General features: G+C 45.2%; 51 protein-coding genes and 2 pseudogenes (2 of these 53 running past the window's edge). 38 read left to right on the forward strand and 15 right to left on the reverse strand.

Annotated elements, in window-relative coordinates:
- The 4 genes from AC0J5I_RS10430 to AC0J5I_RS10445 all read left to right on the forward strand — a co-directional run.
- Positions 1-1,310 carry the 3' portion of a family 43 glycosylhydrolase gene (locus tag AC0J5I_RS10430; RefSeq protein ID WP_475299750.1) on the forward strand. 136 nt of this gene lie to the left of the window's left edge, so only the last 1,310 of its 1,446 coding nucleotides appear in the window; its start codon lies beyond the left edge, outside the window; it ends in the stop codon at positions 1,308-1,310.
- Positions 1,311-1,338: 28 nt separating this feature from the next.
- Positions 1,339-3,360, forward strand: a complete 2,022-nt coding sequence (locus tag AC0J5I_RS10435; RefSeq protein WP_475299751.1) for a beta-galactosidase — start codon at positions 1,339-1,341, stop codon at positions 3,358-3,360.
- Between the two features lie 27 nt (positions 3,361-3,387).
- Positions 3,388-4,791, forward strand: a complete 1,404-nt coding sequence (locus AC0J5I_RS10440) for an MFS transporter (RefSeq protein WP_475299752.1) — start codon at positions 3,388-3,390, stop codon at positions 4,789-4,791.
- A 93-nt stretch (positions 4,792-4,884) separates the two neighbouring features.
- Entirely contained in the window at positions 4,885-5,805 is a 921-nt protein-coding gene (locus tag AC0J5I_RS10445) for an ROK family protein (protein WP_475299753.1), read from the forward strand.
- Between the two features lie 78 nt (positions 5,806-5,883).
- Here AC0J5I_RS10445 and AC0J5I_RS10450 read toward each other — a convergent pair whose 3' ends face one another.
- The gene (locus AC0J5I_RS10450; RefSeq protein WP_475299754.1) at positions 5,884-6,903 is read right to left on the reverse strand and encodes an AraC family transcriptional regulator; all 1,020 of its coding nucleotides are present in this window, start codon (positions 6,901-6,903) and stop codon (positions 5,884-5,886) included.
- Between the two features lie 208 nt (positions 6,904-7,111).
- On the opposite strand from AC0J5I_RS10450, the gene AC0J5I_RS10455 reads away from it, so the two are divergent.
- The 3 genes and pseudogenes from AC0J5I_RS10455 to AC0J5I_RS10465 all read left to right on the forward strand — a co-directional run.
- Entirely contained in the window at positions 7,112-8,455 is a 1,344-nt protein-coding gene (locus AC0J5I_RS10455; RefSeq protein WP_475299755.1) for a family 43 glycosylhydrolase, read from the forward strand.
- A gap of 295 nt (positions 8,456-8,750) precedes the next feature.
- Positions 8,751-9,164 (forward strand): PTS transporter subunit EIIC, encoded by a 414-nt coding sequence (locus AC0J5I_RS10460; protein WP_475299756.1) that lies wholly within the window; start codon positions 8,751-8,753, stop codon positions 9,162-9,164.
- Between the two features lie 85 nt (positions 9,165-9,249).
- A pseudogene (locus AC0J5I_RS10465) lies at positions 9,250-9,546 on the forward strand (aldo/keto reductase); the annotation flags it as partial.
- Between the two features lie 109 nt (positions 9,547-9,655).
- Here the strand turns inward: AC0J5I_RS10465 and AC0J5I_RS10470 are convergent.
- Positions 9,656-10,573, reverse strand: coding sequence for an AraC family transcriptional regulator (locus AC0J5I_RS10470; protein WP_475299757.1), 918 nt, complete (start codon positions 10,571-10,573; stop codon positions 9,656-9,658).
- A 164-nt stretch (positions 10,574-10,737) separates the two neighbouring features.
- On the opposite strand from AC0J5I_RS10470, the gene AC0J5I_RS10475 reads away from it, so the two are divergent.
- The 4 genes from AC0J5I_RS10475 (at position 10,738) to AC0J5I_RS10490 (ending at position 15,289) form a co-directional block, all read left to right on the forward strand.
- A complete protein-coding gene (locus AC0J5I_RS10475) occupies positions 10,738-13,131 on the forward strand; it encodes an alpha-L-rhamnosidase (protein WP_475299758.1) in 2,394 nt (797 codons plus the stop codon).
- A 46-nt stretch (positions 13,132-13,177) separates the two neighbouring features.
- Positions 13,178-14,413 carry an MFS transporter gene (locus AC0J5I_RS10480; RefSeq protein ID WP_475299759.1) on the forward strand — a complete coding sequence of 412 codons (1,236 nt, stop codon included), beginning with the start codon at positions 13,178-13,180 and terminating at the stop codon, positions 14,411-14,413.
- A 103-nt stretch (positions 14,414-14,516) separates the two neighbouring features.
- Entirely contained in the window at positions 14,517-14,939 is a 423-nt protein-coding gene (locus tag AC0J5I_RS10485; protein WP_475299760.1) for an alpha/beta hydrolase, read from the forward strand.
- Between the two features lie 215 nt (positions 14,940-15,154).
- Entirely contained in the window at positions 15,155-15,289 is a 135-nt protein-coding gene (locus AC0J5I_RS10490; RefSeq protein ID WP_475299761.1) for a hypothetical protein, read from the forward strand.
- Between the two features lie 87 nt (positions 15,290-15,376).
- Here the strand turns inward: AC0J5I_RS10490 and AC0J5I_RS10495 are convergent, their stop codons facing one another.
- The 3 genes from AC0J5I_RS10495 to AC0J5I_RS10505 all read right to left on the reverse strand — a co-directional run bounded on the left by AC0J5I_RS10495 (position 15,377) and on the right by AC0J5I_RS10505 (position 18,625).
- Positions 15,377-15,895 carry a CarD family transcriptional regulator gene (locus tag AC0J5I_RS10495; RefSeq protein WP_475299762.1) on the reverse strand — a complete coding sequence of 173 codons (519 nt, stop codon included), beginning with the start codon at positions 15,893-15,895 and terminating at the stop codon, positions 15,377-15,379.
- A 314-nt stretch (positions 15,896-16,209) separates the two neighbouring features.
- A complete protein-coding gene (locus tag AC0J5I_RS10500) occupies positions 16,210-17,667 on the reverse strand; it encodes a glycoside hydrolase family 1 protein (protein ID WP_475299763.1) in 1,458 nt (485 codons plus the stop codon).
- Between the two features lie 67 nt (positions 17,668-17,734).
- Positions 17,735-18,625 carry a MurR/RpiR family transcriptional regulator gene (locus AC0J5I_RS10505; RefSeq protein ID WP_475299764.1) on the reverse strand — a complete coding sequence of 297 codons (891 nt, stop codon included), beginning with the start codon at positions 18,623-18,625 and terminating at the stop codon, positions 17,735-17,737.
- Positions 18,626-18,849: 224 nt separating this feature from the next.
- Here AC0J5I_RS10505 and AC0J5I_RS10510 point away from each other — a divergent pair, with 224 nt between their 5' ends.
- The 4 genes from AC0J5I_RS10510 (at position 18,850) to AC0J5I_RS10525 (ending at position 24,336) form a co-directional block, all read left to right on the forward strand.
- Positions 18,850-20,364 carry a glycoside hydrolase family 1 protein gene (locus AC0J5I_RS10510; RefSeq protein WP_475299765.1) on the forward strand — a complete coding sequence of 505 codons (1,515 nt, stop codon included), beginning with the start codon at positions 18,850-18,852 and terminating at the stop codon, positions 20,362-20,364.
- A 164-nt stretch (positions 20,365-20,528) separates the two neighbouring features.
- Positions 20,529-21,512, forward strand: coding sequence for an AraC family transcriptional regulator (locus AC0J5I_RS10515; protein ID WP_475299766.1), 984 nt, complete (start codon positions 20,529-20,531; stop codon positions 21,510-21,512).
- 89 nt (positions 21,513-21,601) lie between these two features.
- Entirely contained in the window at positions 21,602-22,951 is a 1,350-nt protein-coding gene (locus AC0J5I_RS10520; protein WP_475299767.1) for a PTS sugar transporter subunit IIC, read from the forward strand.
- A 2-nt stretch (positions 22,952-22,953) separates the two neighbouring features.
- Positions 22,954-24,336 (forward strand): glycoside hydrolase family 1 protein, encoded by a 1,383-nt coding sequence (locus AC0J5I_RS10525; RefSeq protein WP_475299768.1) that lies wholly within the window; start codon positions 22,954-22,956, stop codon positions 24,334-24,336.
- Positions 24,337-24,401: 65 nt separating this feature from the next.
- On the opposite strand, the gene AC0J5I_RS10530 is transcribed toward AC0J5I_RS10525, so the two are convergent.
- Complete coding sequence (locus tag AC0J5I_RS10530) at positions 24,402-24,569, reverse strand: hypothetical protein (RefSeq protein ID WP_475299769.1); 168 nt, start codon at positions 24,567-24,569, stop codon at positions 24,402-24,404.
- A 207-nt stretch (positions 24,570-24,776) separates the two neighbouring features.
- Between AC0J5I_RS10530 and AC0J5I_RS10535 the strand changes: the two genes are divergently transcribed.
- From AC0J5I_RS10535 to queE, 3 genes are all read left to right on the forward strand, one after another.
- The gene (locus AC0J5I_RS10535; RefSeq protein WP_475299770.1) at positions 24,777-25,106 is read left to right on the forward strand and encodes a DUF2500 domain-containing protein; all 330 of its coding nucleotides are present in this window, start codon (positions 24,777-24,779) and stop codon (positions 25,104-25,106) included.
- Positions 25,107-25,429: 323 nt separating this feature from the next.
- On the forward strand, positions 25,430-25,861 hold the full coding sequence (gene queD / locus AC0J5I_RS10540; RefSeq protein WP_475299771.1) for a 6-carboxytetrahydropterin synthase QueD: 432 nt from the start codon (positions 25,430-25,432) through the stop codon (positions 25,859-25,861).
- Positions 25,862-26,527, forward strand: a complete 666-nt coding sequence (gene queE / locus AC0J5I_RS10545; protein ID WP_475299772.1) for a putative 7-carboxy-7-deazaguanine synthase QueE — start codon at positions 25,862-25,864, stop codon at positions 26,525-26,527.
- 292 nt (positions 26,528-26,819) lie between these two features.
- Here the strand turns inward: queE and AC0J5I_RS10550 are convergent, their stop codons facing one another.
- Positions 26,820-27,440 carry a metal-dependent hydrolase gene (locus AC0J5I_RS10550; RefSeq protein WP_475299773.1) on the reverse strand — a complete coding sequence of 207 codons (621 nt, stop codon included), beginning with the start codon at positions 27,438-27,440 and terminating at the stop codon, positions 26,820-26,822.
- A 230-nt stretch (positions 27,441-27,670) separates the two neighbouring features.
- Between AC0J5I_RS10550 and AC0J5I_RS10555 the strand changes: the two genes are divergently transcribed.
- A complete protein-coding gene (locus tag AC0J5I_RS10555; protein ID WP_475299774.1) occupies positions 27,671-28,111 on the forward strand; it encodes an OsmC family protein in 441 nt (146 codons plus the stop codon).
- Between the two features lie 93 nt (positions 28,112-28,204).
- On the opposite strand, the gene AC0J5I_RS10560 is transcribed toward AC0J5I_RS10555, so the two are convergent.
- On the reverse strand, positions 28,205-28,468 hold the full coding sequence (locus AC0J5I_RS10560) for an FMN-binding protein (protein WP_475305683.1): 264 nt from the start codon (positions 28,466-28,468) through the stop codon (positions 28,205-28,207).
- A pseudogene (locus tag AC0J5I_RS10565) lies at positions 28,365-28,856 on the reverse strand (FAD:protein FMN transferase); the annotation flags it as partial. The gene AC0J5I_RS10560 and the pseudogene AC0J5I_RS10565, both read right to left, overlap by 104 nt.
- Positions 28,857-29,187: 331 nt before the next feature.
- On the opposite strand from AC0J5I_RS10565, the gene AC0J5I_RS10570 reads away from it, so the two are divergent.
- The 3 genes from AC0J5I_RS10570 to mgtA all read left to right on the forward strand — a co-directional run bounded on the left by AC0J5I_RS10570 (position 29,188) and on the right by mgtA (position 40,923).
- Entirely contained in the window at positions 29,188-29,334 is a 147-nt protein-coding gene (locus AC0J5I_RS10570) for a lmo0937 family membrane protein (RefSeq protein WP_475299775.1), read from the forward strand.
- A 252-nt stretch (positions 29,335-29,586) separates the two neighbouring features.
- Complete coding sequence (locus tag AC0J5I_RS10575) at positions 29,587-38,343, forward strand: GH36-type glycosyl hydrolase domain-containing protein (protein WP_475299776.1); 8,757 nt, start codon at positions 29,587-29,589, stop codon at positions 38,341-38,343.
- A 30-nt stretch (positions 38,344-38,373) separates the two neighbouring features.
- A complete protein-coding gene (gene mgtA, locus AC0J5I_RS10580) occupies positions 38,374-40,923 on the forward strand; it encodes a magnesium-translocating P-type ATPase (RefSeq protein WP_475299777.1) in 2,550 nt (849 codons plus the stop codon).
- Between the two features lie 101 nt (positions 40,924-41,024).
- Here the strand turns inward: mgtA and AC0J5I_RS10585 are convergent, their stop codons facing one another.
- Entirely contained in the window at positions 41,025-41,912 is an 888-nt protein-coding gene (locus tag AC0J5I_RS10585) for a LysR family transcriptional regulator (protein WP_475299778.1), read from the reverse strand.
- Positions 41,913-42,040: 128 nt separating this feature from the next.
- Here AC0J5I_RS10585 and AC0J5I_RS10590 point away from each other — a divergent pair, with 128 nt between their 5' ends.
- The 8 genes from AC0J5I_RS10590 to AC0J5I_RS10625 all read left to right on the forward strand — a co-directional run bounded on the left by AC0J5I_RS10590 (position 42,041) and on the right by AC0J5I_RS10625 (position 48,527).
- Entirely contained in the window at positions 42,041-42,253 is a 213-nt protein-coding gene (locus tag AC0J5I_RS10590) for a MerR family transcriptional regulator (protein ID WP_475299779.1), read from the forward strand.
- 23 nt (positions 42,254-42,276) lie between these two features.
- The gene (locus AC0J5I_RS10595; protein ID WP_475299780.1) at positions 42,277-42,516 is read left to right on the forward strand and encodes a SemiSWEET transporter; all 240 of its coding nucleotides are present in this window, start codon (positions 42,277-42,279) and stop codon (positions 42,514-42,516) included.
- A 56-nt stretch (positions 42,517-42,572) separates the two neighbouring features.
- Positions 42,573-43,013: an HD domain-containing protein gene (locus tag AC0J5I_RS10600; protein WP_475299781.1), complete on the forward strand. Its 441-nt coding sequence runs from the start codon at positions 42,573-42,575 to the stop codon at positions 43,011-43,013.
- 275 nt (positions 43,014-43,288) lie between these two features.
- Positions 43,289-45,127, forward strand: coding sequence for a beta-glucoside-specific PTS transporter subunit IIABC (locus AC0J5I_RS10605; protein WP_475299782.1), 1,839 nt, complete (start codon positions 43,289-43,291; stop codon positions 45,125-45,127).
- Entirely contained in the window at positions 45,124-46,566 is a 1,443-nt protein-coding gene (gene ascB / locus AC0J5I_RS10610; RefSeq protein WP_475299783.1) for a 6-phospho-beta-glucosidase, read from the forward strand. Before AC0J5I_RS10605 ends, ascB begins: the two co-directional genes overlap by 4 nt.
- Positions 46,567-46,624: 58 nt before the next feature.
- Positions 46,625-47,197 carry a DJ-1 family glyoxalase III gene (locus AC0J5I_RS10615; protein WP_475299784.1) on the forward strand — a complete coding sequence of 191 codons (573 nt, stop codon included), beginning with the start codon at positions 46,625-46,627 and terminating at the stop codon, positions 47,195-47,197.
- A complete protein-coding gene (locus tag AC0J5I_RS10620; RefSeq protein ID WP_475299785.1) occupies positions 47,160-47,741 on the forward strand; it encodes a DJ-1 family glyoxalase III in 582 nt (193 codons plus the stop codon). The genes AC0J5I_RS10615 and AC0J5I_RS10620 overlap by 38 nt, the downstream gene beginning before the upstream one ends.
- Positions 47,742-47,756: 15 nt before the next feature.
- Positions 47,757-48,527: a MurR/RpiR family transcriptional regulator gene (locus AC0J5I_RS10625; RefSeq protein ID WP_475299786.1), complete on the forward strand. Its 771-nt coding sequence runs from the start codon at positions 47,757-47,759 to the stop codon at positions 48,525-48,527.
- 120 nt (positions 48,528-48,647) lie between these two features.
- Here the strand turns inward: AC0J5I_RS10625 and AC0J5I_RS10630 are convergent, their stop codons facing one another.
- Positions 48,648-48,848 (reverse strand): hypothetical protein, encoded by a 201-nt coding sequence (locus tag AC0J5I_RS10630; RefSeq protein WP_475299787.1) that lies wholly within the window; start codon positions 48,846-48,848, stop codon positions 48,648-48,650.
- A gap of 87 nt (positions 48,849-48,935) precedes the next feature.
- Positions 48,936-49,298 (reverse strand): YbaN family protein, encoded by a 363-nt coding sequence (locus AC0J5I_RS10635; RefSeq protein WP_475299788.1) that lies wholly within the window; start codon positions 49,296-49,298, stop codon positions 48,936-48,938.
- A gap of 169 nt (positions 49,299-49,467) precedes the next feature.
- On the opposite strand from AC0J5I_RS10635, the gene AC0J5I_RS10640 reads away from it, so the two are divergent.
- From AC0J5I_RS10640 to AC0J5I_RS10670, 7 genes are all read left to right on the forward strand, one after another.
- A complete protein-coding gene (locus tag AC0J5I_RS10640; RefSeq protein WP_475299789.1) occupies positions 49,468-49,866 on the forward strand; it encodes a hypothetical protein in 399 nt (132 codons plus the stop codon).
- 167 nt (positions 49,867-50,033) lie between these two features.
- Positions 50,034-50,477, forward strand: coding sequence for a MarR family winged helix-turn-helix transcriptional regulator (locus AC0J5I_RS10645; RefSeq protein ID WP_475299790.1), 444 nt, complete (start codon positions 50,034-50,036; stop codon positions 50,475-50,477).
- A 156-nt stretch (positions 50,478-50,633) separates the two neighbouring features.
- Positions 50,634-51,131 carry a Cys-tRNA(Pro) deacylase gene (gene ybaK, locus AC0J5I_RS10650; protein WP_475299791.1) on the forward strand — a complete coding sequence of 166 codons (498 nt, stop codon included), beginning with the start codon at positions 50,634-50,636 and terminating at the stop codon, positions 51,129-51,131.
- A 39-nt stretch (positions 51,132-51,170) separates the two neighbouring features.
- Positions 51,171-52,559: a bifunctional metallophosphatase/5'-nucleotidase gene (locus tag AC0J5I_RS10655; protein WP_475299792.1), complete on the forward strand. Its 1,389-nt coding sequence runs from the start codon at positions 51,171-51,173 to the stop codon at positions 52,557-52,559.
- A gap of 9 nt (positions 52,560-52,568) precedes the next feature.
- Positions 52,569-53,294, forward strand: a complete 726-nt coding sequence (locus AC0J5I_RS10660; protein WP_475299793.1) for a YutD family protein — start codon at positions 52,569-52,571, stop codon at positions 53,292-53,294.
- Entirely contained in the window at positions 53,284-54,078 is a 795-nt protein-coding gene (locus tag AC0J5I_RS10665; protein WP_475299794.1) for a TIGR01457 family HAD-type hydrolase, read from the forward strand. The genes AC0J5I_RS10660 and AC0J5I_RS10665 overlap by 11 nt, the downstream gene beginning before the upstream one ends.
- Positions 54,079-54,080: 2 nt before the next feature.
- Complete coding sequence (locus AC0J5I_RS10670; RefSeq protein ID WP_475299795.1) at positions 54,081-54,713, forward strand: TIGR01906 family membrane protein; 633 nt, start codon at positions 54,081-54,083, stop codon at positions 54,711-54,713.
- A gap of 337 nt (positions 54,714-55,050) precedes the next feature.
- Here the strand turns inward: AC0J5I_RS10670 and AC0J5I_RS10675 are convergent, their stop codons facing one another.
- The 3 genes from AC0J5I_RS10675 to AC0J5I_RS10685 all read right to left on the reverse strand — a co-directional run bounded on the left by AC0J5I_RS10675 (position 55,051) and on the right by AC0J5I_RS10685 (position 57,292).
- A complete protein-coding gene (locus AC0J5I_RS10675; RefSeq protein WP_475299796.1) occupies positions 55,051-55,557 on the reverse strand; it encodes a phosphatidylglycerophosphatase A family protein in 507 nt (168 codons plus the stop codon).
- Between the two features lie 183 nt (positions 55,558-55,740).
- A complete protein-coding gene (locus AC0J5I_RS10680; protein WP_475299797.1) occupies positions 55,741-56,730 on the reverse strand; it encodes an NAD(P)/FAD-dependent oxidoreductase in 990 nt (329 codons plus the stop codon).
- Positions 56,731-56,782: 52 nt separating this feature from the next.
- Positions 56,783-57,292, reverse strand: coding sequence for a divergent PAP2 family protein (locus AC0J5I_RS10685; RefSeq protein WP_475299798.1), 510 nt, complete (start codon positions 57,290-57,292; stop codon positions 56,783-56,785).
- A gap of 166 nt (positions 57,293-57,458) precedes the next feature.
- Here AC0J5I_RS10685 and AC0J5I_RS10690 point away from each other — a divergent pair, with 166 nt between their 5' ends.
- On the forward strand, positions 57,459-57,671 hold the start of the coding sequence (locus AC0J5I_RS10690) for a peptidylprolyl isomerase (protein WP_475299799.1). It continues 372 nt past the right edge of the window; the window shows 213 of its 585 coding nt (coding positions 1-213); its start codon is at positions 57,459-57,461; its stop codon lies off the right edge, out of view.

Consider the following 57,671-nt stretch of genomic DNA (forward strand, 5'->3'; position numbering starts at 1 on the left):
ATTATGTCGGCTACTCCGCTCCGGTGGATGATTTGAGCGACTGGCGGTTTGAAGGGGTCATCTACAAAAAGGACCTGGATCCGTTGAATCCGGAAGGAAAATTCAATATGTTCGCGCCTGATGTCGTCCAAGGGCAGGACGGTAGATTCTATATGTATTACGGGATGGATTTCATCAACCAGATTTCCGTAGCGGTTTCCGACAGTCCGGAAGGGCCATTTGCATATTACGGTGCTGTCCACCATCCGGAAGGTACCATGTTGGGAGAAAAATCCACGGATGCTTTCCAGTTCGATCCAGGTGTGCTCGTGGATGACGATAACCGGGTTTGGCTGTATACGGGATTCGGTCCTAACGAATCGTTTCGGGAGATGTTCGCAGAACACTTCGGGCAAACGCTGGGTGAATGCGGAAACTTTGTGACTGAACTGGAAACGGATATGCTGACTGTCAAAACGGCTCCTGTCCAGCTGATTCCGAATACCTGGGACAGCGAAGGCACTGATTTCGAAGGACATGCATTCTATGAAGCAAGTTCGATTCGCAAGTTCAACGGCAAGTATTACTTCATCTATTCCTCGGAGTTAAGCCACGAACTGGCATATGCGATTAGTGATTATCCTGACAGAGGTTTTGTTTACGGCGGCAGTCTGCATTCCAACGGGGATATCGGGTACCAAGGGAACACAGAGGAAGTGAACTATTGGGGAAACAATCACGGTTCTGTCGCCTGCATCAATGGTGAATACTACATTTTCGGGCATCGTCAAACGAATTACACCGAGTTTTCACGACAAGGGGTTGCCGAAAAATTGCTGATGACGGCAGACGGCCGCTTTGAGATGGCCGAGATGACCAGTTGTGGTTTGAATCAAGGACCGCTTAGAGGAACCGGCAGCTATCCGGCTGCGATCGCTTGCCAACTGTACAGCGGCAACGGAGCATTGAAGAGCACGGAAGTGTTGGAAAAAGAAGAGCATCCTTGTTTCACGCAGGAAAAGGAAGATAGCCAAAATGATCCCAGCCAGTACATCCACAATTTGATGGACGGATCGGTCGCCGGGTTCAAGTATTTCCATTTCGATGATTTGGACTCGCTTTCAGTCACGACACGTGGTCCTGGAAAAGGTCTGTTGGGCGTATATACGGAATTGGGAAAAGCACCAATTGCGGAAATTCATGTGAGCCCTTCAACGGAATGGCAAACATTTGAAGCGAATGTATCCGATAGTGTTGTGGGGGAACAGCCATTGTTCTTCCGCTATGAAGGTCCGGGCACCATCGATTTCAAGGCTTTCGGTTTAGGGTAATCAATAATATATTTTTGGAGGAGGACACATGGAAGAAATTTTGTACGGAGTAGCTTACTACTATGAATATCTGCCTTACGATCGTTTGAAGGAAGACATCGAAATGATGAAGAAAGCGGGTATCAATGTCGTCAGGATTGCGGAATCCACTTGGTCCACCTATGAAAAGAAGCCGGGGGAATTCGACTTCTCGACTGTGGATTTGGTTATAGACGAAATGGAGAAGGCCGGCATCAAAGTGATCATCGGCACGCCTACTTATGCAATACCGAGCTGGTTGGTCGATTTGGACGAGGAAGTGATGGTGACTCGAAAAGGCAGCGGACGCGCCATCTATGGTATGCGCCAATCGATGGACATTACGAACAAGACGTATCTTTACCATTCTGAGCGGATCATCCGGAAACTGATCGAGCGGACGGCCAATAGAGAAAACGTCATTGGCTTCCAACTGGACAATGAAACGAAAGCCTACGGGACTTCCGGAAAAAATGTCCAAAAAGCATTCGTCGAGCATGTGAAGGGATTATTCGACGGCGATCTGGACAAGCTGAATGCCGCATACGGGCTGGATTACTGGAGCAACCGGATCGATTCCTGGGAGAACTTCCCTGACGTGAATGGCACCATCAACGGCAGTCTGGGAGCGGCATTTGAAGAATATCAACGGCTCTTGGTGGATGGATTTCTGCAATGGCAGGCGGACATCGTCAATGAGTACAAACGGGAGGATCAGTTCCTCACGCAAAACTTCGACTTTGAATGGCGCGGTTACTCCTATGGGGTACAGCCGGAAGTGAATCACTACAAAGCGAGCCAAGCCATCACGATCGCAGGCTGCGACATCTATCATCCGACGCAGGATCAACTGACAGGCAAGGAGATCGCCTTCTGCGGGGACAGCACCCGCAGCCTGAAAAAGGACAATTACCTTGTTTTGGAGACGGAAGCGCAAGGCTTTCCTCAATGGACGCCATTCCGTAACCAGTTGCTCCTACAGGCTTACAGCCACTTGGCATCCGGAGCAAACATGGTGATGTATTGGCACTGGCATTCGATCCACAATGCCTGCGAATCCTATTGGAGAGGGTTGTTGAGCCACGACTTCAAGGAAAATGCTACCTATAGGGAAGCTGTGACGATAGGCAACGAATGGAAAGAGTTATCGCCGAAACTGGTCAATCTGAAGAAAGACAATAAAGTTGCGCTAGTGGTCAGCAATGAAGCTTTGACAGCGTTGAAATGGTTCCCTGTGGACCTGAATGCGGCTTTCCAATCAAGCATCAGCTACAATGATATCGTTTTGGCGTATTACACCCAACTATACAATCTGAACATCGAGTGCGATATCGTGACGCCGGACATGGAAGGTTGGACGGAATACGAAATTCTGGTTGTTCCGGCGCTGTACAGCGCATCGGATGAAACCTATCGGGAATTGGCGGACTTTGTCGAGAATGGCGGAAAACTCCTGTCCACTTTCAAAACGGCAGTCGCCAACGAACACTTGAAGATATCCTATGAGGGCACACCGAAAGGACTGCAGGAAACCTTCGGCATGCGATACAACCAATTCGCTACCCCAAGCAAGACTCGTTTGATAAGCGAATACTTTTCATTCGAAACGGATGCGGAAGTGCGAGGGTTCATGGAACTCTTGGAACCGGATGGAGCAACCGTGTTGGCTACTTATGACCATGCACCTGGTGACAGGGATGTCGCCATCACCGCAAACGATCACGGAAATGGCAAAGCAGTCTATATTGGCTGCATGATGGACGACCAGAGTTTCAGTCAGGTAATCCGGAAAATTTTCGCGGAACTGTTTGCTTATCAAATGAGTGAATATGCATTTCCAATCATCGTCAAAAAAGGCACCAATCAATTTGGACATGAACTGACGTATCTCTTTAATTATTCCGAGAAAGAACTGGCGGTCGCTTCTCCATCTGATGGGATGTCGATTAGGGAGAAAAGAAATGTTGCAATGAATGAAAGCCTTATCATCAAACCGTGGGATCTTGTGATTTTGGAAAATGAACAACAATAAATGAGCAGTGGAAGGGGTAATGAAAACATGGCAACACAAACTGAAGTCAAGAATCAATTAGGTGTAAACTACAATCCGGATCCAAAAGCATCGCTGACATTTCTGGAGAGGTTCGCGTACGGAACGGGGGATTTTGCCAGCAATATCGTCTATTCGGCGATTTCGATCTTCTTGGTGTATTATTATACGGACGTCGTGCATGTCAATGCGGCCGCAGTAGGTAGTATCATGCTGATTTCCAGGATTTTTGACGGAATTAGCGACATCGTCATGGGCGTCATCGTTGACCGTACACGTTCCAAGTACGGAAAAGCTCGGGTTTGGGTCATGCGCATGGCGATTCCATACGCACTCTCCGCCATACTGTTGTTCTCCGTTCCGGCGAACGCCAGTGATATGTTCAAAATCGTTTATGTATTCTTGAGCTATAATTTAGTTTCTACAATCATCTTTACGGCCATCAATGTCCCGTATGCTACGATGAATGCGATGATGACCCAAAACCAGTATGAACGGGCGTTGCTTGGAACGTTCCGGATGCTTCTGGCGACTGCTGGCACGTTGTTCATCAATACGTTCACTTTGAAATTCGTCGATTACTTCGGTGGCGATCCTCGCGCTTGGACGTTGACATTTGCTGTTTTCGGACTGATGACAGTTGCTATCCTGTTGTTCACTTTTATGTTCACGCATGAACGCGTAATCGAAGAGGAACGCACAGAAGAGAATAAGAGAAGTGTTGCCGAGGAATTCAAAGCATTGCTGAAGAATAAATATTGGCTGATGATGACTGCGGTCATTTTCCTGTTGTACTTGTCCCTGACTGTAAATGGCGGAAGTGCGGTCTACTATGCGAAAACGGTTCTGAATGATCCTGCTTTTGTTGTTCCTCTAGGAAATGCGACGACGATTGCGCAGATTTCGACAATGTTCTTCACGGCTCCTTTCATCAAACGGATGGGTAAACGGAACGTAATTTTGGTCGGTATGTCGGTGACGGCGTTGGGTTATATCGTGATGATCATGGCAGGAACCAATTATTCCATGATTTTAGCCGGAAACATCATCAAGGGTATCGGCGGAGGATTTGCAGCTTCTTGTCTATGGGGAATGCTTTCTGATACGATCGAATACGGCGAATGGAAAACCGGAATCCGGACAGCCGGGTTGGCAAACTCAGCTTCTTCATTCGGCAGCAAAGTAGGATCCGGTTTGGGTGGTGCCATTTTGGGTTGGATCATCGCAGCCGGTGGATACGACGGTGAAGCGGCAGTGCAAACAAGCAGTGCAATCAGTGCAGTCAACGCGGTCTACATTTATGTCCCATTGGCACTGACAGCGGTTTCGTTAATTTTCATCTACCTGTATAAATTGGATAAAGAATATGATAATATTATCAAAGACTTAGATGAACGAAAATTGAAAAAATGATAATGTTCAGGGTGAGGCGGATTACTCGCCGCACCCTGATTTTTTGTTTAGAAGAGCAGATGCATCTTATAATTTGGCGAAGGCGGGACTGACATGAATAAAAACTACTTAAGTATCGACATCGGCGGCACGAACATCAAATTGGCCTTGATCGACCACTCCGGGCAGATCCAGTCCAAGAAGCAGGTGCGGACACCGCACGAATACGGCGCATTCATCGCCACATTGGAAAATGAAATAGAATTGGTACGGGGTGAGATTCGCGGCATCGCCTTCTGTTGCCCTGGGAAAGTTGATACAGATACGGGCATGATTTCCTTCGGTGGAGCATTGCCATTCTTGGACGGCATTTCTTTCATCGAGGAATTCCAGCCGAAATTTGATGTGCCGGTTTCCGTCATCAATGACGGCAAGGCTGCAGCTTTGTCGGAGCTGTGGCTTGGCAATCTGAATGGCATCGAGAACGGCTTGGCACTCGTGCTGGGGACAGGCATTGGCGGTGGGCTGATCCTTGACGGCAAACTCTATCAAGGCAAGTATTTCCAAGCCGGGGAATTGAGCTTCATGATGAAACAATCGGACAAGCCATCTTTCGACGATATGTACGGCATGACCGGTTCGGCTGTCGGGTTGGTCAAGAAAGTGAATCTGGAACTGGGGACCGAGGACACGAAGGACGGCGCAACTGCCTTCGAAGCGATCAATCAACAAGACTCGAGCGTCTATCCGATTTTCGAAGCCTTCGCCAGAGAGATTGCCTTCATGATCTGTAACGTCCAAGCTGTCCTTGACCTCGAGAAGATTGTCATCGGCGGCGGGATCAGCGCCCAACCGATCGTTACCGAAGAAATCCGCAAACAATACCGCGCCATCCGCGCAGGCCTGCCTTTCGTGGCGAACACCCTGACGGAAGTTGAAATCGACAGCTGCCGATTCCTGAATGATGCGAACCTGTTAGGGGCCTTGTATCAGCTGTTGCTGAATACGGATGAAGAGATGGTCTTGAACAGGTAAGGAATGCAGCGCATTAAAGCAACAATCCAAATAACCTCAAATGACATTTAGTCATGAGAGGTTATTTTGCGTTTGTTTTCAGTTGCGGCGGCGCAGTGATGCCGGTGTGCAACTGTATTTCTTTTTGAAGAGGCGATAAAAATTACTGAGGTCCGCATAGCCTACGAAGGCAGCGATATCCTCGATCGGCATGGTTGAATTATGGATCAAGGATTTGGCCTTGCTGAGTTTGATATCCATCAAAAATTCGCTGAAGGAATAACTTGAATAGTGCTTAATGATTCTGGAAATATGCCGTTCACTGTAGGAAAATTGTGTCGCGACTGCTTTTAAGGACAGGTTTGAGTAATTATTTTGGATGTATCTGATGATTTCCAGAATTTGATCGTTCTTCGAATCCGTCATGATCTGAGAATTATAGGAGTGATCTTCGTGATTTCTGAGCAGAATAATGAAGAAACCATTCAATAAGTTTGTGATCATTTCGCTTCTATATTTTCTGTTCAGCTGGTATTCAGAGATGACATAGTCCATAAACTGTTTCAAATTTTGATCATTGTTTGTGTCGAAATAAATATAGGAACTTATATTTTTGATCAAAGAAATGCCGAAGAATTTTGAAAGGATACTGTCATTGTTGGATACTACATTCATAAATTCGTTCTCGAATGCTTCATTCCGGATCAATATGTTATAGATGATGGTGTCATCGGAAAAAGTTGTGAGAGCGTGAGGGGTATCCGGTGACAGAATGCATATATCGCCTTCATTCATTTGGGATGTTTCTGTACCGATGATGTTCGTGGCATTGCCGGAATAGACATAAATCAATTCAAAAAAATCATGGCTGTGCATTTTTTTAGGTAGATATCTGATGTGCTGATAGATTGCGACTGCTTCATCTTCTTCGAAGAAATCTTCAGCGCGCAATCGATCTTGAGTCATGATTTGAGCTAAATTTTTTAAAGGTTCTTTATCCTTGTTTCCATTTTGAACAAGACGGAGGATTTCAGTAACAGTATCAGTATCAGAATCAGAGCCAAACTGTATAAATTGTTCTTTCAAATAAACTTCTGTTTGATTTAACTCTTTGCGCATCCACTACCTCCAAAGTATCTTTTTCATGTATTCTACTGCAGGATGTCCGGATAAGCAAATATAATTGGTCCTTATGGTCCAGTGAAATGATTCGGGAATGCGGTTACAATGAGCTTGTGAAATGATTTAGATAGATTAGCCGCGTAAGGAAAATCATTTATTTCATTCATTAAACCAGTAGCAGCAATAGAAAAGGGGTTAAGAAAAGATGCAAACACACAACAACACCAGGAATCCGATCCTGCCTGTGACATTTCATGTCCCTGACAGCGAAGCGCATGTGATGCCTGACGGTAAATTGTATATTTACGGAAGTTTTGACAACAGGGACGATGTTTTTTGCAGCGAAGAATACCATGTCGTCTCGACCGCTGATCTGCAGCATTGGACGATCCACGATACGGCTTTGCTGGGGGAGGACATCCCTTGGTTCAACAATCCGGATGCTCCTAAGTACCCCGGGATCGATTGGAGCAATCCGACTCCATTCATAAAGAAAATGCTTGAGAGCGCAGATCATTCGGCTGAAAAGGAAAAATTCGAAAGTGTTTCAGACGCAGTACGGCCGCCGTTGCTTTTTGCGCCTGATGCCATCCACAAAGACGGGAAATATTATCTCTACTTCTGCATGCCGGATGATAGCGAAGGGGTAGCTGTCTCGGACAGCCCAACAGGACCTTTTTTGAATCCGATTCAATTACCTTGCGGCGGGATAGACCCGGCAGTTTTCATTGATGATGACGGACAGGCTTATTATTTCTGGGGTCAGCTGTACTCGCATGGCGTAAAGCTGAACGAAGATATGGTTTCCTTCAACCGGGCAGAAATTGTCGATGATCTGGTGACCGAGGAGCAGCATTATTTCCACGAAGGATCCTCGATGCGGAAAATCGGCGACACCTACTATTTGGTTTATGCGAATATCGAAAGAGGAAAGCCGACATCACTCGGGTACTCCACCAGCAAATCGCCGTTAGGGCCTTTCGAATATCAGGGGATCATTATCGATAACGATAAATGTGATCCGGCTAGCTGGAATAATCATGGTTCGATAGGGAATTTCAACGGACAGTGGTATGTGTTTTACCACCGCTGTAGCAGAGGCGTGCAGCAATACAGAAGGCTTTGCATCGAACCGATCAGCATCGGTTTGGATGGGAAAATCAAGGAAGTCAAAATGACATCACAAGGTGTCGGTGCGCCGTTTGCCAAAGGCGAGAAGATTATGGGTTATCAGGCCTGCGAACTAGAGGGAGGACTTTTCATTGATGTGGATCAGGAGTACGGCGAAAAACTGACAAATATCAAGGACAATAATCACGCGCTATTCCGGTATGTCCAGAGCGACAGTGACTTTACTGATTTGGAAATCATTGCCGATGGAGATGGGATTGTTGATGTGTATTTCAATGAGGAAAAGGCGGGTACGCTGGAGATTATTGATGGAAAACAAATCAACCGAACTATTCAGATGGAAACGGGCGTCTTTGAATTGAAGCTGCATTTCGTTCGATCGAATGGTCTGGAAATAAAGGAATTGGTGCTTAGATAATTTGATGTATTCAGTTTCGGTTGTTGTTGAATTAATTGGCTTGTTATCCCATCAATCCGCCGTCGCTCACCATTCGTAAAATATAAAAATTGAAATAACCTCCACCGAGCAGTGATGCTCCGCGGAGGTTATTTTCATATGTGGTATCGAATGATGTTGTTATTTATTGTAACTATGGTTAATACTGAAACGATGTCATTTTATTTTTATAAGGCTTGTCTTAACACTTTTCAAAATCTAATCTGAAAGCTACATAATCTCTGCTCGGGTTCTCCAATATTTCCTGGAAATCAGTATGTTGAGTCAAACTGGCTGGAACATGCTCAATCCTATCGGAACTTGCGGGAACATAGCACAGGCTGGTGCGGTTTTGGCTGTTGCGATCAAGACAACGTCATCAAAAATTAAACAAATTGCTTACCCATCAGCTTTCCCGGCAGCGTTGGGGATTACTGAGCCGGCCGTTTTCGGAGTGACCTTGCGACTGGTAAAACCGTTTGTGATGTCGATGATAGGCGGTGGTGTGGGCGGATTCCTGGCTTCGCTATTGAATCTGCGCGCAACCGGAATGGCCTTAACCGGAATCCCTGGGACATTGTTATATTTAAATGAACAATTGCCGTATTATATTCTTGTCAATCTCGTAGCGTTTAGTGTTTCCTTCGCATTAACTTGGTTTTTTGGCTACAAGAAAGATGACACGTTCTAAAAACAAAAATAGCTTATTGATGGCTGATAAGTGAGTTGTATACTTTACAACAATAACCCCTGGTTCTGATTGAACGCTTAATGCGTATGCTGAAGGCAAAAATGACATCTTCAACAATGAAGTGCTGGTCTTCATTGGGAAAAAATACAAAAAATCAGTGGCGCAAGTCATTACCCGCTGGTTGGTGGAGCAGGATATTGTTGTCCTGGCAAAATCGACCAAACCGGAACGCATGGCTGAAAACCTGGATGTATTCGACTTCGCCTTAACAGATGAAGACAAAGCGTAAATTGCGACTTTGGATGACGATGAAAGCCAATTCTTTTCGCATGCCGATCCTAAGATAATAAAATGGTTAGCGGAAAGAAAAATGAACGTATAAAAACAGCATTATCTTAATATCCTAATAAAAAAGCGAAATGCTTATTCATAGCGGGTAAACCGTTAAGTGATAATTATTTCGTTTTTTTTTATTTATTCAATCGCTACGCTCATTTATGCGAATTATTCCGGTATTCATTGGGCGTCATTTCAAACCAACTTTTGAATACTTTATGAAAATGACTCAGGCTTTGGTAGCCCAGATCCTCGGCTATCGTGCTGACGGGCACTTGTGTTGTCAGCAGAAGTTTTGAAGCCTGATCCATTTTTTGTTCGGTGATCAGAGTGGTCAGTTGTTTCCCGACGTGCTGCTTGATGTAGCGGGACAGATAAGTTTTGTTATAGTTGAATTTGTCCGCGATGTCCTCCAAGGAAGTATGCTGATAATTTTTGCTGATATAAGTGAGGATCTCAAACGCTTTTTCATCAATTCCATGATAACTGTAGGCTTCCCGGTCGAGCAATTCCGCCAAAAGCAACAGGACGCTCCCGGCGAGTCGGAAATTATTGGTGGGCAAATCGCTGTCGGAATAGGACAGAATTTCGGAAATCGTCAGATTGACATCCGACTTGATCCGTTTCGGGAAATAGAGGTAATCCTCCTCGCTTTTTTCACGGAAGAACAGACTGATGAGGTTGTCGTTTTCATAAAAAGAACGTAAATGGCCGTTAGTGAAACTTTCCTTGCGTATGCAGATATTGACCAAAATCGCGCTCTCATCAAGGACCTGAAGGGAATGGGTGCTCGAGAGGTTCATGATGCAGAAATCGCCTTCCGACATATAGATCTTTTTGCTCTGGGTGATGTTCAGGATGGATCCTTTATAAACATACATGATTTCATAAAACGTATGTTTGTGCTCGGGTGTGACCGCATCATTTTTGTGGCTCACCGTAAAGATTTCTTGGTTGTCGTTTTTTAGCACATCTTTCAGTTGATTCTCAATGGAAATTTCGCCATTCGCCCAAATATTGTGGGATTTGTCGCCAATTTCAATCAGTTGGTCATCAATGGATTTATACCGCATCCTGCATCTCCTTATGTAAATTAATCGCATGTTTATATAGTTTCTCAGCATTATTACCGCTACCACCAACATGATAACATCATCGTATAGTAAATATCAAATGTGTGGGTGTGATATTTTTACTTTGGATATGTAAAAAAAAGAGATCGGGAAAGGAACCGCCTATGAAAAGAGAATGGAAAGCGAAATGGATTGAACCTGTGCAACAGGAAACAAGAGAGGAGCCGGTTTTTACACTGCAGCAAATGTTCTCCGGTGAAAAAATAGTGCAGGAACCTGTCGAGGATCGGTTATTGCCGAGCCAATGCTTGAAGAAAGTGTTTCAACTTAATGCGGATGAAGAAATTGTAAGCGCTAAATTAGTGATGACGGCACACGGCGTTTACCGTGCAAAAATCAACGGACAGGATGTCACCGATGCGCTGTTCACTCCGGACAATACTTCGTATTCCAAGGTGCTAATGTATCAAGAATACGATGTTACCGCGCTGTTGGCTGAAGAAAATGTCTGGTCGGTCGTAGTCGCGGATGGCTGGTATGCGGGGCGGATCAGCGTCAACGGAGCCAGTGCTCAGTTCGGAAACAAGTTGGGTATTTTGGGAGAACTGATCGTATCATTTGCGGACGGCACCACTGAAATCATCGTCACGGATGAGGATTTCTTCTCCAGCACGGACAAATACATGTACAGCGATATCTTCATCGGGGAAAAGCAGGATCTGCGGGTGGCCGACGCTGAGTGGGAAACGTCTTTTAGTACGGAAGGCATGGACAGGGTGACTGTGGCCGACTTTGGATACGAGAATCTGACTGAACAGATCGGACCGCTCGTCAAAAGAAAGGAAACCCTTCAGCCGTTGAAGATTTGGCAGGAAGCGGAAAGCTGGATCGTCGATTTTGGACAGGTTATTGCCGGCCGGATCGAACTTTCGGCGTTCCTGGATGAAGGCCAAGAAATTTCCGTCGAACACAGCGAAGTGCTGAGCAAGGAAGGCAAATTCTTCAACAACATCCTTGGCAGAAACAAAGACCAAAAAGATATCTTTGTCGGGCGGGGACAGGAAGAAGTGCTGGAACCTGATTTTACCTTCCACGGTTTTCGGTATGCCAAAATCAGTGGGTTGCCCGTGTTGAAGGCGGAAATGGTGAAAGCCTACGTCCTGTATTCGGACATGAAAACGACAGGATCCTTCAAGACAAGCAACGAAAAAGTTAATCGTTTGATCGACAACATCCATTGGAGTCAAAAAGGCAACATGCTTTCTGTCCCGACCGACTGTCCGCAGCGTGAGCGGGTGGGCTGGACCGGGGATCTTCAAGTTTTTGCGCCGACTGCTACGTTCTTCATGGACATTTATGATTTCACGCGCAGATGGTTGGAAAATGTGATGGCTGATCAATTGCCTAACGGCGAGGTTGTCGATTATTCACCGGCGCCGCGGGATTTTCTTGATAACCCGAGCATGACTGGCGCCTATTCCTCGGCCGGTTGGGGGGATGCAATCATCTTGGTTCCTTGGACATTGTATGAGCGCTACGGCAAAGTCGAGGTTCTTTCCGAAACCTATCCGGCGATGCAGAAGTGGCATGAGCACTGCAAAGCAAGCGCGGCAGGCGATAAAGAAGGCCCCGACAAATTCATTTGGGATACGGTTTTCCATTTCGGCGACTGGATGTTCCCGAGTTACATGATGGGTGAGCAGTCGAAAGGCCCAATCGCAACATCTGTAGTCACCAAAGACGTTTTTGCAACCGCTTTTTTGGCGAATTCCAGCGAGAAACTGGCTGAAATCGCACAGCTACTCGGGAAGGTTGAGGAAGCTGAAGGATATGCCGAATACGCCAAGGATGTCAAAGAAGCCTTCCGCAATAGATTCTTCGAAAACGGACGCCTGACCAGCGATTTTCAGGGCTGCTATGTCATCGCGTTGGCTTTTGACATGATCCCTCAGGAATCCGAGGCGCTGATCAACCGTTTGGTGACGCTGATTGAGGCAAACGGGAATCGTTTGGATACAGGCTTCCTTTCCGTTCCGCATCTTTTGGATGTGCTGTGTGAAAACGGTCAGGAGGAATTGGCGAAAAAAGTGTTCTATCAGGAACAGTGTCCGTCCTGGTTTTATGAAGTGAACAATGGCGCGACGACGATCTGGGAGTCATGGGCAGGAATCCAGCCTAATGGGGACGTGATGGATTTTTCCTTCAATCACTACGCGTTTGGCTCCGTAGGGGATTGGATGGTCCGCAAAATTGCCGGACTGGAAGTAAAAGAGCCTGGATACAAGGAATTTTATGTCCGGCCGATGCAAAACAGCGGGTTGGAATCCTATGAACTGGCCTACGATTCCGCCCAGGGCACAATCAGAATCGAGCTCGCGGATGGGCAACTGCATGTTACGGTTCCTGAAGGATCGAAAGCGTTCGTCCAAGTGCCGGCTACCTCCAGAAATTTGGATTCGGCCGAAAAGATCAACAATATGGGTGATCTGATTGAAGCAGAACTGATGTCGGGTGAATACGTTGTGGATTTCCATGGAACCGTTATGACAAATTTGTGAGAATGCAATGGACAAGAGGAAAGCTTAAAAAGAGAGGAAGAAAAAAATGGTAAGCAATAAAGTGAAAATCGGTATTTTATGTATGTCTATTTTGAGCATGAGCGGATTGGTGATAACAAGTGCTTTCAGCGCGATAATCGCAGCATTTCCGGGGGAGCCGATCTCAAAAATTCAGATGATCGCTACGATTCCTAGTTTAGGAGCTCTGATTACGACGTTATTTATAGGTGTTTTGGCTACAAAGATTCCCAAGAAAATCTTGGCATTACTGGGTATCTTTGCGGTAAGCCTAGGCGGTTTGTTGCCGATTGTCTTTCATGGGAGCATCAATACGCTGTTGGTATGTTCATTGATCATGGGGATCGGCCTCGGTTTCATCGCCACGATCAATCCGATGCTGTTGTCCATCTATTTTGAAGGGGAAGAAAGAGCCAATTTGATGGGTATGGGAGCCGCGGTGACTTCCTTAGGGGCAATCATCTTGATGATGGGAGGCGGATTTCTGGGTAGTCAAAACTGGAGCAACACTTATTACATTTTCCTGATCACAATCTTGATTTTCTTCCTGGTCATGCTGTTTTTGCCGCTCGACAAAATCGAGAAAGATTTTACCGCTGGACATGGCGGGAAGAAAATGAACCTGATGCAAACAATGGGTAACCTGAATAAATATGTCTTTCTGATTTCGATTCTTGCTTTTGTAATGTCCTTCATCTACACTGTTTACCCAACCAATTTATCAATTGTAGTCAGTGGCAAAGGGATAGGCGGAACGAGCACGACCGGCATCATCAACGCGGTGGGTACTGTTGGAGGATTCCTGGCGGGGATGAATCTGAAATACATCAATCGCGCGGTGAAAGACAAAATATTAGGTATCGGCTTTTTGTTCTTGGCTTCCACATTCATTCTGGTGCTTCTCTTTGATAGTGTCTTCATCATGCTCCTGGGTGCGATCTTATCAGGCTTGGCTATGGTCATGATCATGTCGACCATTCCGTATTATGTATCAGTAGTCGTTAGACCGTTTGAATTGGCAATCGCGATGTCAATCTTCACATTCATGAATTCGCTCGGGGGTATCATTTCTCCGATGGTATTAAGCTGGTTGGGCATTTCCTTTGGTAACCAAGCCTTCCTTTTCGCAGGAATCGCAAGTGCGATCATCGGAATTGTGTGTCTGGCAGCACAGCTCGGCAAGCGCGTGTTTGCGAACAGCTATCAAACCGGACACGCTAATAAGGCTGTTGCGGCTAAAGCGGAAGCAGATACTTTTGCTTAAGGTTTCTGTTGAACTGTAGATTAAATTAATAGTACACATTGGAAAAACAGAAAGTTTGTGCCTTCGGGGGTGCGGACATCTGCTGCTGCCGTGGAATGACAGAATGGATCTTGATCTGCTGCTTTCAAGGATTGCCAGGTTGTTGCCTTACCACAGCCATGTGGATGTGGAGACTGTCGTTCAAGCGCCGAATCGGATGATTGACGCTTCCAATGCCGGTGGAACTATATTTTATGATATTTATTCGGAAGAGGCGAAAGCCAAGGGTCCTGAGAAAAGGCAGACCGGCTTGTTCTGCTTTCCTGGTAGAGCCGGCTCGCCTTATGCGGTGATTGCTCCCGGAGGCGGTTTCGCTTACATAGGATCCGTGCATGAAGGCTTTCCTTATGCAATGAAAATCGCTGACCATGGTTATCATGCGTTTGTGCTCCGCTACCGTCTGGGGAACCGGAAAGCCAGCGAAGACATGGCTGCGGCCATTGATTTCATCGAAGAACATGCGGATGAGTTAGGTGTCGATAAATAAAACTATTCGCTCTGGGGCAGTTCAGCCGGCGCCCTTGTAGTCGCCAATATGGTGCAAAAGCATACGGAGGGAATTCGGGAATCAGGCCACGCGCTGTCGTCATGGACTATACCGGGCATTCGGGATATTCAGAAAATGATGCACCCACTTTCAGCATCGTTGGCGAGAACGACTATATCGCCGATCCGGAAATCATGCGCAGAAGAGCGTAGAGGATGAATGCTTTAGAAATCCCGGTTGCGTTCAAAGTGATCGCAGGCTTGGGGCATGGATTCGGACTCGGTACCGGCACGAAGGCGGAAGGCTGGATTGATGAGGCGGTCCGATTTTGGGAAAAACAAGTGGAGTAGGGAACGTGCTTGTATTAGAGACGAATGCAAGAACACAAAAAAACAGAAATCCGAATCAGTGGATTTCTGTTTTTTGTTTAATGTGTTTTATTTGCTTAAGGTTAATTCAATTGCCGCAACTTTTTCTTCGACGTAAGCTTTCACTTCATTTTTGGGCATCTCCAATACGACAGCGAATTCGCCGTAAAGCATTTCTTCGGCTTTTTTCATGTACCGTCTGTCGGTTTCTGAGACCTTTTTATTTTTTGTCGCTGCGATCTGGTTCTTAAGGTAGACCGTTTTGATCACTTGGATCAGATATTTGCAATCATGACGTTCCATGGCTTTATCATAATGTTCGGAAAGCAGATTTGCGCTGCTGTATAGGATATCCGTTTCGATAGACGGAATCTGTTCGATTATTTCTTGCGCGTCATCAGCCGAAATAACGGGACGCATAAACACTTTCGTATCAACTGGTGTGAATACTTTGCCGTTACGATACAGTGGCTTCAAAACATAATATAGACGATCAGTTGCGACAGCAGTGACATTCATAACTTCGATCGCTTCGATTCTGCAGACCCCTTCGTTTCCATATACTATCAAATCATTTACTTTGTACATTTAATCCTCCATATCTTTTCCAAAAGCAACAAAAAAGCGCGCAGATATATGACAACAGGACTTACGTTTGTCATAACTACACGTTGTATACATATTATACCAAATTTTGACTGTTTTTGTAAGAGGAGATTTCAAATAAAGTTTCTGATATATGGACTGCATTGTAAATGGGGTTGTTTTGGCGGGGTAATCAACTGCGCTTGCTCTGAAAAGTGAACCAATACAATGTCACAACCGCAAAAATCCCCGGTAGGGCTCATTAATAGCAGCTCGGCCAGGGGATTCCTTACGCATTCATGCTTTCTTCATTAAGCTTAATCGAACAACGCTTTTCCGTCACTGGCGATGACATCCTTGTACCAGTGATAGCTGTCTTTCTTGTAGCGCTTGAGTGAAGGTTCGACGGCTTCTTCGTACTGATCGACATAGACGAAGCCGTAGCGTTTTTGGTAGCCGTTCAGCCAACTGAGCAGATCGGTGAACGACCAGGTGCAGTAGGCGAGCACTTCCGAGCCTTCTTCGATCGCCAGTTTGATCTCCTTGAGGTGTTCCGAAAGATAGGCAATCCGGTAGGGATCATGGATGCTGCCGTCCGCTTCGAGCGTGTCGAAAGCGCCGAGTCCGTTTTCAGAAATGACGATTGGCAAGTCGTAGCGGCTGGTGATGTCGCGGCAACCGACACGGATGCCGATCGGGTCGATGGTCCAATCCCAGTCTGTCGTCGGCAGATTAGGATTCAGCGGATTCTTATACAAGCCAGGGATGCCCGGGACAGTCATCGAGCCTTTTTCGCCGGTAGTGTTGAACACACCGCTGCTGTCGACCCCATCCAATGGGTTGTATTCGACCGTATCGCTCCGGTAATAGTTGACTCCCATGAAGTCGACGTGTTTGGCTGCTTCCGCCAACAACTCAGCATCGCCCGCTTCAAATTCAGGCGCAACGCCTTTTGTCTGGAGGTATTTCATGGCCGCTTTCGGATAGCGCCCGTAAGCGTAAACATCCATCCACCAATAGTTTTTCAGATCGTCGTAATCCATCTTGGCGACGACGTTTTCCGGCTTGCAATCGATGGCGTAGCTTGGATGCAGGGCGAAGCTTGCGCCGATCATGCCGTCCGGAACCAGATCCTGGAAGGCGAGCACGGCTTCGGCATGAGCTAGGAACACGTTATGGTTGACTTGGTAATAGAGTTTTTCTTCGCCGCTCATTTTCGGCGGGTGCTGCGCCGTCATCCAGCCCATCCGCGTGAAGATGTTCTGCTCGTTTATCGTAATCCAGTACTTCACTTTGCTGCCATATGCCTCGAACAAAGTCACTGCGTATTTCTTGAAGTCGGCAATGATTTCCCGGTTTTCCCAGCCGCGATATTTTTCCTGCAGGAACAGCGGCAGATCCCAGTGGTAGATCGTCACCATCGGCTCGACGTTGTTTTCCAGGCACAGATCGATCAGCTTATGGTAAAAATCCAAGCCCTTCTGGTTCACCTCATCCATTGAAGTCGGGAAAATACGTGCCCAGGCGATCGAGAAACGATAGGTTTTCAGACCCATTTCCGCCATCAAACGGACATCTTCCTCGAGATGATGGTAATGGTCGACCGCAACGTCACCGTTCGTGTTTTTGTAGGTGGTGCCGGGCACTTTCACAAATTCATCCCAGATCGATGGGCCTTTGCCGTCCGCGTCCCACGCGCCCTCCACTTGATAAGCTGCCGAAGCACTGCCCCACAGGAAATCCTTCGGAAAAGCATTTTTGTTTCCTTGCATCATAATCAAAACACTCCTTTTATTTAAATTTTTACTCTAAATACCGGAAGGAATAAGAAAATTATTGAAGCTAAACATCCTCTATCAGAGGCTGGATTTTGGATCGGAAACCGGTGGTGTTCGCTTTTATCTGAAGCAAGCGTTCCTTATTCTTATCATAGTTTCGCGCGAACAGGGCGGCATACAGAATATCCAACACCAGCAGAGTGGACACGCTGGAAGAGAAGGTGCTGATTTTCGAGAACATTTTTTCCCATGTGACGATGTTCAAGGTGATGTCGCACAAATCGCTGATGCTGTTGTTTCCGACACTGGAGATGCAGATCATCGGCGTCTCCGTAGCATTCAGCAGTTGGCAGATTTCAAGGATGTCTTTGGTTTCGCCTGTGTAGGAAATGATCAAAGCGACCCGGTCTTTGCTCGAGGTGGCGGCCTTGATGAGCTGCTCCTGCTGGCTAGTGGATGTCGTGACTTCCTTGTTGATGCGCCGCATATCGAGTGTGAAATTATAGGCCAAGTGCTGGTTTGAGCCGACGCCATAAATGTCGATGAAGGTCGCTTGGTCGAGCAGATCTATGGCTTGATTGTATTTATCTTCATCCATCAGGGAATTGGTTTCCTTGACCGCATCCACGAAAAGCTGGGACAGATTTGAGGAAATTTCGGTGATGCCATCTGCCTTTTTGAACGGAAAATTGGCATCTATCGAAATCAAGGGGCTGTCTAGCTGTTGGACAGCGGCCAAGAATTCTATCTTGAAATCATTGTAGCCTTGAAAGCCCAATTTTTGGGCAAGCCGCACGATCGTTGATGGGCTCGTGAAGGTTTTCGCGGCAAGTTCCTTGGTTGTGGCGTTTTTGATGTCATCCGGGTTTTCAAGCAGAAAACGGATGATGCTGTTCTCCGAGTTCGAAAAAAAGTGGCTTTGGTTCATCCTGCTGATTATGTTCAGAAATATCATCCCCGTTTTATCTTTTATTTATGCCAATTATACCATTTGTCGATTTGAATCCTGAAATTATGTTTCAACAAATGCGCAAACAAAAAGAAAACCTGCAACGGCATGCCAATAGCTGCCGAAAGCATTTACTTTTTTTGCTCAAAGAAGAATAATGAAAACAGACAATCATTAAAAACATAGTAACGCCCTACCGGCACAAATAAAAATAAAAGGTGGTAATTGTTTTGAACAAAGCATTTCCAGAAACATTTTTATGGGGTGGCGCAACCGCCGCGAACCAATACGAAGGCGGTTATGCTGAAGGTGGCCGTGGATTGGCCGCTTCGGATCTGATCACGGCCGGAAGCCATACATCATCCAGAAAAATTTACTTTACCGATGCCAATGGGAAAATGGATCACATTACCTTAGGGGAGTCATTGCCTATGGGGGCAGAGCCGATCCTAAAAGAGGACGAGTATTATCCCAGCCATAATGCTACTGATTTCTACCACCATTACAAAGAAGACATCGGACTGATGGCGGAGATGGGGTTCAACAGCTATCGGTTGTCGATTTCCTGGACGAGAATATTTCCGAACGGTGACGAAGCAGAGCCAAACGAAGAAGGGCTGCAATTCTATGATGATGTTTTCGACGAATGCTTGAAGCATGGTATCGAACCAATCGTGACGATCCTTCACTTCGATATGCCGGTTGGATTGGCCAAGAAATACGGTGGTTGGGCAAACCGGAAAATGATCGATTTCTATCTTCGCTACAGTGAAGTGCTATTCACCCGATACAAATCCAAGGTGAAATATTGGATTACAGTCAACGAAATCAATGTTCTGGGCGGTTTCTGGACCTTGGGAACCTATAAAAAAGATGACGCTAAAACGGAGAACAAGGGTCCGATCCTTCCGACCAAATATTTGCCGGAAGAAGCAGCGGGCAAATACCAGGCGTTGCATCATCTGATGGTAGCCTGCAGCTATGCGAACAAGCTGGCCCATGAAATGATTCCGAATGTCAAAATCGGCACTATGCTGGCCCTGTCCGGCATTTATCCGAATACGTGCCATCCCGACGATGTCTTCGGTGCTTATCTGTTCAGACGGAGAGCGTTATTGTTCTCGGATGTGATGATACGCGGCTATTATCCGGCATACGCGAAGAGCATTTTTGATGAATACGATTTTGAATTGAAGATGGAGGAAGGCGACGAAGAAATATTGAGAAATCACCCATCCGACTACCTTGCGTTCAGTTACTACCGCACAACAGTGTTCGACAGAAATTCCGACATCACTACAACAACCGGCGGCCAGCAAGGGCAAGCGAATCCGTACTTGGAAAAAACGCCGTGGGGCTGGCCGATCGATTCCAAAGGTTTCCGCTTTGTCCTGAACGAATTGTATGACCGCTACCAAAAACCATTGATGTGCGTCGAAAACGGGATGGGCAACATAGACACAATCGAAAATGGCGAAATCCACGACGACTACAGAATTGCTTACTTGCGCGACCACATTTCGGCAATGCGGGACGCGGTCACAATCGATGGCGTCGATCTGATCGGATACATGCCATGGGGCTGCATCGACCTCGTTTCAGCGGGCACGGGCGAAATGAAGAAGCGTTACGGGTTTGTCTACGTCGATCTTGACGATGCCGGCAAAGGGACATTCAACCGCATCAAGAAAGATTCGTTCTACTGGTACAAATCAGTGATCGCCTCAAACGGCAGCGAACTATAAGTAAAGATTATAGAGGAACTCTTCCATCAATTGGTGGGAGAGTTTTTGTGTGGCGGAGAATTTATTTGCATAACATTAAAATTCATATAGTCCTGAAGTGGACATCCACTCTTTTTATTATACAATTAGGAAAAACAATTATACAACCATGGAGCGTGTCACTGATGAAATTAGAAAATTTGGATCTGTTTTTTGAGAATCGGCAAAAGATGGTTTTGTGGAAAGACATCAAACATATCGCTTTGGATGACAAGGAGGTCGTCGAGGGTGTAGAGATTTACCGTTTCCGCTTCAATATGGATCACAAGCTTGACCAGGTGAATGATAGCCTCAATGTTTCACAACAAGCTTATGGATCGTTCGTGCCTTGGCATTTCCATGATTATATGGAAATCATGTATGCCTACAAAGGTTCCTGTGAAGTGTTGCTGGTGGATGAAAGAATTTCTTTGAACGAAGGAAACCTCTTGATTATTGATAAGAGGACCTGTCATCGCGTAGAAGAGGTCAAAAAGGGCAATATCATTTTGAATTTGGTCATCAAAAAAGATTATCTGACAAAACATCTGTTGAACCGTCTGTCCAAGAATAGCCTGATCACACATTTCATGCTGCAGTCGATTAAGAACAAGAAGTTTGAGAAGAGCTATCTGATGTTCCTGACTAAGAAGCAGGACGAACCGGTCAATCTGTTGGATCGGATTTTGTTGGAATATTATAATTTACGGGAGTTTTCTGAAGAAATCATCGATTCCTACATGGCACTGTTCTTTATAGAATTGATTCGAGGGAAATTCATCGAAAAAGCCACGAAACCTGAGAGCAAAACAGCCGATAAATATACGACCATCGATTTCCTTCAGTACATCGAACGAAATTACCAGCAAGATAGCCTGAACAACATGGCGGCGCATTTCAATTACCATCCGAATTACCTGTCCAATCGGCTGAAGAGTGAGACGGGCAAAAGTTATATGGAATTGCTTCAGCTCCAAAAGATGGCGGTTGCCACCGTGCTGCTTTCGAGCACCAACTTGCCGGTGGAAGAGATCGTTGCGGAAATAGGTTATTCCTCCGTTTCGTTCTTTTACAAGAAGTTCAAGGATTTTCATGGCGAGACCCCACAGAAATTCCGAACGAATCTTTGAAAAGAGGAATTTCCTCTTTTTTTTTGTGATTATCTATGATGGAAGCGCTTGTTATCATAAGGTTATCAAAAGACAGGAGGAATTATAACATGAAGCATTTTATCAATTTTATGGAAAACAGATTTATTCCAGTCGCTACAAAGATCTCCAATAATAAGGTCGTCCGAGCAGTCAGTGGCGGGAGCATGACCTTGATGTCGATTATCATTGTCGGTGCCATTTTCTCTTTATTGAACACCATCAACATTCCTGCTTATCAGGAATTTCTGGCTGCTTCAGGACTGTCGACTCTCTTCGCCTTTGTACCAACGGTAACGATCAACGCCATCGGACTTTACATGGTATTCTTTGTTGCATACCAAGGCTCCATTATCTATGGTAAAAAGGATGGTGCGGTGAATGCAGCTATATTAGCGCTTGTCAGTTTCTTGATGCTGATACCATTAACAGAAGTGATGGAAGAGGGCGCATTCCAACCAATCATTTATTTGAACACAGCCTACCTTGGATCGAGGGGCGCTTTCACCGCGATCATCACTGGTCTGTTGGTAGCGAAAATCTATCAAATTTTGATCGATAAAAATTGGACGATCAAGATGGGTGAAGATGTGCCGCCTCAAGTTGCAAAAGCGTTTTTGGATATCATCCCTGCCTTTGTTATCTTGACTTCATTCGCTTTGGTGCGTTGGGGCTTCTCTTTGACCAGCTTTGGCTCTGCCACTGATTTCGTCTACGCGAGCCTGCAGACCCCGTTGCAAAATTTGACCAGTTCTCTTCCTGCCTTCATTATTCTGGTTTTGGCCGCACAATTGCTGTGGTTCTTCGGGATTCACGGTTCTTACACGATATTGCCTATCCTGATGCCGATTTGGATGGGATATATCCAAGAAAACGTCGCAGCTTACCAAGCAGGCTTGCCGATTCCACATATCTTCAACATCGCTCTTTATGATCTGACGGTGATTGGTGGAGCGGGTTCGACATTGGGCTTTGTGATTGTCATTGCTCTTTTTGCGAAAAGCCAGCAGTACAAGAAGTTCTCGAAGCTGGTGCTTTTGCCGGGCGTATTCAATATCAATGAACCGCTGATCTTCGGTATGCCGATCATTTTGAACCCATTAGTATTCGTGCCTTTCATTTTCACACCAATCATCATGCTTGTTTTAGGGTATGCTGCGATTGTTACCGGCCTAATGCCTGCGCCGATGGGTATTTTTATTCCGGCAAGCACGCCGATCGTTTTCTCTGGTTTGATGCAGGGCGGCTGGGAAATCGCAGTATTCCAAGTGTTTGCCGTTGCGTTATCCGGAGTAATCTATTATCCGTTCTTCAAACTGATGGATAAGCAAGCCTTGGCAAATGAGCGTTCAGCAAGCACGGACAGTCCAGAAAATCAGGAAATTTTCAGTATGAGCAATATCGAAAGCAATGAGGGTTGATGATGAAAACAACAGACTTGAAGAATTTTATGTTCGGCGTTTCCAGCTCGGCTTTCCAAATCGAAGGCGCAGTCCAAACCGGCGGCAAAGGATTATCGACCGTAGATACCCGGATTGTCAGACCGGGAATCGCCGACACCAGTGTCGCGAGTGATTTCTATAATAAATGGGAAGCGGACATCGAACTGCTGCGAGAATTGGGAGTAAACTCCTACCGTTTCTCGATTTCCTGGCCTCGGATCTTCCCGGATGGCGAAGGTGAAATGAATCAGGAAGGCTTGGATTTTTACGCGAAAGTCATCGATCGTTTGCTTGCCTACAAAATCGAACCGATCGTCACGATCTATCATTTCGATTTGCCGCAAAGTTTGGTGGACAACTATGGCGGCTGGCTAGGTAGGGAGACGATTTACGCCTACGAGAAGTATGCCAAAACCTTATTCGAAGCATTCGGCGACAAAGTCAAGTATTGGATTAGTATTAATGAGCCTTTGATGGTGATGTATTCGAAGGATTTCAACGGAATCCGCGACCTTGAGGGAAAAGCTTATGAACGGGCTAACTATCAGATTATGTACCATATGGCACTTGCCGAAAAATTTGCCTTCAAATGGTGCCATGAATTGGTGCCTAGTGGAATGATCGGGCCTGCTTCACCATTCCAAAATATTTATCCGGCTTCTGCAGCTCCGGCAAATGTCGAAGCCGCGATGACGGCGGAGGAACTGCTGAGCTTCACACTGTTGGATCTTACGGTCCGCGGCCGTTTTCCAGCTCAAATCGCACATATGCTCAAAAAACAAGGGCTCTATCCGAAAACGCATGAGGAAGACGAGCAGTTGCTGCTGTCTGAGAGTGCGGACTGGATCTGCATCAACTATTACTTTAGCCTTTGCGCCGAGGCTTACTCGGGAAAGGATGACAGCGATATGCCGCCGTTTTTCCGATCCGAACACTACCGGATTGTATCAAATCCGGAAAGCGCCAAATCGGAGTGGATGATTTTTGGAACGGATCCGACCGGCTTGAGGCTCTCCATCTACAAATTGTGGCAACGCTACAACTTGCCTCTGATGATTACAGAGAACGGTTATGCCAATAGCGATACACTGGAGGAGGATGGCCGCATCCATGACGAAACCCGGATTAGCTACCTGAAAGAACATTTGAATCAATGCTTCCAGGCAGTGGAAGAAGGCATCCCGCTGTTGGGTTACTCGCCTTGGTCGTTCCTCGATTCCCTGAGCGGAAGGGAAGGGTTCGCGAAACGATACGGTTTGGTATACGTCGACCGCACCGACAACGATCTCAAGGATCTGAAACGTTATAAGAAAGACAGTTTCTATTGGTATCAGAAATTGATCAGCGATTGGAATAAAAAATAAACAGCAAAAGACCGAGATGATTTCCATTTGGAATCTTCCCGGTCTTTTTGGTGTAAGCAAAGGGTTTACTCGTGGTTGTTGGTTTCCGGGTTCAATTCCTCGGAAATATCACCAAATAGTTCATTGGCGGTGGCATATCTATTACCAGACTTATCTTTTGCAATTTCATCTGCTTCTCGGATGGCAGCTAGTGTTTCACCATTGAATTTAGGTTTTTCAGTTTCAGGATTCATGCAAATTCCTCCCATCTATACTGCTAGTTATATATCGTAGCCCTTATTTTGTGAATGATTTATAGAAGGGAATGGACTGGCAGTGACTGTGGGGCATTCTTTGTGTTTCAACTCGTGAAATTCATCAAGTGCCGAATAATCCAGTGATGATTTGTTATAATATTCCACCAAATAGTGTTATTATTTTAACAAGGAGTGTGATGGGGCATGGGTGATGATCTTGAATTGATTATGCTGTTGACGAGCATCGGAATTATCGCAGTGTTTGGGTATCTAGTCTTTAATTGGATCTTGAATCTGACTGCCATAGAGGTTACCGAAAATGCCAAATTGATCGGGAAAGATACGGAAAACGCGAGTCACATGAACGGCGATTCTTTGATGACGACAACAAGCTACGTGATGACCTTCGAAGCGGACGGAGGCGAACGCATCACATTTCGTGTCGGCAGAGGGGTATATCGAAAGTATTTCATCGGTGATTACGGTAGGCTGACATACAAACGAAAATGGTTCAGACAATTCGAACGGATTTGAGCTGACTTCGTCTGCTTTTGTTCCGGGGTTAGCTTGACTATCCAATTTTCCTGTAGTAGTCTGTATGGGTATCAACAACAGAATAAGACAGTTCGAAACCATCCTGTCTCAAAATAAAACTAGGACCTGACTGCAGTTTATTTGAAGCGGTCGTTTGTTGATGGGCATACTGTGCCCTTTTTTTGTGCCAAAAAATATAAATGCTATGTATATTTCGAAGCCATTAAAGACAAGGAAAGTTCTGGAACGACGGATCGGCAGAACGGCAGCAGCGCCTGAAAAGTGGCGGTGCTGCGGACAACTTTAGGGGGAGAAATACTCAGATGTATATTTTAAAAACAGAACACAGCTTCGACAGCGCTCATTTTCTTGCGGGGTATGAAGGCAAATGCGCAAACATCCACGGCCACAGATGGCGGGTCGAAATCGAGGTGCAAGCGGAAGACTTGGTCGCATCCGGCCAACTGGACGGAATGGTGGTGGATTTCGGGGATTTGAAAAAGGATCTCAAGGCCGCTGTGGATCACTTAGACCACGCGCTGATCATCGAGCAGGGGACCATGCGGGAACAAACGCTAGCATGCATCAAGGAAGACGGTTTTGCCGTCATCGAATTCCCGTCCCGTCCGACAGCTGAAAATTTCGCCTCATATTTCTACAGAACGATGGCTGACCTGGGCTATGATGTGAAGCGGGCGACCGTTTATGAAACACCGACAAACAGCGCCGCCTATGAAGAAAGCGGGGTAAAATAAATGGTACTGCAGGTAGTTGAAAAATTCGTAAGTATCAACGGAGAAGGACGAAGATGCGGGCAATTGGCGACCTTCATCCGCTTCGCAGGATGCAATCTGAACTGTGGCTATTGCGATACCGCTTGGGCCAACGACAGAAAAGTCGCGTATAATCCGATGACGGCCGAGGAAGTTTATGCTTACATCAAGGAAACCAACGTCACCAACGTCACTCTGACCGGGGGAGAGCCGTTGCTGCAGCAAGATATGGGAGAACTTCTCGAGTTGCTGTCGCAGGATCCGGAACTCTATGTCGAAATCGAGACGAACGGCAGCGTGTTGTTGAGTAAATTTTCGGATTTGGAAAACCCGCCGAGCTTCACGATGGACTACAAGCTTCCTTCCAGCGGGATGGAGCGGATGATGGCGTTGGAAAATTTCAATCATCTGACTGAGAAGGATACGGTCAAATTTGTATCGGGAAGCATGGCGGACTTGGAGAAAGCCCGGGAATTGATCAACAAATACAATCTTACTGAAAAAACCAGCATCTTTATCAGTCCGGTGTTTGGGAATATCGAGTTGGAAAGTATCGTTGATTTCATGAAGGATAACCAGATGAACGGAGTCAATATGCAGGTTCAGCTCCACAAAATCATCTGGGATCCGAATGAAAGAGGGGTCTAGGATAGGGCAATCTAGAAACAAGTGATTGAAGAGCATATTAGCGGACAACTGAACAGGTCCTGTCCTCCGGTGAAGGTTGTGTCACCGGAGGAGATTTAGAATACGTGGCCGCAACTCCTGCGAAGACCGCTTGGGCGGAGAAGAACTGATTATCAAGATCGCGCCTCCGTCCAAGGCTGCTCTCACCGGAGGAAGGAGCAACTCAGCTCAACGCCACGGCCAAGCATGGACAAAAAACACAAGCATCCCGGCAACATGTAGCCCGGACACTTGTGTTGTATTGTTTTACCGTCTATGAAAAGAAGGCCAATCCCATTCTGCCGATCAGCTGGACCGTTTCGATGATGACCACCAGACTGCCGATTTTGAAGAACCAAGCGTTCACGATGCCATCCGCACTGCACAGACCGAGGCGTATGCCGCCGGGCAGCGGATAAAATAGTTTCACGCGCTTGTGGTTCAGCATATCAATCGCAATATGGGACGCCATCGCAACCGCGAAATAAGGAACCAACAGCGGCGACAGAATATAGACAGCCATGCTCAGCAAGGCCAGTCCGAGTATGGAGTGAAGGAACGACCGATGCGGCTGTTCCTTTCCGAAGATGCAGATGCCCAAGAAAATGACGGTCCCGAAAAAGATCCGGGAGTAGGAGCTGTCGTTCAGGATGGCGGAGAAGATCCCGAGCGACCAGCTGGACTCCGCGAATGCCAACAGCACCGATACCGCCAGGATCAAACCCAGAATACGGTTCAGTGTCTGATGGGATTCTGAGGTGCTGACATCAATGTCGCAGATGACGGACCCGACGATCGCTACGCCCAGACAGATAAATAGTTCTTTCAGCGTAGAGGGTTGCGTAACCAGTAAGCTGGAGGCAGTCCCAATCGCTACGTGTGTTTTTCCAGTCATGTTGAATCCTTTCAAAAATAAAATAAGCAAGAACACTCGTTCCCACCGTTCCTATAATAGCTGATTCAGGGTTAAAAAGAAACAAAAACCTTGTTCGCTCGGATGATTCACGATCCGACAACGGATGTTCTGTTTCAGCTATCAAGCTTGTTCGTTTTTGTATGTTATCCAAAAAGTAAGTAAGATGGTACTCTTTCCTTATCAAATTTTAATAAACAGGGGGAACAGATATGCCAAATCAATTATTCAAAGTGACATCGACCAGTTTGCACGAAAATTACCAGGTGATCAACAAAGCCAGAGGCAAGTCCATTGTGTTGGATGAACCGGAAGCATTCGGAGGCACGGACATCGGCTTGAGTCCGGTGGAGGCATTGCTTGCCGGATTGGGCAGCTGTAAAGCCATCGCCGGAAGAATGTTTGCCGAAAAGCTCGGCATCAAACTTCATGAACTTGAAGTTGAGGTGAGCGGAAACCTGAACACGGACGGATTTTTGGGCGATGAGAATGTCAAAATCGGCTTCACTGACATTCATGCGACCTACCGCGTCAAAGCCGATAATACCCAAGAGGAGATCAAACATTTCGTGGAGTTTGTGGAATCGCATTGCCCTGTCGGCGATACCTTGATCAATCCCGCCAGCATCAGCTTTGATACTTCAATCATTTGAAACTCCAAACGGAAAAGTGCCCCGATTGATGCGTAAATTGCATCTATCGGGGCACTTGTTTTTTTAAAATCTGTCAAGCGATATTGCAGATCCCTAATGTCCACCGTGTCCAATTGGCAGCGAACTGTTCGGGTTTTCAAAAGCCAACCCGAGTGCATCGGAGACGGCTTCCATGATGCTGTTGCTGCTGAAGGTCGCGCCCGATATGGCATCGACTTCGACTGCTTGGGCGGCGATTGGCTGTGCCGTGTTTTTGGTCCAGGATGAGGCCTTTGTAGTTGACGAACTCCTGGAGTTGATTGAGGTCCTGGTTGTCAGGGACGAAATCCCCCTTTTTGCCGATTCCCCAAAGCGCAGTAGCGGGGCGGATGGTGATGTCGAACGCTCCCCGGGAAAGGTTCGAAAAATCTTGTGCCCTTTTTAACATGAAAAAAGTCTCTTCGTCAATCGAGACATGTTGGATGCCGGCTTGCGCTGATATTTTAGCAATCGCGCTTGTGTGCTGGAAGGCGGAAAATTTGGCTTCAATTGCTTCGCACAATGCCCGGCAATCTTCCAACAGCGGCAGACAATCCTCCTCCGTCATGATCTGGTTATAGGTACCGAAAGCTTGGAACGAAATCTGCATGGAATCACCATTTCTTTTGTATTTTCTTGCGCATGCATTCATTGTATGCCTCTGAGTTTGACGATTCCCCGAAAACAAGCCGTAAAATTGCGGGAAAAATGGAGCAGGGTTCTTCATAGCGGTAGAAAAACACACAAAATATTTATACTGAAACAAACCTTATTATGGTGTTGCTTTGAGGGGGTATTGTGAAACTATTGACATATACCGACAAAACACTATTTTTATGCAAAATTAATAATTAGTGGTAAAATGACCATAGGCTATAAAAAGGGCGTAGTCAAAAAAGATTGAGGAAAGTTCCTTTGAGAATAATTGTAAACGCTTACTTTTCGTATGGTGAAGAATAGCTATAAGGAACAACTTCTCCGCTCGTTTAGCCTTAGTATATGAAGGCGTGGCAGAGAATTAAAATAACCAAACAAATGAACGAAAGGGAGTGAGAAAGATGTTATGGACAATTGCAGTTGTAGTATTGGTTTTATGGTTGCTTGGTTTCACCTTGCTACCGGCGGCTGGTTCGCTAATACACATTCTTTTGGTAATTGCGGTCATTCTGGTAGTAGTGCAGTTGATTAGCGGCAAAAAATTATAAGATTTAATAGTTTTTTCCGTATTGGGTTGTGCGCTCTGCTTTTTGGAAGGTGCCAGGTGTTTATGGATAAAGTAAACTCCGACGCGATAAATCGACTTTATCTTGAAAAGTTGAGCGCATTTTAAACAGTTAAAGCAAAAACATATGGGTCAATATAAAATTCAGAAAAAGTGATCACCGGATAAGACAATAGGCTTGTTTTTCTGGTTATTTCACTTTTGTTTTTTTATATTTTGGGGGAGGGGCCAATAAATGGAGATACATCTAAATGCTTATGCTACAGTTGTAATTGTTGTTGTCTTTATTATTGCGATGATTACAATTGTTGTATTCCGACTTGAACTGAAAAAATTAAGGGATATTTACAGTTTTCGGATGAAGAAGATACCTCTCAATGATCAAGAAATTGAGCTGCATGTAAAGGATTTGGCTGATGAGCATTCGAATTTCATTACGAACAATATTCCAAATTGGCCTGTTCCAAGATTAGCGGAAAACTATAATTTTATTCTTTCCGTTTATAACGATTTAAGTTCAGATACACAGCTAAATGAACAATTTTCTCCAGTTTCTGAATGGCTGCTTGACAATTTTTATTTTGTTGAAGAACTGGTGAAAGAATTGCAAAGAAGTTTATCAAAAAAAACATTTTCCAAACTGCCGGATTTGAGAGGTGGCGACTTCAAAAACTATCCTCGAATCTTTGCGCTAATTATGGAACTGGTGAACCATACGGACGGTAAAATAAATGAAGAAAACTTATTGAAATATATGAGGGTGTATCAGGAGGAAAATGTTCTCTATGACAGGGAGATCTGGGCAATACCTGTAGTGATGAAAATTGCCCTGATTGAGAACATAAGGCATATAAGCGAGGAAATCCAAGCAACGCAGAACCAGCGGCACAGAGCCGAAGTGATATTTGATAGATGGATCACCGGTGATGACATGGGGGAAATACGGGATTCAGTCAAATTAAGCATAAAAGAATTTGATGAAACCAATTTTTTGTTCATAGAACATTTGTTATACCATCTGAGAAAATCGGGTAAAAATTACACCGAATTTTTAAATGTCATTGAGGAGGCCCTTGAAAATCAGGGAACAACCATCGAAAAATCCATCCGCAAGGAAAATGAGTTCCAATCATCAAATACAGTTTCGATGGGAAATTATATTACCAGCCTCAAATATTTTTCAACCTTGGAATGGTCAACTATTTTTGAGGAAATCAGTTTTGTTGGGAATATACTGAAAGAGGATCCTGCAGAAATTTATCCACTGATGGATATAGCCACAAGAAATTATTATAAAGGAAAAGTTGAAGAACTTGCTGCCGTTTATGGTGTTTCAGAAACATATGTGGCGAAAGAAGCGATTGAACTTACTAAAAATACTTATTCAGAATTGAGTGATTCAGATGCTGAGGGCAGCGGATTTCAGAGAACCAATCATGTAGGCTACTATCTGGTCGGCAAGGGGACAGAAATTTTAGGCGAAAAGCTTGGTGGAAGCAGCAAAATAATTCCCAAATTAAGGAAAATGGTCAAGAAAAATCTAGGGCTGCTGTACTTCAGCACAATGAGTTTAATGTTGGTAATAATTATTTCAGCAGCAGTTCGATATGCAGTTTCAAACGCATCACAAAATACAGTTCTGACTGCAGTCATTGCTGGCTTGGCCGTTTTGATACCTTCTGCAGAAATAGCGTTATGTACAGCAAATCATATCTTCGGCAGCCGGCTAGGGCCTGCATTTTTCCCCAAACTGGAACTGAAAGATGGCATACCTGAGGATTTGGGGACCATTATTGTTGTGCCGGCAATTCTTCCTGATGAAAAAAGGGTTGAAGAACTGCTGGGAAATCTGGAAAGACATTATTTGTTAAACAAGGAAAATCATTTGTATTTTGCGTTGCTGGGGTGTTTTAGAGATGGGGACTCACCTGTTGAAGCTGATGATTCGAAAATAATTGAAAAGGCAATAAATGGCATAAAAGAGCTGAACCTAAAATACAGTGATTCCATTACTGAAAGGTTTTATTTTTTCCATAGAAAGCGGCACTTCAGTAAAGAGAATAATAAATGGATTGGTTGGGAAAGAAAAAGAGGCGCATTGTTGGAGTTTAACGACATGATGCTTGGCTCAAATGAAACGTCGATTGTCTATGCTTCGCCTGCTTTCCCGATCTCTAAAAACATTAAATATGTGATAACGCTGGACAGTGATACCATATTGCCCATGGATGCTGCCAAAAAAATGATCGGAATAATGGCACATCCATTGAACAGACCTACAATTGATAAAGAGAAGGGGATTGTAACTGAGGGATACGGCATTCTGCAGCCTAAAGTTGATATAGAAATGGAAAGCACAAACGCCACTTTTTTCTCAAAAATATTTACTGGGCAAAAATATGCAGATCCGTATGCTGAAGCTGAATTTGACATCTACCAGGATATCTTTGGTGAAGGTATTTTTACAGGGAAAGGAATCTATGATTTGAAGGTGTTTCAAACCCTTTTGAAAGACACTTTCCCTGAGAATGCCATCTTGAGCCACGATCTTCTGGAAGGATCTTATTTGAGGGCGGCACTTGTCTCGGACGTGAGGCTAGTGGATTCATTTCCCGCAACGTACAATTCCTTTGTTAAGCGGGAGTATCGTTGGGTTAGAGGCGACTGGCAGTTGCTTCCATTTATCTTCGGAAAAAATCACCTTTCGGCATTATCGAGATGGAAAATGATGGACAACCTGAGAAGAAGTCTGTTAGCGCCAAGCCTTATTGGTTTACTTATGCTGGCTGTCACGATACTACCAGGGAGCAAAATGTACTGGATAGGTTTTTATGTGCTGACCTTGGCGGTATACCTTATTTCCAATGTATTAGGAAGCACAACAAGATATATGAAGTCGAACCGGCATAGCCAACGCATAAGGACCAAAAAGTACCTACCCACAATTGGGGGAGTCAAAGCAACCTTTTATCAGGCGGCACTGAAACTCATTTTTTTGCCTTACCAGGCCTATTTGATAGTACGTGCAGTACTAATTACGCTCTGGCGCGTGTACATAACAAAAAAAGATTTGCTTGAATGGGTGACTTCGGCCGCTGAGGAAAGAAAAAACAACAACTCATTAAAAAGCTATATACAGGAAATGCAATCTTCAAGCTGGATAGGGCTGGCTGTTTTTTTATTAGCTTTATCTTTTAAATCAGAAGCTGTTGTTTTAAGTTTCATATTTTTTATCCTGTCACTGAGCGCCCCTTATATTGCCTATTTGATCAGTCAAAAAAGGGCAGAAAAGCCATGCACACTAACCGATGCAGAACTTTCCGAAATCAGTAGGATCGCTAGAAAAACATGGCGCTATTTTGAGGAATTTGCAAACGCTGAGAACAATTACCTTGCACCAGACAACTACCAAGAAGATTCCCCTAACGGAATCGCTCACAGAACCTCACCGACCAACATCAGTTTGGGATTGATGGCTGTCCTTACAGCCCGGGATTTTGGATATGTTGGAACAAAAGAAATGCTGGAAAAAGTTTCGAATACGATTACATCGATTGAAAAAATGGAAAAATGGAATGGACATCTCTACAACTGGTACGATACGAAATCACTGCGGCCCTTACTGCCTATATATATTTCCACTGCTGACAGCGGTAATTTAGTAGGATACCTGATAACTTTGTCTGAAGGATTAAGGGGATATCTTAAAAAGCCGATTACTGACGTGCAATTCATAAAGGGAATCAGGGATACTTTGTACAACGGTGAGGAAGAAGGCGTGGCGGTTTATCAATCGCTTGGATTTGAACAAATTCAATCCATGGACATGTTCTCATGGAACAGGATTGTGAGGGATCTTTCATCGAGCGATACATTTGATGGCATTACAAATGTATCCTGGAAAATTAAAATCAAAGAAATGTTCATGACATTCAATAATGAGCGGCTGCAATTTATGCCAGCCATTGATTTGATGGAAAAACTTCCAGAGAGTTTGTCCGCTGTTTGCTTCTCGCATTACAAAGATGACTTTGATGAGATTACGGCTCTTTTGAAGAACAATCCTAGTTTAGAAGATTTGCCAGATGTTTATGCTCATGCGGAGGCTCTCATCGGGGGAATTATGTTGGGCCTGGAACAGTTTGAAACAGAATGCTCGGATGACCTGGTTTTCCTTTCCGAATTACGGCAGAGTTTTGCTGCATCCGCTACTGCTGTTGGCAGCTTTTTATCGGATTATGAAGAGTTGATCGGCAGAGTAGATGATCTTTCAGAAAACACGAAATTTTTACCATTGTATGACGAGAAAAAACAATTATTCTCTATTGGCTTTGATCTGGAGGAAGGGGAACTGACAGACTCCTATTATGATCTACTTGCTTCGGAGGCACGCCAGGCAAGTTATATAAGCATTGCAAGAGATGAAATACCTCCTGAACATTGGCTCAAATTGAGCAGGTCCTTAACCGTGGATGACGGTTACAAGGGGTTAGCATCTTGGTCTGGGACAATGTTTGAATATCTAATGCCGGTTTTGATCATGAAAAGTTACAAAAATACGATGTTGGATGAAACCTATAATTTTGTCATTCGGAGTCAGAAAAAATACGGCAAACAGAATGATATACCTTGGGGAATATCCGAATCCGGCTTTAATGACACAGATGTGAATTTAAGCTATCAGTATAAGGCTTTCGGAGTACCATGGCTTGGGTTGAAAAGAGGCTTGATGGAAGATACGGTGGTATCACCCTACTCAACATTGTTGGCTCTCCAGATAGATCCCGTAAGTGCAACTCAAAATATCGCATACCTTAAGGAGGAAGGGCTAGAAGGAGCCTATGGTTTTTATGAAGCCGCTGACTACACACCCGACAGGCTGCTGATTGACGATGAGCGAAGCATCATCCGAGAATTCATGGCTCACCACCAAGGTATGGGTTTCATGGCTATCAACAATTTTTTGCATGATTTTATCATGCAAAAACGTTTTTTCGAAAATCCTGCCATGTATGCTTCTCGATTTTTGCTTCAAGAGCCGATTCCATCGGCTGTTTATAACTTTAATTTGAAAGCGAAACCTAAGAAAATTAAAATTGACAGAAGTAAGGTGTATAAAGACAGCAGACTTACAAGGACCTTCAGGACTGCCGATCCCGTTTTGCCGAAAGTTCATCTTCTCTCAAATGGTAATTATTCTGTGATGATTACGGATAGAGGGACCGGTTACAGCAAATACAACGATACAGCGATAACAAGATGGAGAGAGGACAATGCAGCAGATAAGTACGGAATGTTTTTCTACATCAAAAACGTAGCCACAAATAAAGTGTGGTCTTCCGCTTATGCACCGCTCAACAAAATTCCTGAAAATTATGAAGTGATTTATACAAACGACAAAGCCGTTTTCAAAAGAACTGATGGAGATATCCATACGCAAACAGAAGTCATCGTTGTCCCAAAGGAAAATGTGGAAATCAGAAAAATGACTTTGGGAAATGCCGGAGACAGCACATGTGATATCGAAGTGACAAGCTACTTTGAAGCCGTGATGACCACACAAAACGAAGATCTAGCGCACCCTGCATTTCATAAGCTTTTCAAGAAAACAGAGATTGTTAAAGACCTGAATGGCATAATTACCACCAATCGACCAAGGTCTTCCTCCAATAAAAAAATATGGACTGCCAATTTTGCCGTGGTTGACGGTGAAACCATAGGGGACAAGCAATTCGAAACCGATAGGATGCAGTTTATTGGACGAAACCGTGATTTAGCATCCCCGGAAGCTATGGATGATGACAAACTTCTTTCAGGAACAGAGGGAACTGTGCTCGATCCGGTCATGAGTCTGAGACTGAAGGGAAGAATATTGCCCGGGAAGTCATTGCAGATAGCTTATATCACCGCGGTGAGCGAAAGCAGGGAAGATTTGTTGCTCTTAATTGAGAAATATTCCCAGAATGGATTCATTGATCGGGCGTTCACTCTAGCTCACACAAGTGGCCACCTTGAAGCAGCATACCTGGACATAGAGCCTTCTCAACTGGAACTCTATCAAAATATGACTTCTAGCATCTTGTTCAATAGTCCATCCAGAAGGAAATTCCAGGAATTAATCGAAAAGAACATATTGGGGCAGTCTTCACTATGGCGGTTCGGCATTTCCGGAGACGATCCTATTGTATTACTGGTTATAAAGAAGAGCGATGAAATTAGGTTACTCGATCAACTTTTAGAAGCCCACGAGTATTGGATGTACAAAAAGTTAAAAGTAGATCTGATCATACTGTGTGAAGAAGTCAACAGTTATGCCCTCCCGCTGCATGCATCCATCATCGAGACCTTAAATTCAAGTCATACTCATCAAATGATAGGGAAATCAGGTGGAGTATACATAATCGACAAAAGCAAAACGAGTTCGGAGGAAATCTGCCTTCTGTATGCCGTGGCGAGAATGATAATAAGAGGCGATGGCGGAAACTTGAATGAGCAGACAGAAGAACCAAGTATTAGAGACTCGGAAAAGCAAAGAGAAATCACATATTCCAAAGCAAGCAGCGAATATGTCAGTCATGCTTCTGAAAAACCTGTTCTCCTGTATCCAAATGGACTCGGTGGATTCACTGAAGATGGCAGGGAGTATGTCATTCAAATTGAAAAAGACAAAACTACCCCTGCTCCATGGATTAATGTGATTTCAAATCCCGATTTTGGTTTTACCGTTTCTGAATCGGGATCGGGGTATATATGGTACAGAAACAGCCGCGAAAACAAACTGTCCACATGGTCCAATGATCCGGTCAGTGATGATCCTAGTGAAGCCTTGTATCTCAGGGATGATGATACGGGTGAATCATGGACAGCAACATCATCACCTATCAGGGAAAAGGAAGCCTATGAAATTAGACACGGTTTTGGTTATACAGAATTTAGGCATGCCAGCCACGGTATTAAGCAAACATTGGTCCAATTCGTTCCTGAAGATGAAAACATCAAAATCAGCATTTTAAAACTTGCCAATTCCTCCAATGAACAGAGGAACCTGTCTCTAATCTACTATGTGAGACCGGTACTGGGCGTCACAGACCAGATTACTGCGAGGCACATAAAGACAAGCTTAAACGCAGCCGGAGTCCTGTTGATGGAAAATCCTTACAATGAAGAATATAAAGCAGGAATTGGTTTCATGGACAGTTCGTTAGAAAACAGAAGCGTCACAGGAAACCGGAAAGAGTTTATTGGCTCCGGGAGTCTAGCCAATCCTGAGTGCCTCAGAAAAGAAAAGCTTACGGGAGCGGTTGGAATGGGTTTTGATCCGTGTGCGGCTATGCAAGTCAATATTTCCCTGAATCCAATGGAAGAAAAGGATATCGTATTCACTTTTGGTGCAGCTGAAACAATTGATGAGGTGGATCAACTTACGAACAAATATAAGAATGTTCAGGAAGCGTACCAAGCACTGACAATTGTCAAAGCGTTTTGGGAAGAAAAACTTGAAGGGATTCAGGTTACGACCCCAGATCTTTCAATGAATCTTATGCTGAATGGCTGGCTTCAATACCAGACCATCTCCTGCCGTCTTTGGGCCCGTTCGGCATTTTATCAGTCCAGCGGTGCGTATGGATTCAGAGATCAGCTTCAAGACTCTTTGGCGGTAGTTCATAGCAGCCCTGAAATTGCGAGAAAACAGCTGTTGCTTCATGCAGCGCATCAGTTTGTAGAAGGGGACGTACAACACTGGTGGCATGAACCCAGCGGGAAAGGCGTTCGTACCCGATTCAGCGATGATCTTCTTTGGCTCCCTTATGTGACCATGGAATATGTGAGCATAACGGGTGATATGGGGATATTAAAATCCGAATTGGCGTATCTGGAAAGCGACTTGCTTGAAGAAGGGGAACAGGAGAAATATGGGATTCCTTCCATTTCGGATAGGTCTGCGACTTTATTTGGACATTGCATCGCAGCCATAGAGAAGAGTTTGGAATTTGGAAATCATGGACTGCCATTAATGGGTTCAGGCGATTGGAACGACAGTATGAACACAGTCGGTAATAAAGGGTCGGGCGAAAGTGTATGGCTGGGATGGTTTCTGGTAGCAGTGCTTAAAAAAATCATTCCAGTATGCCTTGAAATGGGGGAATCTGAACTTTCGGAAAGATACGTCAATATAATGAATCAGATTACGGAATCTATCGAGAGGTCCGCTTGGGATGGTAGCTGGTATATCAGGGCCTACTTTGATAACGGGATGCCTCTGGGTTCGTCAGAAAACAGCGAATGCAAGATTGATTCAATTGCTCAAAGTTGGGCGGTCATTTCTGAAGCGGGGAATCCAGAAAGAGTAAGGCAGGCGATGAAATCGGTTGAAAATTATCTCATCACCAGAGAAGATGGGGTGATTAAACTTCTTGCGCCACCCTTTGACACCAGCGAAATGGAGCCCGGGTATATTAAGGGATACAGTCCGGGAGTCCGAGAAAACGGCGGGCAATATACACACGCAGCCGCATGGGTAATTATTGCATTTGCTGAACTTGGCGATGGAGACAAGGCTCAGGAGCTATTTGAGCTTATTAACCCCATAAATAATTCAAGGAACCAGCGAGAGTGTTATACGTATAAAGTTGAGCCATATGTGATGGCTGCTGATGTTTATGCTGTTCCCCCTCATTCAGGGCGAGGCGGCTGGACCTGGTATACCGGATCAGCAGGATGGATGTATAAAGCTGGATTAGAGTCTATATTGGGATTCCAAAAACACGGGAATACGCTGTTGATAGATCCTTGCATCCCGCAGAAATGGCCAGAATACACGATGAGGTATAAATATTTTGATTCCATCTATAACATAAATGTCAAAAATCCTGAGGGCCTCAACAAGGGAGTGAAGACGATAGGCGAAGGTAGTGAAATACGAGAAGGCAACCTTTTGGAATTGGTTAACGATGGGAAAGTGCACGATATTGAAGTGCTGATGGGGAAATAGGTAAAGCGGTTCGGGAAAGAAGGGCGTTTCATGCAAGAAAAAGGGAGGATTAACTATTGGAGTAAGACTCCAGAAGAGGTGCTTCTAGCTGTCCATTCCAACGCAAACGGTCTGTCTGCTGAGGAAGCGGCGGTAAGACTGAAACAGCACGGTCAAAATACGCTAAAAGAACAGAAGAAAAATACGCAACTCAAGGCCTTCCTCAGCCAATTCAAAAATCCAATCATCCTCATGTTGATTGTTGCAACCGGCATTTCGGCTGCGACAGGGGAATGGATTGATGCGATGATCATCCTGGCCATCATCTTGGCGAGTGCGACACTCAGTTTTTATCAGGAATATACTGCTGGAAATGTCATTGCGGAGCTCCGGGCGAAAGTGCAGTCAAAATCCGTTGTCCTTCGCGATGGCAAGCCGATCGAGATTGCATCAAAAGCGGTAGTACCGGGAGATATCATCAGACTTTCAACCGGCAGCCTCATTGTCGCTGACGGCTTGATTCTCGAAAGCACGAATCTATTTGTCAACCAGTCCATCCTCACAGGAGAATCCCAACCTTCCGAAAAGAAGCCGGATAAGGTCAGTGATGACGCCAGCCTGGAGGAACGCACCAACTGTGTCTACACGGGTACGAGTGTACAGAGCGGAAACGCCACAATGTTGGTAATGGAAACGGGAGCAAACACCGAATTCGGGCAAATCGCCGATAAACTTTCTTTGCGCCCGCCGGAAACGGAATTTGAGCGCGGTGTAAGAAGGTTCGGTTATTTATTGACTGAAATTATGCTTATCCTTACCCTAGTCGTTTTCGCGATCAACGTCATCATGAACAGGCCAGCTATCGAAGCCCTGCTTTTCTCGGTTGCCCTTGCAGTTGGGATTACGCCGCAGCTTCTGCCGGCAATCATCAGCATTACCCTCTCGAAAGGATCCCGCATCATGGCGAAGGAAGGAGTCATCGTCCGCCGCTTGACCGCAATCGAAAATTTTGGCAGCATGGATATCCTTTGCACCGATAAAACTGGAACCTTGACGGAAGGGGCAATCCGTCTCGATGGAGCGGCTGATTTTGAAGGACAGCCCTCCGACGCAGTGTTCCGGCTTGCGTACTTGAATGCGAGCCTTCAGACGGGGATGGTGAATACGCTGGACGAGGCAATCAGCGCATCAAAAGATGTGGATATCAGCGCCATCAAAAAGCAAGGAGAAATCCCTTTTGATTTCAACCGTGAACGCCTCAGTGTCATTGTTCAGGAGGATGGACAGTACACGATGATCGTGAAGGGGGCTTTGAACAGCGTCCTCGCCATTTGCACGCGGGTTGAAATCGCTGGTTCCGAAAAGGCCATGGATGAGCAGGTCCTCTCCAGCATCCAACAGCACTATGAAGAATGGAGCGGCCAAGGGATACGCATCATCGCGGTCGCCAAAAAGACGGTGGCCTCGAAGGAAAAGTATACAGTGGAAGATGAAAAGGAAATGGTGCTGATGGGCTTTTTGCTCCTCTTTGACCATCCGAAAGCGGATGTTTCGCAGACCATTTTAGAGTTGGCGCGTAAAGGGGTCAGTTTGCGAATAATTACTGGGGACAATAAGTTAATCGCCTTGCACACTGCCGAGGCGGTAGGTCTGAAAGTCACTGGGATTCTGACCGGATCGGAACTGATGAAGCTGAGCGATGAAGCCTTGTGGGCTAAAATCGAAGCCACTACGGTATTTGCAGAAGTGGATCCCAACCAGAAGGAGCGGATTATCCTAGCCCTGAAAAAGAAAAATCATGTGGTGGGCTATATGGGCGATGGTATCAACGATGTGCCGGCGCTGCACGCGGCAGACGTCAGCCTATCAGTGGATAACGCCGTTGATGTGGCTAAGGAATCCGCTGATTTCGTATTGATGGAAAAAAACCTGGAAGTACTGAGCCGCGGTATTGTGATGGGAAGGACAACTTTTGCCAACACGCTTAAATACATCCAAGTCACCACCAGTGCCAATTTCGGCAATATGTTCAGCATGGCGGGGGCATCCTTATTCCTGCCGTTCCTGCCGTTGCTCCCCAAACAAATTCTCTTGATCAATTTTTTGAGTGATTTCCCTGCGATAACCATCGCCAATGATAGCGTGGATAAGGAAACAGTGGAAAAGCCGCTCAGATGGGATATCCATTTCATCCGTGATTTTATGTTTGTCTTTGGGCTGGTCAGTTCTGTTTTTGACTACCTGACGTTTGCCCTCTTGTTCATCGGTTTTGATGCCAAGCACGGATTATTCCAGAGCAGTTGGTTCACTTTTTCAGTGCTCACGGAATTGTTGGTATTATTGGTTATGCGTACGCAGAAGCGTTTCTACAGGAGCAAACCCGCCCCGATCCTATTATATTCATCCATCGTTGTGGGTATCATCACTTTGCTGATCCCGTATCTGCCGTTCCATCAATACCTGGGCATTGAGCCGATCCAGCCAATGCTGATGCTGTCTTTGTTCCTTATCCTAGGCTTGTACGTGATCGTAACGGAAGTCGCCAAACATTATTTTTATAAAGCAAAGGCGCGAGCGGAATCCAAGAAAGTACGCAGATAAGCAGGGTGGTTTCCAAAACATGACGAAAATACCCGATGGAGCTCGCCAACTACGCGCAGCCATTCATCGGGTATTTTTTTATCTCATATATTCTTTCATTGCTAGCTTTGGGATTTTGCCTCTTCCTGCACCAATCCCAAGAAATAGTCCGAGGCTTTTGAAAACACCTGGTATTTCTTCCATACGAAATGAAGCCCGACTTCAAGCCGCGGTTCCAATGGCCGGAAGCATAAGTCGCTGCCTTCGCCGGTATGGATGATGCCATCCAAGCAAAGCGCATAATGATTGTTTTCTTCTACGAGTAGGGAGGCATTATAAAGAAGGTTATAGGTTGTGACGATATTCAGGCTGCGTTCATTGCCACCGAGCCAGCCGGCGAGCTCATTTTTGACCAGCAGCTGGTTCGAGAAGATGATCGGCTTACCTCTCAGATCCTTTGGTGTGACGCTTTCCAAAGCAGCCAAGGGACTGTCTTTCCTCATCAGGACACCCCAGATGTCCTTTGTCGGCAGCTTGATGAAATCATATTTGGTCATGTTCGTTGGCTCCACAAGAACCCCGAAATCGAGCAAACCTTTATCCAATCGATCCGTGACATCCTCGGCATTACCGCTGAACAGATGGAATTTGAGCAATGGGTGCTCCGATTGGGCCTTGCTGATTGCGCGCGCGATGATCCGCATGCCTTCGGATTCGCCACCGCCGATATAAATGTCTCCGCTGAATTCGGCAGTGTCCGCATTCATTTCCGACTCGGTTTTCTCCACGAGCTGGATGATTTCCTCAGCCCGTTTTCTCAGCAGCATGCCGTTATCCGTCAAAGTGATCTTGCGGTTACCCCTGATGAATAGCTGCTTGCCGAGTTCCTCTTCCAGTTCCTTCATTTGTCTGGAAAGGGTCGGTTGCGTGATATGCAAAAATTCCGCTGCTCCTGAAATGCTCTGTTCCCTTGCGATCGTCAAAAAATACTGCAGCACTCTGAGTTCCATGTCCTCAACTCCTTCAGCACCATTTTAACGCTTTCTGATATGCCTTTCAAGTATAGCAAACTATCTGATATAGGTATTTGATGTTCCTACTGATTCGAGGTATTCTATTGTCAAGAGGAGTGAGACGATTGGACATAACTGAAGAAATGTTGATCACAAATCTGAAGGATGCCGGCTGCGATGCCAAAACAGTCGCTGTTTTTCTACAATACCGCCAAACGAACGATCAGTCAAAGCAAATGGATTTGCTGAAGAAACACCGGAACAACTTATTGGATAAAATCCATGAGGACCAGAAGGCAATCGACTGTCTGGACTACTTGGTCTATAAAATGAAATAAAAACACAATAGGGGGAAAAGAATATGATTGGAACAGTCGCAGGAATATTGACAACATTGGCATTTTTGCCGCAGGTTATCAAAGTTTTGCAGACAAAGGATACAAAAGCCATTTCGTTGGGGATGTACCTCATGTCTGTGATAGGCATCTTCTTATGGATGGTGCACGGATACATAATCGGCGACATGGCGCTTTTCATCGCCAATGTCGTCACTTTCTGCTTGGCCTTGATCATTTTGATCGCCAAATTGAAATATAAATAAACATTCGGATCAGTTGACGCTGATCCTTTTTTATATTTTTAACAAAGTCGATTATAATGGATGAGAAAGGCGGTGCAACCATGTTGGAGGAATTGGCGTTTGAAATAGCGAAAGAGGCGCATGCCGGACAGACGGATAAAGCCGGGCTTGATTATATCCTGCATCCCCAACAAGTGGCTGCGATGGTGACGACGGATGAGCAGAAGGCTGTCGCGCTGCTGCATGACATCATCGAGGATACGGACGTGACGGCCAGTGAATTGTTGGCTAAGGGCTTGCCGGACAATGTTGTCGAAGCTGTTAATGCATTGACCAAAAAGCCTAACCAAAACTATGCCGCATATTTGGCTGGTGTTAAAAAGAATCGGTTGGCCACTGCCGTGAAGTTGGCGGATCTGAAGCATAATTCGGATATGAGCCGTTTGGGGAAGATCACGCAAAAAGATAGGGAGCGGGCAGAGAAATACCGCAAGGCGATTGAATACTTATCGGAGTGAAACCCCAGCAGATTACCTGGCTGCAAGTTTAACGCCAGTGAAAATTAATACAAAAAATATAAAATGGACACTAAATTCCTCGAATGAAGGAATTAAGTGTCCATTTTGTTTTGTCAAGATGAATCCAATCAGTTTACCGCATGTTGATGCCCCTATAGTAAGTGATGTAAGCTTTTTCATTTTCTAATTCCAGAAATCGGAAAACAATGGAAGTGTTTTGTAAACGGTTTTATACTTCTGTGTATACCCGGGGAATACATAAAAGGAGAATCACTATGAATCATACAGAAACCGCAAAAGAAATCATTCAAATAATCGGTGCAGATAATGTCTCTTATTTAACACATTGTGCAACCCGACTCCGTTTCAATGTTAAGGACATTTCCATCGTTAACCTGGAGCAATTGGACAGAGTTGAAGGCGTCATCAAATCCCAATATAAAAATGGACAACTACAAGTGATCATCGGTGCAAAAGTGGGTGGAATTTTTGAAGAAATGCAAAAGTTGATAAGCCTGAACGATGATGTCATCGTGCAGAAGACAGAAACGAAGAAGAACGTGGTTTCGCAAATTATAGAGACGATATCAGGAGTTTTTGGACCAGTGATTCCAGTCTTGATCGGCTGTGGGATGATAAAATCCGTGACCGCCGTTTTGACTACTTTTTCCCTTATATCAACTGAAAGCAGCACCTTTGCTATTTTTAATATGATCGGTGATCTATTGTTTTATTTCTTTCCGTTCTTTCTGGCTGTCAGTTCGGCTAAGAAGTTCAAGACCAATGAGTTTTTGGCAATTGCTCTTGCCGGGGCATTGATGTATCCCACGATCCAGAATGGTGCATTGTTGGCTGCAGAGACCGGGGTGAAATCATTGGATTTTATGGGACTGCCGATTTTATTGGTGAATTATAAATCTACAATCATTCCCATCATCATCAGCGTCTGGATAATGTCTTATGTGTATCGGTTCATCAACAAACTAATCCCTGACACTTTTAAAGTGCTTTTTGTCCCAATGCTTGTGCTTTTCATCATGGTTCCACTTGAATTGATAGCGATTGGACCGTTCGGCTCATACATCGGCCAAAGCGTGGCGCAGTTCGTCACGTGGCTATACAACGTTAATGGTGTTCTCGGCGCCTTCCTGTTCGGAACTTTCCGTCCGTTACTGATAATCTTGGGGATGCATTATGCAATAACTCCCATCAATACGCAATTGATTGCAGAATACGGGTTTTCCGTCATCTCTCCGGCCAATCTGACCGGCAATTTGGCTCAAGCGGGTGCAACGTTGGCCGTATTCTTCTTGCTAAAAAATAAAACCGAAAAAAGTTCAGCTTTTACGAGTGGCATCACTGCTTTGTTTGGTGTAACCGAACCAGCAATGTTCGGATTTAATCTGAAATACAAAAATCCTATGCTTTGTGCTATGTTGGGCGGAGGAATCGGTGCAGCCTACATGAACTTCTTCGGTGGCGGGGCTACTGCTATCATTTTGCCAGGCATCTTGGCTTTGCCTACGTATATTGCTGACAGCTATATTCATGTATTGATTGCGGTAGCGATCAGCATCTCCATCGCATTTGTAGGCACGCTCGTTTTAGGGATCAGACAAGCTGAAGAAATTGAACCGAAAAACGAAACAGAACAACTGCTCACGAAAAAAATTGCGATGGTTCAACCAATACCTGGAACTATCATTCCATTGTCAGAAGTGAAAGATACTGTCTTCTCAACCGGCATGTTGGGGGAAGGGTTTGCGATTGAGCCGACCGAAGGAACAGTATGCGCTCCTTTCGACGGTAACGTGGTTATGCTGTTTGAAACTAAACATGCCATCGGGCTGCGGAACGATGACGGAGTAGAAGTTCTGATTCACATCGGACTGGACACAGTCGAATTACATGGTCAAGGATTCGAAACGCTTGTCAAAGAAGGGGATCCGATTGCTATCGGTGACGTTCTAATCAGATTTGATAACGATTTCATCCAATCTAAGGGCTATGACCTCACCACACCGGTAATTGTGACGAATGCAAAGGAATTCAATTCATTGGATTTTACTGTGGATAAAAAGCCATTAGTCTTAAATGTAGAGGCTGCAAAATGACGGATACATTTTTATGGGGTGGTGCAATCGCAGCCAACCAAGCTGAGGGAGCTTATATGGAGGATGGGAAAAAGCTGACCGTAATGGATGTGGTTCCTCAAGGTGTGAATCGACGTAAAATAAAACAAGGGTTGATCGATTATAAAACACTCTATGACGAGAACGATTACCATTACCCATCCCATGATGGCATAGATTTTTATCACACTTACCCCGAAGACATAAAACTACTGGCAGAAATGGGCATCACGGCTTTTAGGACGAGCGTGTCATGGACAAGAATCTATCCCACAGGCGAGGAAAAAGAACCAAACGCCGCAGGACTCCGCTACTACAAATCGTTATTCGAACTGTGCAAATCATATGGAATCGAGCCGGTAGTGACCATCAGTCATTTCGATGTACCATTGCATTTGGTCGAAACGTATGGGTCCTGGAAAAACCGAAAGATGATCGCCTTCTATTTGAAGTATGCCCGCAGCCTTTTCGTTGCGTTCAAAGGGCTCGTAAAATACTGGATCACCTTCAATGAAATCAATGTGATTCTGCATAATTCCTTTTCTGGAGCGGGGCTTATCCTATGTGATGAAGAAAATCCTGAACAAGTGAAATACCAAGCCGCGCATCATGAATTAGTCGCCAGCGCAGCAGCAACGAAAATGGCTCATGAAATCGATCCTAATAACCAAATAGGCTGTATGTTGGCCGCAGGAGACTATTATCCGTTCTCTTGCCACCCAAAAGATGTTTGGTCGGCCCTGAATAAAAATCGCGAAAGTTATTTTTTCATCGATATTCAATCCCGCGGTGCCTACCCATCCTACTCAGACAGGTTATTCGCTGAAAAGGGGGTGCAACTCGTTACCGAAAAAGATGATTTTCTTATGCTGGCGAATCACCCGGTCGATTTTATCGCACTCAGTTACTATACGTCTCGTTGTATTTCATATGAAAATACAGCAGAAAATACGGAATCAAATATCATGACATCCATAAAAAATCCCCACCTTGAAAGTAGTGATTGGGGATGGCAGATGGATCCCCTTGGACTCAGGACTACTTTGAACACTCTCTACGATCGCTATCAAAAGCCGCTCTTCCTGGTGGAAAATGGATTGGGTGCAAAGGATGTCCTAAAAAACGGCACGGTCAGCGATGATTACCGGATCGAATATCTCCGACAACATATTCGAGCCATGAGGGAATCACAACAGGATGGTGTTGAGATGATCGGTTATCTAGCTTGGGGATGCATTGATTTGGTGGCCGCTTCCACTGGGGAAATGAGCAAACGTTATGGATTCGTCTATGTGGATCGGGATGATGAAGGGCACGGGACTAATGCGCGATTCAAGAAAAAATCTTTTGACTGGTATAAGAAAATAATTGCGTCCAACGGCTGTTGTCTCGATGAATTTCCAGATTCTGGAAATTCTTAGTCAGGAGTCCTATAAACAATTATAATGATTTCGACAATAACGATAGGAGGAAATAACTATGACAAAAGTAGCAGTATTGGTTGCACCCGGCTTTGAAGAAGGAGAAACATTAACCATTGTGGATATCTTGCGTAGAGCTTCCATTGAATGCGATATGGTCGGTTTATCGGAAGAAGTTACAGGGGGACATGACATCACCGTTCGGTGCGATAAGGTGCTCTATCCCACTCTTACACAAGACTATGAAATGGTCGTTCTTCCTGGAGGATACGAAGGCGCAGTCAGTTTAAGAGATGATGAACGGGTGATTGCCACCCTTAAAGAAATGCAGCGCGCCGACAAATATATCGCTGCAATGTGCGCAGCGCCAATCGTACTGGAAAGAGCAAATCTACTGGAGGACAAAGACTACACCGCATATGTTGGCTATGATAAAAAAATTGCAAGCGGACATTACAAAGAAGACATCGTAGTGGTGGACGGGAAATTGATTACGAGCCGGGGTCCAGCAACAGCATACGCCTTCAGTTATGCCTTGGTAGATATCCTCGGCGGCGATTCAGCAACAGTAAAAAATCGCATGGTCTATTTCAGTGCATTTGATCATAAGGGGGACAAAGTTTATGCGTAAAGTTGCGGTGTTAATGGCGGAAGGCTTCGAAGAAAGCGAAACGCTGACCATTGTGGATATTTTGAGGCGTGCGGGCATTCCCTGTGATACATTCGGTTTTGAAGAAGGATTCATCAAAGGAATGCATCACATCTATGTAAAAGCCGATCGTCTCTTCGGAGATGCGATTAAAGAATATGATGTTTTGGTCCTTCCTGGCGGCCGACCGGGCGGAGCAAATTTGAGAGGAAATCCGGATGTTATCGAGATGGTTCGCTATTTTGATTCCCACGACAAATATGTTGCGGCCATGTGTTCGGGAACCATCGTTTTGTCCGATGCAGAAGTAATTGACGGAAAACAAGTTACCGGATATACAGGCTATGCTGAAAAGCTGAAAGGTGGTATCTTTAAAGAAGAAGTTGTCGTCTTTGATCAAAATATCATCACTAGCCAAGGCCCAGCTACCCCATATCCTTTTGCATACAAAATTGCAGAGGTATTAGGAAAAGATGTCAGCCAAATGAAAGAAAAAATGCTGTACAACTTTGCCGGCGGAAAATAAAGGGAAGGTGAAATCATGCTTTACGGTAAGCTCCCCATCGTATTTCTCAGCGCCATTGCCGCAGAAAAGAGAGGTTCGATCAACAGTACGATCGCGACTTATATTTTAGGGAATCTGGACAACATGAAAAATATAGGTATCAAAGAAATGGCCGAGAACTGCAATGTTGCTCCCAGCTCGATTTCCCGCTTCTGTAAAGAGATCGGTCTGAATGGTTTCGTTGAGCTGAAGGATTTGCTTCAATCCACAGAATTTGACTATACCGGTTTTTCAGAGGATATTTCAATTGATAAACGCATCCACACTTTGGGTGAACATATCAAAACGAGCATCGATATGGTGGAAGCTTCACTAACGACTTCCAAACTGATGCAACTGACAAAAGATATCCAGCAATACGATGAAGTGGCCGTTTTCGGGTTATTGAAAGCTCAAACAGCCGCAATCATCCTTCAAAGCGACCTGCTGATGTTCCGGAAACAGATTTATACAAATATTTCCTACGCAGAGCAGATTAATTACATCGTTAATGCGGATTCAAGTCATTTGATTATCCTTTTCACCTATACGGGCTCCTACTTTGACTATGACAACCAACGGAATATTCTTAAAGGGAAGGATATCCCGAAAATATGGATGGTTACCGGACAGCAGAAAGAATATCCGAAATTCATATCGGACACCTTAACATTCTCTTCTCGTCAAGATTATGCCAGTCATCCTTATCAGTTGGATTACGTGGCCAGCTTGATCGGCCAGGAGTACGCACAACTGCAAAAAGAATAAATAAATATGAAAAAACAGCGATCCCTCTTGAATGAGAAGAATCGCTGTTTTTTTAGGTGAATCGGACCATTTACTGAGACAAAACGGATGCAGACGGTACAGGACCGATCCCCATGATCGCTAGGATTTGCTCGTTTCAGCGACAATCAATTGCAGGCACTCCTCGATGCTGTGCAACATCGGATTGTCCGTCCGGTAGATCACCCTCGTTTTGATCTTCAACTTGGCGATCAACACGAACCCCGACTTGTGCGAGCTGATCGACGACGAAGAGGTCCTGCCCCAACTGATCCGGAAAGTCATTTCGAATTTATCACGCAAGGAGGAGGACCATTCGGAAAGTGGCCAGCGATTATCCGGAACTGTTGGCAAGCTGTAATCTGACGGTGGAGATTGACGTGAGTGGTGTCATTTTCTGAACCGCAAATGCCAGGTCAATCCGATCAGGTGGGCCAAGTATACGATTATCAGTACGATGCGCAACAACGCGCTGTCGGTCAGCGCAAAAGGGATTGCAAAGACGAAGAGCATCATCACGAACATCCGGACCATTCCTGGGTTCGTGATGTTTTTCTTTACTAACGGCTCCTCGATGTATTGTTTGTATTTTTCCGATTCGATGAATTGCTTATGCAAACGGTCCGAACTGCGGACCCAGAAAAAGCCGGTCAGCAGATAGAAGACAGTTGTAGGCAGGAACGGCAGGAATATCACGACAGTCCCGAGACCGAACGTCAAGAAACCCATGCCGATGTATAGGTATTTTTTCAAATGGATAGTCTCCTTCAAATCTGGCAAAAACCAGATAGTTTTTGTTGCTTATAGTTAGCAATATCGTCGTAATGAAGATTGTTTGTGATATACTATTCAGATAGTATAGTACATTTGGCGGAGCGTGTGTATTAGGGAAGTCCTGATTCATCACCGAGAAGGAGCTATTATGAAAAATACATCTCTTATAATTTTGGGTTTACTGTTTGCCTTTTTTGGAATCAGTATGTTTATGCCTTGGATCCTGCTCCCAAATTATGAAACATTAGCGTTGGACACGACATCCGGCTATCGGTTTTATTCACAAAATTATTTCGTGCTATTATTATGTGTCCTGAGTTTGCTGACGTATTTTTTGCTATTCAGGTTCAGGCAAACCAATGTCCTGCTCTTATTGGCAGCGGAACTGATTTTTTTGGCAGGAATCATCCTGTCGCCGCTGATATCCAACGGTATGATATTCCTCGACGTCGTGCTCTACGGGTATTATGTTTCCGTAGCGATGTTGTTGACGTTGATCCTTTATCTGACTGTTTTGTATTTCGGGTGGAGTGAGCAGCTTTCATGACAATTTTTAAAACCGTACGGGACGACTTTGGATGTCCATCCGTGCGGTTTTTTTGTTTTGGACCGATTGCTATTATTCCCATCATGCAAGCGTTTGTATATTTTGACAAACATTTTCTTTCGTGCTATTATTACTTCGAAATCGAAATAAAAAAGGGAGGTGTTACGATGACTTTAACAGATCGCGATACTTTAAAGGCCCTTACTGTGTTATTTAAATCATCTCAACATGTACAGGACAAGCTGAAGAAAGATATGATGAAGCAAGGTTTGAATTTTTCCGAATTCGCCGTGATGGAATTGTTGTATCATAAAGGGGAGCAACCGATCCAAAACATCGGAAAGAAAGTCTTGCTTGCCAGCAGCAGTTTGACGTACGTTGTCGATAAATTAGAGAGCAAAGGGCTAGTGCAACGCATCCCATGTGCAACTGACCGCCGCGTTATTTTTACAGCCATTACCGAAGAAGGGCGCAAATTGATGGACCGCATTTTCCCATTGCATGCTGCTTATATCGCAGATATATTTTCTGTCCTTTCAGATAAAGAAGTAGAAACGTTCATCGACTTGGCCAAACGAGTAGGGCTCCATGCTGAAAATTTGGAGCATTGATCAGAATCTAGCGTCAAAACATCAGGGACTGCCGCAGCATTGCGCTGGGAGGTCCCTATTTTTGCGCTTTTTTATGCAGGAACCGTCACTTTTTCCGGATGCAATCCCTATACATATGGTAAAATAGGCATTATCAGAAAAAAAGGAAAGATGACAGTGAAAAATAAGAAAATAACCAAAACAAATGCGATGCGCATGCTGGATAAACAGAAGCTCGCGTATACAGTCCACGAATACGCTTGGTCGGAGGACCACCTTGATGCGCTTTCGGTCCTTGAGAAAATGAGTCAGGATGCCGGTACGGTCTACAAAACCATTGTGGCGGTCGGCGATAAGACCGGTGTCGTCGTTGGGGTCATCCCGGCGCAGAACGAACTGAACCTGAAGGCTTTTGCGAAGGTCAGCGGCAATAAACGGATCGAAATGCTGCCTTTGAAGGATTTGGAAGCAACCACCGGGTACATCCGGGGAGGCTGTTCGCCGATTGGGATGAAAAAAGTATTCCCTACCTATCTGTCCCATCATATTCTTGATGAAAAGAGCGTGCTGGTGTCCGGCGGCAAACGCGGTACGCAGATTGAGCTCAGTCCTGCCGATCTGATGACTGCAGCGCACGCTAAAGTTGAAGAGATTACTCAAGAGAAAGATGAATGAAGCACGTTCCTCTTTGTCAACGGAAAAGGAGAACGTATCATGAAGAAATTGCACATCTACCATATCAATGATCTGCATTCGCATTTTGACAATTGGCCGAAAATTCGGCGTTTTTTGTTGGAGAAGAAGGCTTTTCATGAAAAGAACGGAGAAGAGGTTCTGCTCTTCGACATCGGCGATGCCTGCGACAGGGTGCATCCTTTGACGGAAGCCACCAATGGCAAGGCAAACATCGAATTGTTGAACCAAGTTTCCTTCGATGCCGTGACGATCGGCAACAATGAAGGAATCGGCAACGACAAACGGCAATTGGACGAACTCTACGACGATGCCGAATTCCCGGTTGTGCTGGCGAACCTCTATGATCCGGAAACGGATGCTTTGCCGAAGTGGGCGCAGCCTTATCTGATCAAGACCTTGTCCAGCGGTTTAAAGGTTGGTATCATAGGCTTGACGGCACCGCTCTATCTCAGTTATGTCCCGAACGGCTGGGACCCGAAGGAATCGGATGAAGTCCTACCGAAAATTTTGTTGAAAGTAGCGCCGTCCGTTGATTTGATCATCCTTTTGTCGCATGTCGGCATCATCGAGGACATCCATATCGGCGAAATGTACCGTTTCATTCCAATCATCATCGGAGCGCATACCCATCATGTACTGCCGGAAGGCAAGCATGTGGATGATTCCTTGTTGCTGGGAGCGGGCAAGTTTGGGAAGTACATTGGCCATGTGACAGTCAGCTATAATTCCGACAGGATTTTGGATCGTAAAGCGGAATTAATCGAAGCTGAAGATCTTCCGGAAGAACCTGGCGATCGAGCAGAAGTCGAGGAGTTGCAGCAACGTGGCGAGGAACTGCTGTCTGCCATCCCGATCGCGGAAAACCCGGTTCGGCTCAAAGCGGATGAAGGCCACATCAATGATTTGTTGCTGTTGGGATTGGATGCTGTGACCGAATATGCCGGTACACCATTCGGCATTCTGAACTCCGGACTGTTCCTGGAAGATTTGCCGGAAGGAATCATAAATAAAAACCATCTGCATCAAATCCTGCCGCATCCGATGCGCTTGCTGGAATGCACGCTGACGGGGCGGGATTTTAAAGTCATGATTGATGAAATGGAATCGCAACGTGAAGAACTGATGACGAAGGAAATAACTGGCATGGGCTTCCGGGGAAGGATTTTCGGGGAGCTCTGCTACCGTGGCTTCGAGGTCGATCCGTACACGAACCGAGTGACGGTGGAAGGCAGGGAGCTTTCCGATGAAGAGGACATCACCTTTGTGACGGTGGACCATTTCCGGTATATCACCTATTTCCCAACGATCGAAAACGAAGGCCGCAGCCGTCTGTTATTCCCATATTTCCTACGGGACGTGTTCGGTCTGCATTTAGAAAACAAATTTCCCATAATGAGAGAAAAGTGAGGTGCTATCGTGGATAAAAAGGAATTGCTGGATGAATCATTGAAAACGCAAGTGGACTCCTTGCTGGAAACTATTGCGGATGATGGTGAGTCGGAAACAAGCGACCGTAACGAAGAGGAAGAAATTGTAAAATTATTGGACGAAAAGCGTCTTTTGGTAGGTACCCAAGAATACGAATTGAGTATCGATCATCGTGAAGGCTTTGATGCTGAAGCGTTGGCTGGAAGATATACGTCCATTCTGAGCAAGTACGATTATATCGTCGGGGATTGGGGCTATGAACAATTACGTCTGAAAGGCTTTTACAGGAATAACAACAGCAAAGTCTCACAAGACAAGAAAATCAGTTTCCTGGAAGACTATCTCTATGAGTACTGTAACTTTGGCTGCGCCTATTTCGTGATCGAGAAAACGCGCGCCGAAAAAGAAAAAATCACAAAAACAAAGCGCAACCGCAAACGCAAAAACCGTGAAGCGAACAGAGAGGAATTGCCAGATGATGCAACTGTCCAAACAGCTGCCCAGCCGACTCCGACTACCGCACCGGCTCAACCAAACAAAAATAAGGTAACGAAAAATGTCGAAAGACCGAAAAGCCAAGGGAAGAAAAAAGGATTCGTCATCAAAGATGTGAATGCGAAGGACTCCCAGCCTATGGATAAACCAAAAACGACAACAACGAGGTCTGCTAAAGGCGAGAAGAAAAGTTTCCAAATCAAAAAGATTGAGCAGTGATCAGGAGGAGAACATCATCAAAAAGTATAAAGGTTATTTAATCGATCTGGACGGAACCGTGTACAAAGGTGCTGAACGCATTCCGACAGCGGAAGTCTTCGTCAAAGAACTTCAGGATAAAAACATTCCGTTCTTGTTCGTCACGAACAACGCAACCAAGACCGCTACAGAAGTCAAAGAAAATCTGCTGCATAACTTCCAGATTGATGTGACAGAAGATCATATCTACACCAGTGCCATGGCGGCATTGGATCACCTGAATGAATTGAACATCGGCAAAAAGGTTTTGGTCGTCGGTGAAGCCTCTTTGAAACAGGAAGTGCAATCTGCGGGCTTCGAAATGGTCGAGGAAGATCCAGATTTTGTGCTGCAAGCTTTGGATCGCGGTGTTACATATCAGCAATTGGAGGCTGCCTGTTTGGCCATCCAAAAGGGGGCTAAGTTCGTCGCCACCAATCCCGACACCAATCTGCCGACCGAAAAAGGATTTATTCCGGGAGCCGGTGCTTTGACTGCCTTTCTGAAGGCTTGCACCCAGAAAGAACCGCTGATCATCGGCAAACCGTATCCCACAATCATGGCCGGCGCCATCAAAAGGATGCAACTGGAGAAGGAAGATGTCGTCATGGTCGGGGACAACTATAATACGGATATCCTGGCGGGTGTCCATTATGGTGTGGACACATTGATGGTCCTGACAGGATTCTCCCAACTGGTGGACATCGAAGGCAAGGATGAGCAACCGACCTATATCGTCAATGATCTGTCCGAGTGGGAAGTGTAGTGATGGCGCAGAAACTGAAATATTTCTTCGGATACACAGCAATCTTTTTGCTTGTGTTGAGTGCAAGCATCGCCTTCACGATCAACTTCACACCGCTCTACAGTTTTGATATCGATTATCTGAACATTGAACAAATGACCGGGTTTTCGAAAGACGTCATTCTGGATAATTACCGCGTCCTGATGCAGTATCTGAATTTGCCATGGATCGCGGAATTGAAGATGCCTGATTTTCCGGCTTCCGAGAGCGGACTTTTCCATTTTCATGAGGTAAAAAGACTGTTCCTGCTGGATTACGCTATTTTGGGCGTATCGGCTGCCGCAACCGTGTTATTTTTGCGGATGGTGAAAAAAGAGCAAGGCTATTGGCGCATGCTGAATCCGTTGCGCCTGATGATCGCTGCACCATTAGTGGCTTTGACAGTGATATTCATGAACTTCGACCGTTTGTTTGTCGCGTTCCACGGTGTCTTCTTCAATAATGATGCCTGGATTTTTGATTCACGGACAGATCCCATCATCCTAGCGTTGCCACAGGACTTTTTCATGCATTGTTTTGTGATGGTCTTTGTGATGATCGAACTGTTGCTTGTGCTGCTGTACTTCTGGGTACGCAGGAAAGTCAAAACAACATAATACATTATAAAAGGGATGCCTCTTCTGATTGAGGCATCCCTTTTTGTGTAGTGCGGGTGTCTAAACGCGAATGGTCACACTCTCTAAAACGTGTTCTGAATCCCTAATAGCAAGTGTATCTTTTAGACTTGGTACAAAGATTGCTAAAGACCTCAAACGTCGCACTGTGACGTTTGAGTGCCTAAGAGTACTAACACACACGGACAAAAAGCGTCCGCTTTGTGTTAGTACTCTTAGTGCTCGATTTCTCCCCGGGATTTGTCATGGCTCTTGCGATTTTAATCGCTTAGACACATGATACACTTGACCGGTATGGTCACAGTGCATCCTACAAAATCTATTTCATTATATCGCTTTTGTTTGGGTTGTCGTGCGCGATGCGGCTGGCGGCTGCTGCGGCGATGGCGCCAACGATATCATCAAGGAAAGTGTGGCATTCTGAATCGGTTTTGTCGTTCAGTTTCTGCAGGATGCCGGGTTTGACTTTGTCGATGTATCCGTAATTTGTGAAGCCGATCGACCCATACACGTTGACGATGGAAAGAGCAAGGATCTCATCGATGCCGTAAAGCCCTTCATCGTTCAGGATAATATCCGCCAGTGGTTGGGAGAGTTGCCCCGATTCGGCGAGCTTATCTATTTCGATACCAGTAATTATTGCATTTTGCACTTCCCGTTTCAGGAATACAGCTTTAACGTTTTCGATGCATTCCTCCATAGTCAGATTTTCCACATAGGATTTTTGGAGATGCAAAACGAGGTCGGCGATATCCTCGACGCTCACGCCGCGTTCTTCTATTAAAGCCACTGCCCTCGCATGCAACTCACTGTCTGATTTGACCATATAAATTCCTCCTGGATTCGTATTTGATACTTTTATTATAGAGGAATGACGATTGAAAACAAAAGAGGAGGTATTCCTGATTCACTATTTGAGTCAATGAGCGGGATTTGACGCAGAGTTTATCCAATAATTCTGGGATAAGCAAAAAAGGCCGGCTCTGGGTGAGACGACCCTCCATAAGATTTAAAATAAGCTAGTGCTGTGCATAGGTTGCACGCGTGTGTCGGGATTAATGTACGCCATCGCATTGTTGACGGCTACCGGTGCTTCTCCAAATCCAGTGGCGATCAGTTTGACTTTGCCGGAATAGGTTCCGATATCTCCAATGGCGTAGACACCAGGGATAGTGGTCTCCATTTTCGAGTTCACGACGATGGCATTTCCTTGAACTTCGAATCCCCATTTTTTCATGCCGCCGATGGAAGATGAAAAGCCGTAATTGATCAAAAAGTCATCTATTTCCAGGTCAATAGTGTTTTCTTTGCGGGCTTCCTGAAGGGTTACGCTCGTCAGGAACTCATCGTTTCCATTGACGCTGACAGGAACAAAAGGCGTCATGACCTCGACGGACGATTCATGCAACAAGTGGACGCTGTGCTCTTGGGCGCGGAATTGCGGACGCCGATGGATCAGATAGACTTTTTTGGCGATCGGCTCCAATGTCAACGCCCAATCAACTGCCGAATCGCCACCGCCGCAAATGGCGACCGTTTTATCGCGGAAACTCTCGATATTGTTCACGAAATAGTGGAGATTGGTGTTCTCGTACTTCTCTGCATGTTCTATTTCCAGTTTCCTTGGTCGAAAAGCCCCATTGCCTGCGGATATGATCACAGCTTTCGAATAGTGGCGGTTTTTGGTTGTTTGGATTTCGAAGATGCCATCAGCATTTTTTTTGAGTTCAAACGCTTCTTCGCCGAATACCAACTTCGTATCGAAGCGATCCATCTGTTCTTTCAAGTTAGTGACGAGGTCGCCGCCGGAAATTGCAGGATAGCCTGCGATGTCATATATATTTTTCTCAGCATACAGCATGCCGGGTTGGCCGCCAAGCTGGGGTAATGCTTCTATGATTTTGACTTTGGCTTGCCGCAGTCCGGCGTAGAAAGCCGTAAACATTCCGACAGGGCCGCCGCCGATGATGGTGATATCGTATAGATCTTTATCTGTCAATTTTCTTCCTCCGTTGTTTTTGCTCCGGGCGAACGCATCGCCCGGAGAGGTATCAGATCTGCTCATAGAACATTCTGACGATGAATGTCACAAAGATACCTGTCAAGAGTCCGACAAAAACTTCCGAAGGTTTGTGACCTAGGTATTTTTTGACGGCCATTTCTTCAGGATAAATTTTCTCATCCTTTTCATCCGCAACCAGTTCCTGCTCATTCTTAGGGAACTTAAGCGACAAGCGAGTCAGTTCTTTGATGGCGTCGATGAGGACGATGCCTTGCTCACCGCTCTGACGACGTACGCCCATCGAGTCGAACATGACGATGACACCGAAAGTCGTAGCAATGGATACATATCCTGATCCGATACCGTATTGCAGAATGAGTGCCGTTATCAACGAACTGACGGCAGCCGAGTGGGAGCTAGGCATCCCGCCTGTAGTCGTAACGATCGACAAGGAAGTTTTCTTGTCTTTTGAAAATATTGCAATCGGATATTTTAAAGCTTGGGTGAACATGATAGCTGCCAGGGAACAAATTAAGGGGAAATTCTCGAAGATCATCATTATTTTTCATCCTTCACTTAAATAGCTACTTTTCATTTATGATAACATGAATCGATACATACAGCCTAATGAAAAAGAAAAAACGGGCTGAATTTTCATTTTTGGATAATCGGGGGATTAATCTTTTGCATATTGTGGTAAAATGTAAAAAAAAGGAGGATGAATAATGAGTTTATTTCCACAATTACAAGCAACAGATAACGATAAGAAAGTCATTATGAAAACAAATAAAGGGGATATCACATTCCGTTTATTCCCTGATTTGGCGCCAAAAACAGTCGAAAACTTCTTGGGTTTAGCTGAAAGCGGCTATTATGACGGCATCATTTTCCACCGTGTCATCAATGACTTCATGATCCAAGGCGGAGATCCTACAGGA

The sequence above is a fragment of the Trichococcus sp. TS_SC_9 genome, from assembly GCF_056156325.1.

Bases quoted from the DNA above. Each gene is read 5' to 3' on its own strand.
- AC0J5I_RS10530 (WP_475299769.1), bottom strand. From the start codon at position 24,569: ATGAATCCTGAAACTGAAAAACCTAAATTCAATGGTGAAACACTAGCT.
- AC0J5I_RS10585 (WP_475299778.1), bottom strand. From the start codon at position 41,912: ATGGAACTCAGAGTGCTGCAGTATTTTTTGACGATCGCAAGGGAACAG.
- AC0J5I_RS10645 (WP_475299790.1), top strand. From the start codon at position 50,034: ATGACTTTAACAGATCGCGATACTTTAAAGGCCCTTACTGTGTTATTT.
- AC0J5I_RS10675 (WP_475299796.1), bottom strand. From the start codon at position 55,557: ATGGTCAAATCAGACAGTGAGTTGCATGCGAGGGCAGTGGCTTTAATA.
- AC0J5I_RS10685 (WP_475299798.1), bottom strand. From the start codon at position 57,292: ATGATGATCTTCGAGAATTTCCCCTTAATTTGTTCCCTGGCAGCTATC.
- AC0J5I_RS10470 (WP_475299757.1), bottom strand. From the start codon at position 10,573: ATGCGGTATAAATCCATTGATGACCAACTGATTGAAATTGGCGACAAA.
- AC0J5I_RS10640 (WP_475299789.1), top strand. From the start codon at position 49,468: ATGAAAAATACATCTCTTATAATTTTGGGTTTACTGTTTGCCTTTTTT.
- AC0J5I_RS10520 (WP_475299767.1), top strand. From the start codon at position 21,602: ATGAAGCATTTTATCAATTTTATGGAAAACAGATTTATTCCAGTCGCT.
- AC0J5I_RS10525 (WP_475299768.1), top strand. From the start codon at position 22,954: ATGAAAACAACAGACTTGAAGAATTTTATGTTCGGCGTTTCCAGCTCG.
- AC0J5I_RS10625 (WP_475299786.1), top strand. From the start codon at position 47,757: ATGCTTTACGGTAAGCTCCCCATCGTATTTCTCAGCGCCATTGCCGCA.
- AC0J5I_RS10500 (WP_475299763.1), bottom strand. From the start codon at position 17,667: ATGATGCAAGGAAACAAAAATGCTTTTCCGAAGGATTTCCTGTGGGGC.
- AC0J5I_RS10485 (WP_475299760.1), top strand. From the start codon at position 14,517: ATGGATCTTGATCTGCTGCTTTCAAGGATTGCCAGGTTGTTGCCTTAC.
- AC0J5I_RS10460 (WP_475299756.1), top strand. From the start codon at position 8,751: ATGTTGAGTCAAACTGGCTGGAACATGCTCAATCCTATCGGAACTTGC.
- AC0J5I_RS10435 (WP_475299751.1), top strand. From the start codon at position 1,339: ATGGAAGAAATTTTGTACGGAGTAGCTTACTACTATGAATATCTGCCT.
- AC0J5I_RS10615 (WP_475299784.1), top strand. From the start codon at position 46,625: ATGACAAAAGTAGCAGTATTGGTTGCACCCGGCTTTGAAGAAGGAGAA.
- AC0J5I_RS10605 (WP_475299782.1), top strand. From the start codon at position 43,289: ATGAATCATACAGAAACCGCAAAAGAAATCATTCAAATAATCGGTGCA.
- AC0J5I_RS10575 (WP_475299776.1), top strand. From the start codon at position 29,587: ATGGAGATACATCTAAATGCTTATGCTACAGTTGTAATTGTTGTTGTC.
- AC0J5I_RS10655 (WP_475299792.1), top strand. From the start codon at position 51,171: ATGAAGAAATTGCACATCTACCATATCAATGATCTGCATTCGCATTTT.
- AC0J5I_RS10550 (WP_475299773.1), bottom strand. From the start codon at position 27,440: ATGACTGGAAAAACACACGTAGCGATTGGGACTGCCTCCAGCTTACTG.
- AC0J5I_RS10535 (WP_475299770.1), top strand. From the start codon at position 24,777: ATGGGTGATGATCTTGAATTGATTATGCTGTTGACGAGCATCGGAATT.
- AC0J5I_RS10505 (WP_475299764.1), bottom strand. From the start codon at position 18,625: ATGATATTTCTGAACATAATCAGCAGGATGAACCAAAGCCACTTTTTT.
- ascB (WP_475299783.1), top strand. From the start codon at position 45,124: ATGACGGATACATTTTTATGGGGTGGTGCAATCGCAGCCAACCAAGCT.
- AC0J5I_RS10450 (WP_475299754.1), bottom strand. From the start codon at position 6,903: ATGCGCAAAGAGTTAAATCAAACAGAAGTTTATTTGAAAGAACAATTT.
- AC0J5I_RS10555 (WP_475299774.1), top strand. From the start codon at position 27,671: ATGCCAAATCAATTATTCAAAGTGACATCGACCAGTTTGCACGAAAAT.
- AC0J5I_RS10480 (WP_475299759.1), top strand. From the start codon at position 13,178: ATGGTAAGCAATAAAGTGAAAATCGGTATTTTATGTATGTCTATTTTG.
- AC0J5I_RS10440 (WP_475299752.1), top strand. From the start codon at position 3,388: ATGGCAACACAAACTGAAGTCAAGAATCAATTAGGTGTAAACTACAAT.
- AC0J5I_RS10495 (WP_475299762.1), bottom strand. From the start codon at position 15,895: ATGTACAAAGTAAATGATTTGATAGTATATGGAAACGAAGGGGTCTGC.
- AC0J5I_RS10670 (WP_475299795.1), top strand. From the start codon at position 54,081: ATGGCGCAGAAACTGAAATATTTCTTCGGATACACAGCAATCTTTTTG.
- AC0J5I_RS10515 (WP_475299766.1), top strand. From the start codon at position 20,529: ATGAAATTAGAAAATTTGGATCTGTTTTTTGAGAATCGGCAAAAGATG.
- AC0J5I_RS10475 (WP_475299758.1), top strand. From the start codon at position 10,738: ATGAAAAGAGAATGGAAAGCGAAATGGATTGAACCTGTGCAACAGGAA.
- queE (WP_475299772.1), top strand. From the start codon at position 25,862: ATGGTACTGCAGGTAGTTGAAAAATTCGTAAGTATCAACGGAGAAGGA.
- queD (WP_475299771.1), top strand. From the start codon at position 25,430: ATGTATATTTTAAAAACAGAACACAGCTTCGACAGCGCTCATTTTCTT.
- mgtA (WP_475299777.1), top strand. From the start codon at position 38,374: ATGCAAGAAAAAGGGAGGATTAACTATTGGAGTAAGACTCCAGAAGAG.
- AC0J5I_RS10490 (WP_475299761.1), top strand. From the start codon at position 15,155: ATGAATGCTTTAGAAATCCCGGTTGCGTTCAAAGTGATCGCAGGCTTG.
- AC0J5I_RS10595 (WP_475299780.1), top strand. From the start codon at position 42,277: ATGATTGGAACAGTCGCAGGAATATTGACAACATTGGCATTTTTGCCG.
- AC0J5I_RS10445 (WP_475299753.1), top strand. From the start codon at position 4,885: ATGAATAAAAACTACTTAAGTATCGACATCGGCGGCACGAACATCAAA.
- AC0J5I_RS10455 (WP_475299755.1), top strand. From the start codon at position 7,112: ATGCAAACACACAACAACACCAGGAATCCGATCCTGCCTGTGACATTT.
- AC0J5I_RS10570 (WP_475299775.1), top strand. From the start codon at position 29,188: ATGTTATGGACAATTGCAGTTGTAGTATTGGTTTTATGGTTGCTTGGT.
- AC0J5I_RS10600 (WP_475299781.1), top strand. From the start codon at position 42,573: ATGGATGAGAAAGGCGGTGCAACCATGTTGGAGGAATTGGCGTTTGAA.